The following is a 57,671-nucleotide window of genomic DNA, read 5'->3' as shown; positions in this document are numbered from 1 at the left end:
ACTGTTGACGAAGCTTTTGATTTTCAGCTTCTAACTGTGGAATTCGGCTTTTCATACTTGGGATGTCGCTGAGCTGATCCGTTGGTATCCAAACGGTGCGGCCTTTGCCATCTTTAATTTGAGCAAATTTATTATCCATTGAAATCAGTTCAACGGATTCACCTGCGTTTAGCGAGCCAACAATGCGGTAGTTGGTGCCTGGACCACTACGGACATAAGTCGATAAATCTTCAGAAACGTAGCGTGTTTCAGCGTTTGCTGTGATTGAAAGGCCTAACCCCATGATTGAAACAAGTAAAAGTGGAATTTTTCGCATAGTGTTTTTATCTTTTCACGGTGAATGAGTGTCTTATTAATTAAATACTAATAAGTAAAGCCTATTGGTGCAAACGTTAAAGCATAGAGTTGTGTAAATGTTGAATGAGAATGAGAACCTTCCTAAGTCACTGGATAATACAATTTTTAAGCATGTTATTGAAACAACCCTCTAAGGGAATTTATATTTGTAGAATTTTTGGTTTCCGTGCGGTTTCTTTTCTCTGCTTTCAGGGATTGGGGTAATATGGATGCAGTAAAATTATTAAATAAGGAAATGTATGAACCACATAGAAGTTGAACTCAAGTTAGCGGCTCAGAGTTCTGCTATTGATGCTGTTCGTCAGTGTATTTCGACGCTTTCACCGCAACACTCTGCACCTCGCAAGCTGACTAATATCTATTTTGATACGGCACAAAGACAGCTACGCCAATGGGATATGGGGTTGCGTATTCGGGGTTGTGATGGTCGTTATGAGATGACGATGAAAACGGCTGGGCAAGTGATTAGCGGATTACACCAGCGCCCAGAGTTCAACGTGGAAATTGATTCCCCTGAAATCAATCTTGCGGCATTTCCGGCAGAAATCTGGCCTGAAGGAACAGATATCGCGCAACTTGAGGATGAGTTGGAAGTCTTGTTTAGCACCAATTTCACTCGCGAAACATGGTTGGTGAAATTCGAAGATAGTGAAATTGAAATTGTTTTCGACCAAGGGGAAGTCTCTGCGGGTGCGAAAGATTTACCGATTCAAGAATTTGAATTAGAACTAAAACAAGGCTTTGTAGCGGACGTACTGAATTTAGCGAAGAAATTCGCAGATATCGATGGTCTGAGTTTATCCTCCCTGAGTAAAGCGGCGCGAGGCTACTCATTATTGGCGAGTGAGCCTGTACCTTTAGTGCGTCCTGAATCTGTGTTTGATTATGAAGAACAGCCGATTGAAAAGTCACTGTTGCACATGCAGCAACTTTGCCAGCAACATGAACAGTATTGGCTAGCAGGTGGTGAACATGCACGTCATGGGCTTAGTGAGTTTTTACGCTTTGTTCAGGCTTTCTTAGTGCATTACCAAAACTCTGCACCGCATTTTGTTCACGATCTCCCTCTGGAACAATTACGTTTGGATGTGACTGATGAAACGGTCAGTGCAGAAGGCTTTTGTTACAGTAGCCAATGGCTAAAATGCAAACTAGCCTTTATTCAGTGGTTAACCGCCTTAACATATACTGATGTCGAATAGGTACTGAATCTATGCCGCTTTCTTCCGAGCTTTTGCAGAACCAACACCAACGTATTATTCAGCAGTTTACGGAGCAATCTTCTGAGTTGCTTCCGTTAAATGAATCTGAACTGAATTTTCTCGCATTCAGTGATTTTGCGTTGAAGCAGGTTCTCACCCATTCCCAATTTTTACAGCATATTCGAACACTGCCACCAGTAGGCGATGAATGGGCTCGCTATGGGGAATGGCTGGAAGAAGCGTTAGCATCGGTGACGGATGAAGATCATTTGATGCAGGTTTTACGCACTTTTCGTCATCATATGTTAGTGCGTATCGCTTGGATGCAAACCTTAGAATTATGTTCCCAGCGCGATACCATTGTGCAACTTAGCGAACTGGCTGAGATATTGATTGTTGCAGCGCGAGACTGGCTATACAAAACCTATTGCCTCTTGTGGGGAACGCCGTGTGATCGTACTGGAAACCCGCAGCCACTATTAGTGCTTGGGATGGGGAAATTGGGTGGCAGGGAATTAAATTTTTCGTCTGATATCGACCTGATTTTTGCTTATCCTGAAAATGGAGTTACTCAAGGTGGGCGTAAAGAGCTGGACAACGCGCAGTTTTTTACGCGCCTAGGTCAGAAGCTGATCCGCGTTCTTGACCAAGTCACCATTCACGGTTTTGTGTATCGCGTTGATATGCGCTTACGCCCATTTGGTGATAGCGGCCCATTGGTCTTCAGTTTTTCTGCTTTGGAAGATTACTACCAAGAGCAAGGGCGTGACTGGGAGCGCTATGCAATGGTCAAAGCCCGTATTATGGGGCCTGACAGCATCCATTATGCGGATACCTTGCGTAAATTATTACGCCCGTTTGTCTATCGTCGTTATATTGATTTCAGTGTTATCCAATCCCTACGTAATATGAAAAATATGATTGAGCGAGAAGTGCGTCGTCGTGGATTGGTCAACAACATCAAATTAGGCGCTGGCGGTATTCGCGAAATTGAATTTATCTCCCAAGTTTTTCAGTTAATCCGAGGCGGACGAGAACCCGCGTTACAGTCACAATCTTTATTTACCGCATTACAAGGCATTGAAGAACTTGCATTATTACCAGCACAGCAAGTTACTCAACTGCAAGACAGCTATATCTTCCTACGTCGGTTAGAGAATTTATTGCAAAGTATCGATGACCAACAAACCCAGACATTGCCCGATGATGCTTTAAATCAGGCGCGTTTAGCGTGGGGGATGGGATTTGCGAATTGGGCTGATTTTTATCAGCAACTGAGTGCAAAAATGGCAACGGTACACCAAATTTTCGCAGAGCAAATTGGTAGCGATGGTGAGGAAGACAAAGTGGAAGAGTGCCATGAAGCGTACATTACGCTCTGGCAAAGTGAGCTTTCTAAAGAGGAGCTGGCAAGTTATTTACCGTCAAAAGATGAACTCGTCGCAGAAAAAATGATCCACGGAATTAACCTGTTCCGCCATGATCTTAATAAGCGCACTATTGGTCCCCGTGGTCGTGATGTTCTTGATGAGTTAATGCCAAAGTTGTTGGCAAAAGTGGGTGAGCGCGAAGATGCAGGGCGAGTGATTGAACGCATCACGCCATTATTGTTGAGCATTGTTAGCCGAACAACTTATTTAGAGTTGATGCTCGAGTTTGACGAAGTGCTAACTCACGTTATTCGCTTATGTGCAGCTTCGCCAATGATTGCTGAGCAGTTAGCTCGTCACCCGCTTTTGTTGGATGAATTACTCGACCCTCAGTCCTTGTATCAGCCATTACCGCTCACCGCCTACCGCGATGAATTACGCCAATATTTAATGCGTGTGCCAGAAGATGACGAAGAGCAATTGCTAGAAGCGCTCCGCCAATTTAAACAGGCACAATTATTGCGTATTGCCGCCGAAGATATTTCGGGTGTGCTCCCTGTGATGAAAGTGAGTGACCACTTAACGTATTTGGCTGAAGCGATTATTGATGCAGTGGTGCGCCAAGCATGGCAAATGATGGTCAAGCGCTATGGGGAACCAGATCACTTAGCTAAGTTTGATGAAGATAAGTTCGATGAAAAACAGTACGGATTTGCGGTACTGGGCTATGGTAAATTAGGTGGCTGGGAGCTGGGTTATAGCTCAGATTTGGATTTGGTTTTTCTGTTTGACTGCCCAATGAATGCGGTGACAACAGGGGATCGTTCCATTGAGGCTCGTCAATTTTATCTGCGTGTTGCACAGCGTATTATTCATCTTTTTAGCACCCGCACGGCTTCAGGGGTATTGTACGAAGTGGATGCTCGCCTAAGACCTTCCGGTGAATCGGGCATGTTGGTCAGTACAATCCAATCTTTCGATGACTACCAAAAAAATGATGCATGGACGTGGGAGCACCAAGCGCTGATCCGCGCTCGTATGGTGTTTGGCGACAGTTCGCTACAGCAAAAATTCATGCAAATTCGCCATGAAACCTTATGTCTGCCGAGAGAGCCGGATGTGCTGCGTGAGCAGGTGCGGGATATGCGCCTGAAAATGCATCGGCATTTGGGAAGCCATCAGGAAAATGAGTTTGATTTAAAAGCCGATCCGGGCGGGATCACTGACATTGAGTTTATCGCTCAATATTTAGTGCTGCGTTTTGCTATTGATAATCCAGCGCTGACTCGCTGGTCTGATAATGTGCGTATTTTTGAGTTAATGGCGCAGTATGATTTTATGCCAGAAGAAGAGGCATATGGCTTAACGCAGGCATATGTCACGATGCGTAATGAGCTACATCATTTAGCGCTACAATCTTTACCTAGCCGTGTAGACAGCCAACAATTTTCAGCTCAACGCGCCTTAGTGCTTGCCAGCTGGAAAAAATGGCTTGAGTAATTGATTAGCTAGCAAATTATTTAGGCGATATCGCGCAATATGCTAGTATTAGCGGCAATTAATTTCAGATTTTCTTTTCATAACTGGAGTGCGGGATGAAAGTAACCCTTCCTGATTATAAGCAAGCAGGTGTATTGGTTGTTGGTGATGTCATGTTAGATCGCTACTGGCATGGACCTACAAATCGTATTTCACCTGAAGCGCCGGTTCCGGTTGTTAAAGTGACCATGGTGGAAGAGCGCCCGGGCGGCGCTGCAAACGTGGCAATGAACATTGCGTCACTGGGCGCAAATTCTCGCCTAGTAGGTTTGACAGGGATTGATGATGCGGCAAAAGCGCTGACTGAGAACCTGAATGGCGTAAATGTCCGCTGTGATTTTGTGGCCATTCCAACACACCCAACCATTACTAAGTTACGTGTTTTATCCCGTAACCAGCAGCTGATCCGCCTCGACTTTGAAGAAGGGTTCGAAAATGTGGATGCACAGCCAATGTTAGAACGCATCGAACAAGCTCTGCCACATATTGGGGCATTGGTGCTGTCTGACTATGCGAAAGGTGCATTAACCGAAGTTGAGAAGATGATTGCGCTGGCGAATAAAGCGGGTGTACCTGTTCTTATCGACCCGAAAGGCAACAATTTCGAACGTTATCGTGGAGCAACCCTGTTAACGCCAAATATGTCTGAATTTGAAGCGATTGTGGGTCGTTGCAAAGATAATAAAGATGTTGAAGAAAAAGGGATGCAGCTCCTTGAGTCTTTGGAGTTATCAGCACTGTTGATTACTCGTTCAGAGCAAGGCATGAGCTTGATCCGCCGTAATGAAGCACCTTTACATTTACCGACTGAAGCACAAGAAGTTTTTGATGTGACAGGGGCTGGCGATACGGTCATTGGCGTATTGGCGGCATCAATTGCATCAGGTCGCCCATTGCATGAAGCTTGTGCATTAGCAAATGCCGCAGCGGGTGTTGTGGTTGGCAAATTAGGGACTTCAACAGTTTCCCCTATCGAATTAGAAAATGCGATCCGTGGTCGCGCAGAAAATGGTTTCGGCGTAATGACTGAGAGCCAGCTGAAGCAAGCAGTGGCCGATGCGCGTGCTCGTGGTGAGCGCGTAGTGATGACCAATGGCTGTTTCGATATTTTGCATGCGGGACATGTTTCGTATCTGGCAAATGCACGTAAATTGGGTGATCGCCTGATTGTTGCGGTAAACAGTGATGCATCGACCCGCCGCTTGAAAGGGGAAACTCGCCCAGTCAATCCATTAGACCAACGTATGATTGTGTTGGGTGCATTGGGTGCTGTGGATTGGGTTGTGCCATTCGAGGAAGATACACCGCAGCGTTTGATCTCAGAAATTCTGCCTGACATCTTAGTAAAAGGTGGGGATTATCAACCAGATGAGATTGCTGGTAGCAAGGAAGTGTGGGCTGCTGGTGGGCAAGTGATGGTTCTGAATTTCGAAGATGGTATTTCAACCACTAATATTATTAAAAATATCATGAAAACCAAATAATTAGATTTTAATTGGTTTTAGCAAAAGCCTAGCTTTTTGTCTGCATTTAAATGCGTACAGAAGTTAGGCTTTTTTTGTTTGTGACTGAATCAATCTTCTTGTTTTTCTTCAATCACTTTTTCATCTGAAAAACGGGCTTCAAGTGCGCTAACGCGCTGCTCCATTTTCATCAGTTTTTCGCGAGTGCGCAGCAAAACTTGTGTTTGAATATCAAACTCTTCACGGCTAACTAAATCTAATTTACCAAGCTGAGATTGCAGCAGTGAACGAAGCTTTTTATCAAAGTCTTCACCTAAGTCACGTACGCCTTTTGGTAATGCACCTTGAATTTGGCGGGCAACTTGTTCAATTTTTTTCGGATCGAGCATTCGCGGGTCCTTCAGTTTCAATATAACTTCAGTTTCAAAATAACTTCAGTTTCAAAATAAATAATGTGGGGTAGTGTAATGCCTGCGGCGTTACGAATAAACCACCTTCTAACATTATTATAAAAAACCAGCCTTTCATCTTGTTTTTATTGGCGAAAAGTGTGAGTAAGTTTCCACTTTATCGTTTGTTCGTTGCACCATTGAATTATTGGAGTTATATTGATTGCGTAATCTCAGGGCGGGGTGAAAGTCCCCACCGGCGGTAACATGCATCGCGCATGAAGCCCGCGAGCGCTTTGTTATCTTTGGCGTTATTGTCATGGATAGGAAAGGTCAGCAGATCCAGTGTGAATCTGGAGCCGACGGTTATAGTCCGGATGGGAGAGAATCACTGTATCTGCATGCTTGTACCTTTTAGGTGCAACATTGTTCTACATATTGAATGGCGAAACGGCTGTTAAGTCGTTGTGTTTATTCATTTCTCGTACTCCTAAGACTGCCCTGGTTCTGGTAACTCAAATATTGTTAATTTAAGAAGGTTTTTACCATGAATCAGACGCTACTTTCCGAATTCGGTAATCCAACCGAGCGTGTTGAAAATGCAATTGAAGCCCTGCGCCAAGGCAAAGGTATCTTAGTTCTCGATGATGAAGATCGTGAGAATGAAGGTGACTTAGTGTTTGCAGCAGAAACCATGACCACAGAGCAAATGGCAATGACCATTCGCTATAGCAGCGGCATTGTGTGCCTGTGTATTACGGAAGAACGCCGTAAGCAGCTTGATATTCCGATGATGGTGGAAAAAAACACCAGCCAAAACCAAACCGGTTTTACGGTCACTATCGAAGCGGCAAAAGGCGTAACGACAGGCGTTTCTGCGGCTGATCGTATCACGACGATTAAAACCGCAATTGCGGATAATGCGGTACCTGCGGATATTAACCGCCCAGGCCACGTATTCCCTCTGCGCGCTCGTGAGGGTGGGGTATTAACTCGCCGTGGTCATACCGAAGCGACAATTGACTTAGCTGTACTGGCAGGTTTTAAACCCGCTGGAGTACTGTGTGAGTTAACCAACGATGATGGCAGCATGGCGCGTGCGCCAGATGTAGTGAAGTTTGCTCGTGAGCACAACATGACCGTTGTGACTATCGAAGACTTAGTGAACTACCGCCTTCAGGTGGAAAAAAAAGCCAGCTAATTTGCTAGGTTTTTAAAACGTTTTGCATACAGAGTCATCGGCCACAAAGTTGCACACCTTTGTGGCCTCTTCAAATTTTTTGATGATCATTCTCATAATTCCCCCACTGTGTTTTTTCTAAAAAAGGGTATGCTGATATTCATTATCCTTCTAGTGGAATTGAGGTCATCATGTCGACAAATAACCAACACTTAACCCATCGAATGCCTGCGGTATTTATCGGTCATGGTAGCCCGATGAACGCGATTAATCATAATTCGTACACTGAAGCATGGGAAAAACTGGGCAAAACCTTGCCTAGACCGCGTGCGATTTTGGTGATCTCAGCACACTGGTATACCCGTGGAACGGCGATCACGGCGATGATTAAACCGAAAACTATCCATGATTTTGGTGGTTTCCCTGAAGCTTTATACCAAATAGAGTATCCAGCACCGGGTTCTCCAGAACTGGCTAAACAGGTGGCTGAATTACTGTCTCCAGAACCAATTCATCAAGATAAAGAGGAGTGGGGGCTTGATCACGGCACATGGGAAATTTTAGTCCGTATGTATCCTCAAGCGGATATCCCTGTTGTTCAGCTCAGCATTGATGGTACGAAATCCGCAGCTTGGCATTATGAGCTGGGGAAAAAGCTGGCGACATTACGAAATGAAGGGGTATTGATTATGGGCAGCGGTAACGTGGTTCATAATTTAAGAGCGATGGATTGGCAAAATGCTAATGCAGCGCCTTATCCTTGGGCGACCTCTTTTGAGCAGTTTGTGTATGACAATTTATACAGTCACGAGCAGCCGCATCCACTCACAAAAGGGTTAGATCGTGAAGATGGTAAATTATCGAATCCATCTCCAGAACACTTTTTACCTATCTTACCTATTTTAGGGACTTGGGATGGTGAAGAAGGGATAAGTACGCCTGTGGAAGGCATTGTTTCTGCATCGCTGAGCATGTTGTCAGTGCAAATCGGTTAATACTTTCAAATTGGTAAATACTTAAAACAGAAAATAAGAAAGCGGCACGAAATAGCTCGTTGCCGCTTTCTTTTTATCAGACACCCTGTTTTATCAAACTAACAAAATATTAGTCGATAATAATATGTGGGTAAAAACGTGATAAATCCTGAGTAATCAGTTCTTTATCTTCACGAATACAGATACCCGCAGGTTGGTCGTTAACTAACCAGCTTCCCACTAATGTGTAGCTGCCTTCAAATTTTGGCAGTGAGTGGAATTGCTGGATAATCATCCCTTCTTCACCATAAGGACCATCCGCAGAAGCGATTTCTTTGCCATTTTCGATGACGCGAATATTCGCACCTTCACGAGAAAATAGCGGTTTAATCACATAGCTTTCAAGCTCTGGTTTGTTACCATCCGCAAAGTAAGCTGGTAACAAGTTTGGATGATCAGGGAACATTTCCCATAACATTGGCAGCAACGCTTTGTTGGAAATAATACTTTTCCAAGCTGGCTCTAACCAACGTACACCCGCATCTTGCAGTTTGGTTGAGAAGATTTCTCTGAGCATAAATTCCCATGGATACAGTTTGAACAGGTTACTAATGACCTGATCTTGTGTATCGGTGAATTCACCTTTTTCACCCAGCCCGATTTCATCCATATATAGGAATTCGGTCGCTACGCCAGCTTCGTTTGCACAGTCTTGCAGATATTGCACCGTGCCACGATCTTCTTCGGTATCTTGGCAGCAAGCCATATGTAGCAAGCGGAAACCGTATTGATCTTTAAGCTCACCAAAACGCTCAATCAGCTGCTCTTGAATGCTGTTAAACTGGTCTGCATTTTCTGGCAGTTTCCCAGCTTCGATTTGGTCTTCTAACCAAATCCATTGGAAGAATGCTGATTCATACAGTGACGTTGGTGTATCTGCGTTATTTTCCAGTAACTTAGGTGGATTTACGCCATCGTAAGCTAAGTCGAGACGGGAATATAATGAAGGCTGCTCACTTTTCCACGAACTACGGACAAATTCCCAACAGTGTTTAGGAATTTGGAAGCGAGCGAGTAATTCATCGCTTTCAACAACGCGCTCAACCACTTTTAAACACATTTGGTGAATTTCAGCGGTGGCTTCTTCAATTTCTTCAACTTGCGCTAGCGTGAATTGGTAATAGGCATCTTCAGACCAGTACGGCTCGCCGTACATGGTGTGAAAGTGAAAACCAAACTCATCCGCTTTTTCACGCCAGTTAGGACGCTCTACAATAGGAACACGTTTCATTACTTATCAACCACCCATTGAACGGGAAGAGGATGAGCTGGATTTCGCGGACGAAGATGAACGTTGCGCTGTCGCTTGTTTGTTGACTGTGTCACCGAAGCCGCCACGCGTAATGGTGGAGGTGGTGGCAGGTTTTGGTGCCATAGCGGTTTTTGGTACGCTCATTGAACGACCGCCAGCAACGGCAGGACCATAACTTTTACCCGTCGCATCAACAAATTTACCATTTGCTGGGCTGGCTGGGTTTTTAGAGCTAAACAGTGGTTGAGATGGTGCGCTACCGCCCATCATACGGCCCATCATGTAGCCCATCATTAATGGCATCCACATGCTGCCACTGCTTTGTGGTTGAGCAGCTGGCTCACCGGTTGCTGGTGTGCTTGTACCTGCGATGCCTGCTTGAGCTGGCGCCTGAGTACACATCGCTTCACCAAATTCGGCCACGCAATCTTCTTGAGTTGCGTATTTTGGCGCTGTTTTAGCGGCTTCATTCAATGCGTTGTTATACGCAAGGGTACATTGGTCTGCTTGAGATGGATTCGCTTGGCTACAGTCTTGCGCGTTAGTGTACAGAGACACAGTTTCATCGCTCTCTTCACACGCAGACAGCATAAATACAGCACTGACCGCCACAGCGACAGGGGCTAAACGGTATGAGCGCCAAGACTTACGGAAGGCGTTCTGATTAATATTTTTGGTACGCTTCATGGTCATGGTAATTACCTTGAATGAATAATAAGTAAGGGGTTCGAGATGTTGCCCTTAGAATAGGGGATATAGGATAAAAATTAAAGTACAAATGCTGCACAAATAATGGGAAATGATGGATTTAGCGAAATTGATTCCATTTTTGCATATTGTTGGTGAAATCTAATGCTGAGTAATTCCTATTTTTCTTTGATATCAATAAATTAATTATGATGATTTTTTGACTATGGTTGCAATTAAGTTTAGTCAGAATTGACTGAATTTTAAGAGTTAGATGGATAAATAATACAGTAAGTTATTCATTATATAGAGGACAGATAAATTCGCGTTATTTCAAAATAAGCGCTTGGATGATAGGGCTAAAAAAATAGCCCGCCATTTGGGCGAGCTATTTTCATCGACTTAATTAAATGATTATTTAATTTTTGGTGCGGTCGAGTTGCGAATAATGCTGTCAGGTGAAGTTTGGATCTCTTTACCTAAGCTGGCATTTAAACGCGCAATATCATCTTCGTTTAACGTACCACGTGCAAATTCGATGTTCAGCTGGTTGATCATATAATCGTAACGGGCATTAGACAGGTTTTGCTTCGCTTGATACAGCGCAGTTGTTGCTGTTAACACGTCAACGATAGTACGAGTTCCTACTTGGTAGCCAGCTTCCATTGCATCTAATGAGCTTTGCGCTGAAACAACAACTTGTTTATAAGCGTTGATGCTACTGATTGATGATGTCACGTTGTTATAAGAAGAACGAACTAATTGGATAACGTTACGGTAAACGCTTTCCAGTTGTTCGCTAGCACTTTGGAAACCATATTGTGCTTGTTCAACTTGTGAACTTACTGCTCCGCCAGAATATAATGGCAGGCTTAATGTTAAGCCGATACTGTTTTGGCCATTGTAGCTGTTATTTGCGCCACCAGAACGATCATAACCACTACCATGCTGGTAGGTGTTTGCAACGCTAGTTGATGCATCTAAGCCAACGGTTGGCATATGGCCAGTTTCTGCTAAACGGATGTTTTCACGAGAAACGTCTTGTGCTAAGCGAGCACTCAGTAAGCTCAGGTTACGTTGCTCAGCTTCTTTTAAGATAGACTCAACATCGTCTGGATTAGCAGTTTTGAAGCGGTCGATATTTAAAGAGGCTAACTGGCTATAGTAAACACCGCTGACTTGGCGAAGTTTTTCAACTGCGTTAACTAAATCATTGCGACCAGCGACTTCTTGTGCAATCACGCTATCGTAATTTGCACGGGCGTTTTGCACGTCAGTGATTGCGACTAAGCCGACGTTAAAACGTTGCGTTGTTTGGTCTAACTGGCGGTAAACCGCTTCTTTGTTGGCTTGGATGTAAGATAATGCATCAATGGCTTTCAGTACGTTAAAATAAGCCGTTGCAGTATCTAAAATAAGCTGTTGCTGGCTTGTCTGATAGGTAACATCAGAAATTCCTGCGGTTTTTTCTTGAAGATCCAACTGACGCCATTTTGACATGTCAAACACAGTCTGGGTCAATTTTAATGACGCATTAAGACCCGTGCTTTCGGTATTGCTTGCATCACGGTAACCGCTGCCATAAGTTGCTCCAGCGCCTAAACCTAATTGCGGTAACAGCGGGCTACGTGCTTCGTTGATTTTCTCAAAAGCTTGATTACGTTCAGCAAATGACTTTCTGAGTTCCGGGTTACTGTCTTTGGACTTTTGGTAAACCTGAAGTAAATCTTCTGCGTAACTATTAGCACTGAGACCCACAAAACTCATCGCAATAAAAAGGGGAAGCAGTTTCTTCATTTGGATTCCTTGATTAAACAGCAAATTATATGGAGCCTGTTGTCTAAAACTTATCATATTACGGACGATGATAGGCTGTTGGAACTCTGAAAAGAGAGACCGTTCTCAAAACAGACCCTATTGTTGCTCATAAATTTGAATAATGGCGCACATTGTAACAGAGGTGTGGCACGGAAAACGGTAGCCTTTTGTGCCATTTAGTCTCAATTAGTTTAAACATTACCTCATCTAAGGTTAAAAAACCTTAAAAACTGATTTCATCCTTCCATCTTTGTTAGTATAAAAATGAAGGGATTAGGAGACTATCAATGAATAATAAAATCGAAAACCCGATTAAATACAGTAAAAATGATATTGAAATTATATCTAAGCGTAAATTATTTAACGGTTTTTTTCAAATGATTGAATACCGATTTAAACATCGATTATTTGAAGGTGGCTGGAGTAAAGAAATTGTTCGCGAAGTGTTTGAAAGAGGGCATGCGGGGGCAATACTGCCTTATGATCCACAAACCGATAATGTTGTGTTAATCGAGCAAATTCGATTCCCTGCTTTCGAATCAAGCGAAACGCCATGGTTGCTAGAGATAGTGGCGGGAATGATAGAAGAGAATGAATCCCCCGAAGAGGTGGTTCGCCGCGAATCAACGGAAGAAGCGGGTCTCACCATTGGACGTATAGAAAAATCGATTAGCTATTTATCAAGCCCTGGAGGCACTAGCGAGCGGATTCATGTTTTTGTTGGAGAGGTCGATAGTTCGTTGGCAAAAGGCATTCATGGCTTGGCCTCGGAAAATGAAGATATTCGAGTGCATGTAGTGAGCCGAGAGCAAGCTTATCAATGGGTTGAAGAGGGTAAAATTGATAATGCGGCCACCGTGATTGCCATTCAATGGCTACAATTGAATCATCAAAAGCTGCATGAAAAATGGGTGAAACTGATTTAAATAACCATTAATCTAGTGAAGTGTGTGCTGATTAGCAGATATTTAATGGATAGTTAGGTTAAAATCAGTGACCTACGCACTTCATGGTTTATGTGATAATACTTAGCGCTATTTTTAAGGAAAAAGGAAGACTTTGGACAGCCAGCTTAAAGTGACTGCTAATAACCCTAAAGTTATTAGAATATTACAAGTTACTGATACGCATCTTTTTGCTGATACGGAAAACACCCTTTTAGGGATCAATACTTACCGAAGCTATCAGGCGGTACTTGATGCGATTGCAGAACAAAACTTACCTGTCGATTTAATCGTCGCCACAGGGGATCTCGTTCAAGACTAATCACCTAAGGCCTATCAACATTTTGCGGCTGGGATTGAGCGTATTCCTGCACCTTGCGTTTGGCTACCGGGAAATCATGATTATCCCCCCGCGATGGTAGGCACCTTAAAAATTGCCGGTATTTCGAGTGCGAAGCAGGTCTTTATTGGTGATGACTGGCAAATTTTAATGCTAGATAGCCAATTACAAGATGTTGCTCACGGTGAGCTTTCTGAGCAGCAACTGGAATGGATGAAACAGTGTTTAGACGAGCAGCCGACACGCACGACACTGATTATGCTGCATCATCATCCATTACCTTCTGGCTGCACTTGGTTAGATCAGCACAGTTTACGAAATTCACATATTTTGGCGGACTATCTTAAAAACTACCCTAATGTGAAAGCGATGCTGTGTGGGCATATTCACCAAGAGATGGATGAGAATTGGCACGGTATCCGTTTATTAGCAACACCATCGACCTGTGTACAGTTCAAGCCTCACTGCACCAATTTTGCTTTAGATACGGTTGCTCCGGGCTGGCGCTATCTGGAGCTAACGGTGAATGAGCAAGGGGAAAAAGTGATTGAAACCCAAGTTTATCGTTTAAATACTCAGGAATTTAGCCCTGACTTTGACTCAGATGGTTACTAATGGCAACATTACTGTATATCCACGGGTTTAATAGCTCACCACTGTCTGAGAAAGCGAATAATCTGAAACAGTGGTTGGCAGAGCATTATCCTCAGATCAACATGATTGTTCCGCAATTGCCTAATTTTCCTCAGCAAGCAGCTAAGCTACTCGATGATATCCTTGCGGAACATCAGCATGAAACAATCGGTTTAGTGGGTTCCTCACTGGGTGGTTATTTCTCCATTTATTTTTCTGAGCGTTATCAAATTCCCGCAGTATTAGTGAATCCGGCGGTGAGCCCGTTTGATTTACTCAGTGACTATCTTGGAGAAAACACCAATCCATATACCCATGAAACGTATGTGTTAGAACCCAAACATATGCATGAGTTGAAGGCTCTGCATCTCGAAAAGATACGTTCGCCAAACTTACTTTGGTTATTGCAGCAAATGGGGGACGAGGTACTTGATTATCGTCAAGCCGTTGCCTATCTTTCAGAGTGTAAGCAAACGGTGGAACCGGATGGGGATCATGCATTTGCTGGGTTTGAACGTTATTTCCCGCAGATCATTCGCTTTTTGTCTCTGGTTGATAACGCAGAGAAATAGTGCGAAAACGCCAATACACTGTTATTATCAACAGTAATCTACTGATTGAATAACCCCAATCTTCTTGAATTATTTAGGGTATAGTTCAATTAATCATCTATTACCGCAGAATGACAACATGACTCAATCTAGTTATAACGCAGAGGACATTGAAGTTCTCAGTGGTTTGGAGCCTGTTCGCCGTCGTCCTGGCATGTATACCGACACCAGCCGACCGAACCATTTGGCTCAAGAAGTAATTGATAACAGTGTCGATGAAGCCTTAGCTGGACATGCCGGACACATCCAAGTGATTTTATACCCTGATCAATCCCTCGAAGTGATTGATGATGGGCGTGGTATGCCTGTTGATATCCACCCAGAAATGAAAGTCTCCGCGGTTGAGCTGATTTTAGGGCAACTGCATGCAGGGGGAAAATTCTCCAATAAAAACTATCAATTTTCGGGTGGTTTGCACGGTGTAGGTATCTCCGTGGTCAATGCGTTATCAAAGCGTATTGAAGTCACGGTTCGCCGTGATGGTCAGGTTTATCAAATTGCGTTTGAAAATGGCGAAAAAGTCGAAGATTTACAAGTCATTGGTACTTGTGGCAAACGTAACACCGGAACCAGTGTCCATTTCTGGCCTGATGAAAGCTATTTTGATAGCCCGCGTTTCTCTGTTTCGCGTTTAACGCATAACTTAAAAGCTAAAGCCGTTTTATGCCCTGGCGTACAAATTACGTTTAAGGATCTGCTCAATGAAACTGAGCAAAGCTGGTGCTACAGCGATGGGTTAACCGACTACTTAATGGAATCGGTGGATGGCTTTGAAGCACTGCCTGCCAAGCCGTTTACCGGTGAATTCTCTGCGGAAGTTGAAGCCGCTCAATGGGCGCTATTATGGTTGCCTGAAGGTGGTGAGCTACTGACGGAAAGTTATGTTAACTTGATCCCAACAGCGCAAGGCGGTACTCACGTTAATGGGTTACGCCAAGGCTTACTCGATGCGATGCGCGAATTCTGTGAATTCCGTAATATTTTGCCGCGCGGAGTGAAGTTATCTGCGGATGATATTTGGGATCGCTGCGCCTATGTTTTATCGGTGAAAATGCAAGATCCGCAATTTGCAGGGCAGACGAAAGAGCGCCTTTCTTCTCGTCAATGTGCAGCGTTTGTTTCTGGCGTGGTGAAAGATGCCTTTAGCTTATGGCTAAATCAGAACGTCCAAGTCGCTGAGCAATTGGCTGAAATGGCGATTTCTAGCGCCCAGCGTCGTCTGCGTGCGGCGAAAAAAGTGGTGCGTAAGAAACTTACGAGTGGCCCAGCATTGCCGGGTAAATTAGCGGATTGTAGCTCTCAAGATCTCTCCATGACAGAACTGTTCTTAGTGGAAGGGGACTCGGCGGGCGGGTCGGCGAAGCAAGCGCGTGATCGTGAATATCAAGCCATCATGCCGCTGCGCGGTAAGATCCTCAATACGTGGGAAGTCTCTTCAGATGAGGTTTTAGCCTCCCAAGAAGTTCACGATATTTCTGTCGCGATTGGTATGGATCCTGATAGCGAAGATATTTCTCAGCTACGATACGGAAAAGTCTGTATCCTCGCGGATGCGGACTCCGATGGACTGCACATTGCCACATTGTTGTGTGCCTTGTTTGTGCGCCATTTCCCTAAATTGGTGAAAGAGGGGCATGTCTATATGGCAATGCCGCCACTGTATCGTATCGATTTAGGCAAAGAGACTTACTACGCATTAGACGAAAGTGAAAAAAATGCGGTACTGGAAAGATTAAGCCGTAAAAAAGGAAAACCAAACGTCCAGCGCTTTAAAGGACTGGGTGAAATGAACCCGCCACAATTGCGTGAAACGACGTTAGATCCAAATACTCGCCGCCTCGTTCAGTTAACTATCGATGATGATAATTACACAGAAACTATGTCGAAGATGGACATGCTTCTGGCTAAAAAACGCTCGGAAGATCGTCGTAACTGGCTGCAAGAAAAAGGCGATACGGCAGAAATTGAGGTCTGATCATAATCGGATGAATAAGAGTAAGGAACGTATTGAATGAGTGAAATTACTCATGACGGTGTGGAGCGTTTACCGCTTCATGCCTTTACTGAAAACGCCTATCTGAACTACTCGATGTACGTCATCATGGATAGAGCGTTGCCATTTATCGGCGATGGACTTAAACCTGTTCAGCGCCGAATTGTGTATGCCATGTCCGAATTGGGGCTGAGCAACACGGCAAAATATAAGAAATCAGCCAGAACCGTCGGTGACGTATTAGGTAAATATCATCCACACGGTGATAGCGCCTGTTATGAAGCGATGGTGTTAATGGCGCAGCCATTCTCCTACCGTTATCCGTTGGTCGATGGTCAAGGTAACTGGGGGGCTCCGGATGATCCGAAATCCTTCGCAGCGATGCGTTATACCGAATCTCGTTTATCAAAATATGCAGAAGTTCTGCTCAGCGAATTAGGTCACGGTACCGTTGATTGGGTACCTAACTTTGACGGCACATTAAATGAGCCGAAAATGTTGCCTGCCCGTCTGCCAAATATTTTATTAAATGGTACTACGGGGATCGCCGTGGGTATGGCGACCGATATTCCACCACACAATGCCCGCGAAGTGGCAAGTGCGCTGGTGGCGCTACTGGAAAAACCAAAGTTAAATCTTGATGAGATCATGCAGTTTATTCCGGGGCCTGATTACCCAACGGAAGCTGAAATTATCTCTTCACCGGAAGATATCCGTAAGGTTTATCAAAACGGTCGTGGCTCAGTGCGTATGCGTGCGGTATGGGAAAAAGAAGATGGTAATGCGGTAATCACCGCGCTGCCTCATCAAGTTTCCGGCGCTAAAATCCTTGAGCAGATTGCGAACCAGATGCGTGCGAAAAAGCTGCCAATGGTCGAAGATCTGCGTGATGAATCGGATCATGAAAACCCAACGCGTTTAGTGATCGTTCCGCGCAGCAACCGCGTGGATCTCGATCAAGTGATGACCCACTTATTTGCAACGACAGATCTTGAAAGAAGCTACCGTGTTAACTTAAACATGATTGGCTTAGATAACCGTCCAGCAGTGAAAGGGCTGGTGGAGATCCTCACCGAGTGGATCACGTATCGTCGTCAGACGGTACGTAATCGCTTAAACCACCGTTTAGAAAAAGTATTAAGACGCCTGCATATTTTGGATGGTTTACTCATCGCTTATTTGAATATCGATGAAGTGATTGAAATCATTCGTAATGAAGATGAGCCAAAAGCCGTCTTAATGTCGCGCTTTAATATTACGGATACCCAAGCCGAAGCGATTTTAGAATTAAAACTGCGTCACTTAGCGAAACTCGAAGAGATGAAAATTCGCGGTGAACAGGATGAATTAGCCAAAGAGCGTGATGAGTTACAAGCAATTTTAGGCTCAGAGGCTCGTCTGAATACTTTGATTAAAAAAGAGATTCAGGCAGATGCTAAAGCTTATGGTGATGATCGTCGTTCGCCGCTGCAAGAGCGCGAAGAAGCTAAAGCACTTAGCGAGCATGAAATTCTGCCATCGGAGCCGATTACTGTCGTCCTGTCTGACATGGGGTGGGTGCGTAGTGCGAAAGGGCATGATATCGAGCCAAGTAATCTGAGCTACAAAGCAGGGGATAGCTTCAAAGGTGCTGCCCGTGGTAAATCTAATCAAGCGGCGGTATTCCTTGATACCACTGGACGTAGCTATTCTGTCGACCCGCTGGAATTACCTTCTGCACGTAGTCAAGGTGAGCCGTTAACCGGGAAATTAACACTTCCACCTGGGGCGACGATTGAGCATGTGCTGATGGCGCCGGAAGAGCAGAAATACTTAATGGCGTCTGATGCGGGTTATGGTTTTATTTGCACATTTAATGATTTGGTGACGAAGAATAAAACCGGTAAGGCTTTGATGTCGTTGCCTGAAAATGCAAAAGTCATGGCGCCGATTGAGCTAAATAACGAAAAAGAAGATTTGTTATTAGCCATCACGAAAGCCGGTCGCATGTTATTATTCCCTGTGTCTGACCTCCCTCAATTATCCAAAGGGAAGGGGAATAAAATCATTAACATCACAGGGGCGCAAGCCGCAAGTGGTGAAGACTTACTGGTTTGGTTAATGGTGATCCCACCTCGAGCCTCGATCACACTCTATTTTGGTAAGCGTAAACTGAAATTTAAATCAGAAGACTTACAGAAATACCGTGCAGAGCGTGGACGTAAAGGAACATCGTTACCGCGTGGTTTACATAACATTGAACGTATTGATGTTGATTCTGTGGATACAGAGTAAAAATAACAATAATTCAAGGGCTTGGTTAAAGCCCTTTTCATAAGTTAAGGAATATTATGCTAGCGCTAATTAGAGCTATCATTGTGATCATATTTACGATTTGTGTGTGTGTAGGCGGCAGTATCTACTGCCTATTTAGCCCACGAAATCCAAGACATGTGATGACGTTTGGTCGTATGTTTGGGCGTTTGTCCCATGTGTTCGGTATTAAAATGATTGACCGCGTTCCGGAAAAAGCGAAGGATTACGGCCCAAGTATTTATATCGGTAACCACCAAAATAACTATGACATGGTCACTATGTCGAATGGTGTTCAACCAAGAACCGTTACCGTGGGTAAAAAGAGCCTTGTTTTGATCCCATTCTTTGGCTTCTTATACTGGATCACGGGAAATATTTTGATTGACCGTGGTAACCGTTCAAAAGCCCATAACACCATTTCCCAAGTTGCTGAGCAGATTAAATCTCGTAAGATTTCAGTCTGGATGTTTCCTGAAGGCACACGTAGCCGTGGACGTGGCTTACTGCCATTTAAAACGGGTGCATTCCATGCTGCGATTGCTGCTGGCGTACCAATTGTGCCTGTGTGTGTGTCTACCACACAGAACAAAATCAGCTTGAACCGTTGGAATAATGGTCATGTGATTATTGAAATGTTGGATCCGATTGATACCTCGAAATACTCTAAAGATCAGGTTCGCGAGCTGTCGGAATATTGTCATGACTTGATGGAAGCTAAAATCAAAGAGTTAGATAAAGAAGTTGAAGAGTTGAATAAACGCTAATCTCAATACTTTTACTAAACTCAATGATTTTACTAAGTTAATTGGTATCGATAGTGGGAAGTTTATTCAGAACTTCCCACTATGTTATTCTGGCGATGTTATTTTCACTGCGAGACTTTTACTACACTATTTCTGCCGTTATTTAATCCCATCTGTAATTATTACCATTCAAATTTATTATATTTCAATTATTGATACATATATTTTTAGAATTCTATGCCCTTTCGCGATATGATGACTCGCAAATTTGTCGCAAGATAAATTATTGAATTCCAAATAGTGGTATTACCAGCATATACCTAAAAATACTCGTATAAATCACTAATTTATAATGATTTATTAAAATAATTTGCTGGTTTTTATTTAGCGGAGAATCTATGTTATTCAGTCGTTGCCGATCATTGCTGATTAGCGGGTTGGCTGTGTGCTTATTGCAGGTATCAACTTATGCGAGTGCAGAAGGAACGACCGCACTCCCTGTTCCACCCTTGTTAGAATCCCGTTCGGGACAGCCACTCTTTTTAACATTACAAAAAATCCATTGGTCTTTTGATGGTAAATATTCTGCGGAAGTTTTAGGGATTAATGGTTCTTACCCAGGGCCCACTATTCGCGTAAAAAATGGTGATGATCTCAAGCTAATCTATAGCAATAGATTACCTGATGCTGTTTCGATGACGATTAGCGGGTTGCAGATCCCCGGCACGCAAATTGGCGGTGCAGCGAGACAAATTTCGCCAAATGCAGATTGGTCTCCCGTGATCCCTATTCGCCAAAATGCGGCCACGCTTTGGTATCACGCGAATACCCAAGGTAAAATGGGGCAGCAAATCTACAATGGTTTACTGGGAATGTGGATCATTGATGATGATTCCACAAAAGAGTTACGTCTACCGAAACATTACGGCGTAGATGATTTCCCGATTATTATTCAAGATAAACGTTTGGATAATTTTGGCGTTCCTGAGTATCACATGGATGAGAATGGATTCCTCGGGGATACATTAGTGGTTAACGGGGTGCAAGATCCCTATATCGAAGTGTCTCGCGGTTGGGTGCGTTTACGATTATTAAATGCCTCTAACTCCAGACGCTATGTGATGAAAATCAGCGACGGTCGTCCTTTCGTGATGATAGCGTCAGACCAAGGATTGCTTACGGTGCCAGCCAGCGTTCAAGAACTTTCACTTGCGCCGGGAGAACGCCGTGAAGTACTGATTGATATGGCGAAAACGGCTGAGCTGACCATTACGGCTGGGGAATCTGCTTCGTTGATGGATCGCGTTAAAGGGTTGTTTGAACCGTCGAATAATTTAATTTCCACCAACATATTAACCATTAAAGCGACGGGATTAATGTCATTGGTGACGGACGATGTTCCAAAACAATTAGTCTTGGATACGACACAAATTACCTCTTCGATTACTAACCGTGATATCCAGCTAAATGATCCTGTAGGTATCAATGGCGTGAAATTGGAGACGGGGCGTGTAGATATTACTTCTCGCCAAGGCAGTTGGGAACGTTGGAATGTGAGTAGCCAACAGCCTCAATCTTTCCACATTGAAGGTGTTCGCTTTAAAGTGATCAACTGTAATGGGCAGCCGGCTCAGCCAGATAACTTTGGATGGAAAGATACCGTTTGGATTAATGGGCGCTGTGAGCTACTTGTGCAGATGCTACAACCGTCTTACAACCATTTCCCATTCCTATTTTATAGCCAAAACCTCGAAAAAGCAGATTTAGGCTCGGCGGGGCAGTTGGTTATTACACCTGAAGATGGTAGCAACTAATTGAAAGTCTGGAAAAAAGCCCGCAATTAGCGGGCTTTTTTACTTTAAAAATTAGCTTAATGCTACACGTATACCGAATGCGACTAGCACCACGCCTAGGACTTTATCCACATATTTTTGTACTTTCGCTAGCCCTTTTCTAACGGGTGCACTTTGAATTAAGCACACCAAAATTGGCCAGTAAATCACGGCAAGACCCCAAATAATAAAGGCGAACCAGAGCTTTTCTGAGAATGTCGAATCCACATTAAGCACTTGAGTAAAAATCGCTAAGAAGAATAAAGTTGCCTTAGGATTTAAGACGTTACACAAGAAACCTTGCATGAAGGCTTTTTTGAATGTGACATGCTCATGCTGATTGGTAGTTAAGTCTACGCTTTGAGCTTTTTGCGGCATTAGGCTTTTAATCCCAATCCAGATTAAATACGCCGCACCAGCATATTTAAGAATGTTAAATAACCATGGTGTTGTGGTGATCAACACGGCAAGCCCTGCCACGCAGTAAGACATATGAAGTGCAATAGCAACGATAATACCGAGGGCGGTCATCATGGCTGCGGAACGTTGGTAACGCGCTGCATTCTTGATAATTAAAAAGAAATCTGGACCCGGTGAGATCATGCCAAGGGCGGCAATCGTCGCGACCATGATACTGGTCTGATACATAATGTAATCTCTTTATTTTAGGTTGAACTAAACTGAGTAATAAGGGACTAAAAGCGTTGTAAACATTGTTTAGTGCATTGACTTGAGTCGTTCGAGTATAAGGGATTGAGTGGTATTTAAGGAAGATTAAATTTAGTCGACGAAGTATGTCTGTTTCCGTATAGTGTGCACAATTTTTATATTTCGTTTCTAAGGTGGTTAGATGAATATTAGCTTAATCGCAGCAATGGCGTTCGATCAGGTTATCGGCATGGAAAATGCGATGCCTTGGAATTTACCAGGTGATTTGGCGTGGTTTAAGCGTCAAACATTGAATAAACCTGTGATTATGGGACGCGTGACTTATGAAGCGTTAGGTCGTCCTTTACCGCAGCGTGTCAACATTGTTTTGAGCAGTCAAGCAGGCACTGAAACTGGCGTTATTTGGGTTAAATCAGTCGAAGAAGCATTAGAAGCCGCGAAGGCAGTTGAAGGTGCTGATGAGATTATGGTGATTGGTGGTGGTAAGGTTTACCAACAATTCCTGCCAATGGCGAATAAGCTCTATTTGACTCACGTGGATGCTGAAGTGATTGGGGATACCCATTTCCCTGCTTACGAGCCTGATGAATGGGACTCTATTTTCACTGAATATCATGAAGCAGACGAAGCGAATAGCCACGGTTTCTGCATTGAAGTTCTGACTCGTCGCGTTTAACCGTCGTTGGTCTAGTCAACAAAAATGGCACTGTTAGGTGCCATTTTGCTATCTATCATTCTGGTTTCTAGAGAAAATACTCACTCTTTGCGACGTTTTTGGTGAGATTTCTGTCTATGGAATGTTTTAGTTTCCCAGTGAAGCAGCGTTAAATCCCCTCCCCAGCAGCAGCCTGTATCCATTGCATACACATGTTCTGGTGTAAATTTGCCTTCCAGTGATGCCCAATGGCCAAAGAAAATAGCGTAATCCTCAGGGAATTGACTTGGTAGAGAAAACCATGGCTTCAGTGGCGCAGGCGCTTTAGCTGGGCTCTCTTTGCAGATCATATCCAGTTGCCCATTTGGAAAACAATAACGCAGGCGGGTGAGGGCATTGGTGCTGTAGCGCAAACGCGCCAGTCCCATCAAACTTTCAGACCAATTGTTTGGCATGTCGCCATACATAGAGTCAATAAACAGCGGATATGCATCGCTAGAAAGCACGGCTTCCACTTCGCGAGCGCACATTTTTGCGGTTTCAAGATCCCACTGCGGCGTAATACCAGCATGGGTCATGACCATTTTTTGCTCTTCATCGACTTGTAAAAGTGGTTGGCGACGTAACCAGTTGATTAACTCATCGATATCGGGCGCATTGAGTAGCTCATCAAGATGGTCTTTAGGCTTATTGCGACTGATTTTGCAGTAGATGCCAATCAAATGTAGGTCGTGGTTGCCTAATACTAGGCGTGCTGCTGAGCCTAAACTTTTCACATAGCGTAAGACTTGCAATGAATCGGGCCCACGAGCAACAAGGTCACCCGTTAGCCACAATGTATCTTGCTGTGGATCGAAATTCACGCTATCGAGAAGCTCTCGCAGCTCACGATAACAACCGTGTATATCACCTACAATATATGTGGACATAATTAATTAATCAGTGTTGGGATTGCGAGACGAAATGCAGGAATATCAACATGAAAGTGATTTCCTTGATCGCTCAGCATAACGTAATAGCCTTCCATCGTACCCATTGGCGTTTCTAATATTGCACCACTGGTATAGCGATATTCTTTGCCCGGTAGGATTACGGGTTGTTCACCAACCACACCTTCACCTTGCACTTCAGTTTTACGGCCATCACTATTGGTAATGAGCCAGTAACGGCTCATTAGCTGTATAGGAATTCGCCCTAAATTGCGGATACAAATAGTATACGCAAAGACAAAACGGGCAATGTCGGGCTGGGATTGGCTTTCTATGTAGACACTTTGAACTTGGATGCTCACATTGGGATCATTCAGCATAGTGCCTCCTCAGATTCTCTATTCCGATAAATTACACAGATAGTTTGCCATCTTACAATAGTGCTCAACGGAGATATTTTCAGCGCGCGTTCCTGGGTCGATACCCAGTTCGGTTAACTGCTCAACGCTGAATAAATCCCCAAGACTATTGCGGATAGTTTTACGACGTTGATTAAATGCTTGAGTCGTAATACGGCTCAATACTTTAATATCCTTCACTGGGTATGGATTTTCCTTGTGAGGGATCAATCTTACTACCGCTGAGTCCACTTTTGGTGGTGGCGCAAAGGCGGTAGGTGGGACTTCAAGCACAGGAACAACATTGCAGTAATATTGCGCCATTACGCTTAAACGACCGAAAGCTTTGCTTCCTGGGCCTGCTACTAATCGATTAACCACTTCTTTTTGCAACATGAAATTCATGTCGGAAATTTGGTTGGTGAATGTAAAGAGGTGGAACATCAACGGTGTTGAGATGTTATAAGGCAAATTACCAAATACGCGTATTGGCTGTCCAGCTTGTTTCGCCAGTTCACCAAAATCTACGGTCATCGCATCTTGCTGGATGATGGTCAGTTTGTCTTTCAGTTGTGGATGGACGTGCAGACGAGCGGCAAGGTCGCGGTCAAGTTCGACAACCGTCATTTTATCCATGCGGCTACCAACAGGTTCAGTTAATGCACCAAGACCCGGACCAATTTCTACAATGGCTTGTCCTGGTTGTGGGTGCATTGCATCTACAATACTGTCGATAATAAATTGGTCAGTTAAAAAGTTCTGCCCGAAACGTTTGCGGGCAAGGTGCCCCTGATGGACTCGATTATTCATGAATTCTTTTGTGTCATTTGGATAGCTAATTTCAATGCGGTGATGAAGCTGCCCGCATCGGCTTGACCCGTACCTGCTAATTCAAGCGCTGTGCCGTGATCGACGGAAGTACGGATAAATGGCAGACCAAGGGTAATATTTACCGCTCTGCCAAAACCTTGATATTTTAACACAGGTAGCCCCTGATCGTGATACATCGCTAATACGGCGTCTGCATCAGTTAAATATTTGGGTTGGAAAAGCGTGTCTGCGGGTAAAGGACCGATTAAGGTAATGCCTTGTTTACGCAAGATTTCTAGGGCTGGAATGATGGTTTCAATCTCTTCCATTCCCATATGTCCGCCTTCTCCGGCATGAGGGTTAAGCCCACAAACATAAATGTGCGGGTTTTCAATACCAAACTTGGTTTGCAAGTCATGATGTAAAATGGTGATCACTTCATGCAAGCTTTGTTGGGTAATTGCCTCGGAGACATCTTTTAGCGGCAGGTGCGTAGTCGCTAAAGCGACACGTAATTCTTGTGTGGCGAGCATCATCACAACGCGGTCGCAGTGGCTTCTATCTGCGAAAAATTCGGTATGTCCACTAAATGGAATACCCGCGTCATTAATAATGCCTTTGTGAACAGGCCCCGTTACGATGGCAGAAAACTCACCATTCAAACAGCCATCACAAGCGCGCGCTAAAGTTTCGGTAACATATTCACCATTACGAACGTCGAGTTTTCCAGCTTCTGCCGGTACACTCAGTGAAACGGGAACAATCGACAATTGTCCAGCGACAGAAGTCTGTGGCTGTTTTGCATCATATCCACGTAAGGTTAATGGTAAATTGAGTGTTTTAGCGCGTTGAAGAAGTAGGTCTGGATCTGCGCAAGCCACAAGCTCGGCAGGCCATGCCTGCTGAGCAAGTTGGATCAGAAGATCTGGACCTACCCCGGCAGGTTCACCGGGGGTGATGACGATTGGCTTATTTTGCTTGTTCATCATTAGATTGGCTTTGGCGACCATCCACGATATTCACATAAGCTGCAGCGCGTTGTTCTTGCATCCAAGTCTGCGCTTCTTCGTTAAACTTACGATTGAACAGTAAACGGTACGCTTGATCTTTCTTCGCGGCATCGGTTTTATCGACACTGCGAGTATCTTCTAACTGAATTAAGTGCCAGCCGAAACTTGAAGGTACAGGTTGGCTGATTTCACCTTTTTTCAGTTTCATCAGTGCATCACGGAATGCAGGATCGTAAACATCAGGCATATTCCAGCCTAATTCCCCACCTTTTAATGCACTACCTGGGTCTTCGGAGTTCTCTTTAGCCGCTTCTTCAAATGAAATTCTGCCGTTACGGATCTCTTGAGCCAGTTGAGTCAGTTTTTGTCTTGCTGTTGCATCATCCATAATTGGTGATGATTTCAGTAAGATATGACGCGCTTTCACTTCGGTGACGGAAATTGGCTGGTGAGTATCACCAGTGACGTCATTAACACGTAAAATATGGAAGCCTACACCGGAACGAATTGGACCAACGATATCGCCTTTCTTCGAGTTTTTCAGTTGGTCAGAAAAGACTACTGGCAGCTCTTGCAGACGTGACCAACCCATGTTTCCACCTTTCAGTGCTTGAGGGTCAGCAGAATAAGCAATCGCTAATTTACCGAAATCAGAGCCTTTTTTCAGGTCAGTTAAGATTTTATCAACTAACGATTCTGCTTTTGATAACTGTTCAGGCGTTGGGTTCTCTGGCAGAGGGATCAGAATGTGACTTAAATTTACGCCTTTCTGGGCGTTCATTTGAGAATCCATTTGCTCAGCTAATGCATCAACTTCTTGAGGCAAAATGGTGATACGGCGGCGAACTTCGTTGTTACGCACTTCCGCTAACAGCATTTCCTTACGGATTTCGCTGCGGTATTTACCCATATTGATGCCATCCGCAGTCAGACGTTTTTCCATCTGCGGTAAGGTTAAATTGTTTTGGCGAGCAATATCCGCAATAGTTGCATTCACGGCTTCTTCAGGGATATTAATCTGCATTTGGTTAGCCATCTGCAACATGATGTTATCCATAACCAAACGGTCGATGATTTGCTGGCGCAGGGTTTGATCATCAGGAACTTGTTGATTTGCATTACGTGCATTCAACTTCACTGTATTGATCATATTCTGGACGTCGCTTTCAAGTACAACTCCGTTGTTGACAACCGCAGCCACTTTATCCATTTGCTGTGGCGCAGCTAAACTTGCAGAGCTTGCGAACATCAGTCCCAGAATAAGCGTTCTCCAATTCTTCATAATGGTCCTATAAAATTGACTTTTATTCCGCATATGCGGGCTAATCGTGATCGTTATGTTGTTTGTTATCAGAAAGCACGTTGATAAGGAATAATACCTTGTTTCAACATCTCCTGACTACCTAAACTATGATTGTTATTTAGGCCTCTAAGTTCCACGTTGATAGACCATTTATTGTCATATTCGCTGTTGAACTTCTCTTTTTGCCAACCCACAATCTTACGTTCATACCCTAAATTCACCGCCCAGCAGCAGGCATTGTATTGTAATCCGACAAGCTGGCTGGCGGATTGTTGCTGTTTTGTATCGTAATAATAAGAGCCGACAAAGCCCCAATTATCACTTAATGGCCAGCTCACCACGGTACCTACTTGTGAAATACCTTGTTGGTACTCTGGTAATGTGTAGGTATAACCACCCGCAGTATCTTCACGGCGGAACGTTGCTTGAATATAGTCACGGTCAACAAAACGGTAATTCAGCTGAATCAGTCTATCGGCATCAAAGCGATATTCGGTAACCGCATTCCCCATGGTGACACTACCCAGACGACGGTCATATTGTAAGCCACCGCGAACACCCCAGTTTTCATCAATGTGCCACATGGCATCGGTTGCCCACATTAATGAGCCGGTATCACTCTTATCATCGATTTTCAGGTTTGAGTTACCCGCACGAGGGCGTTCAAAATAGTAAATCTGTCCGACGGAGAAATTGAAGCGCTCAGCTAAGTTTTCATCATAAATACGGGTGGTTAAACCGGTTGTGAATTGGTTAGCAGAAGCGATACGGTCTAAACCACTGTAAATACGGTCGCGGAACAAACCTGTATAGTCAGACTGTAATAATGAGGAGTCGTAGTTATTGATATTGTCCTGATCTTTATACGGAATATATAGATACTGGACTCGCGGCTCTAATGTTTGAACAAAATCACTACCTTGGAATAGGTCGCGTTCAAATACCACTTTCGCATCGCTCTTAAACATTGGCAGCACACGGGTGACATTTTTTTCTAAGCCGCTATTTTGTTTTACATCAGGAATATCTTGGTCGTAATGCGTCGCCATCAGCTTAATGCTGTTGTTCATTTGCGCCCAACCGTTAGACAGAGGCATACTGACTTCTGGCTCAATATGCAAACGGGTCGCATCTGGGTTATTTTCACCTACGCTGGTAAAACGAGCGGCTTGTGCGTAAGTATGGAAATCCAACATACCGACGTCATTTTGGTAATAGTTAAAATCGATTTGCGGTTCAGCTTTATAAGCACGACGGTTCGGGTCATCAACGAAGATTTGGAACTGTTTGTGAGACACTTTCATGTTCCAATTGGTATCAGAATAACCGACGTTAAATTTTTGGGTTGCATAACCATCAGTAGTGCTACCGTACTGAGAACTAAAGTCAGTAAAGTATTGGCGGTCACTTACCTTGGTGTAGTCGGCACCAAAGTTCCAGTGCTGAGCAAAGGTACCTGAATGGCGCCAGTAGAATAACCAGCGGTCATCGCTGTCACGCGCATCACGCTTACCATTTTCTTTATCTTTAATATAAGCACGATCGTGGTTAATAAAGTCGAATGCCATGGTGCCCGTACCTGGTGTGATTAAATAACGGAATTCGTTATTTAATTTAACGCCTCGGTGGGTCATAAATTGTGGCGTAATCGTCGCATCGTAATTTGGCGCGATGTTCCAATAATACGGCAGCGTGAATTCTAATCCGTCGTTGTTTGAATAGCTTCCCATTGGGATTAAGAAACCAGAACGGCGTTTGCTACCAATTGGTAACTGCATATATGGGCTATAGAACACAGGCACATCTGCGATACGGAAACGAGCATGCCAAATTTCTGCGACTTCTTCTTCGCGGTCAATAATCACTTCAGAGCCTGCAACGCTCCATGTATTACTGCCTGGTAAGCAACTGGTGAAAGTCCCGTTTTCCATAATGGAATAGCGGTTTTCACCTCGCATTTTCATTTTTTTCGCATCACCACGACCTTGACGACCTACCATCATGTAGTTACCGTCATCAACGTCAGTATTTTTATTATCTAAGTTTGACCACGCTGAAGGGCCTTTCAGGATAATTTGAGGGTCATCGTAATGAACATTCCCCGTCGCCGTCACTTCACGAACCGGTTCTTCACCCTCTTTTTGGGTTTGTGTCAGTTTAACGTTATCTGCTGTGAGAGTCTGGTTGCCCTGCTGAATATCAACGTTACCAGTATATTCGACAAAATTAGGGTATTCCCCTGTGACATCGTCAGCTTGAATTTCAATCGGTAAGCTATTTGGATCACCAGAGATAATAGGTTTGTCATAAACAGGCACTCCAAGCATACATTGTGCTGCAAGATCAGCATGTGCTTGCTGGCTATAAATAGCCGCCCATACCATGGTGGCGATTATTGTGGGATAACTTTTCTTCATCATTAAATAGGGAGTCCGTCAAATGGGCACAGTCGGCAAACGCTCAAAGACTATCTTAGCCAATCCGTTTTCGCCAGTATAATATCAAAACTGGCGTAAACGTGGTTAGCAACTTGTTAGGCTCTTTATCGTTATGCACAAAAGCAGAATGGATAGTATGATAATGCAAAATTGCATTCTGAGCATTGAAGAATTGAGGGATATATGCACTATTGGGGTAAAATTATTGGGGTGATACTCGCTATTGTCTCCGGTTTAGGGTTTTGGGGAGCATTAGCCGGCTTACTGATTGGGCACGGTTTTGATAAGGCTTCGGCTCAACGTAAGTTCGCTGGCGCCTTCAATAAGCGCGATAGACAAATTATTTTCTTCGCAAGTACCTTTCAAATATTAGGGCATTTAACCAAGTCAAAAGGGCGTGTCACCGAGACTGATATCCAGTTAGCATCGAACCTAATGGACAGAATGCAACTGCACGGAGAAACTCGCAAAGCCGCCCAACAAGCCTTTAGAGAAGGAAAATCCCCAGACTTTCCACTGCGTGATGTTCTTAAACAATTACGTATGGCTTGTTATGGTCGTTTTGACCTTGTTCAGATGTTTCTGGAAATTCAATTGCAAGCGGCTTTCGCGGATGGAACCTTACATCCTAACGAAAGAAAAGTGCTATTTATCATTGCGGAAGAGCTGGGTATCTCCAAAATTCAGTTTGAGCAATTCTTGGATATGATCCAAAGCGGTCGCCAGTTTGGTCATGGTTATTCCCAGCAGCAGTCAGGGGGCTATTATCAACAAAATAATGGCCCTACGCTGGAAGATGCTTGTAAGGTGCTCGGGGTTTCTGTGGATGATGACCCAACGAAAATTAAGCGAGCGTACCGTAAACTGATGAGCGAACATCACCCTGATAAGCTCGTTGCGAAAGGGTTACCGCCAGAAATGATGGAAATTGCCAAGCAAAAAGCGCAGTCAATTCAGGCAGCTTATGATCTTGTTAAAAAAGAGAAGGGTTTTAAATAACTTAAGCTTTTAAATAATTGAAGCGCTTAAATCGCCTAAGCGCTTCAATAAGATTAAAAATCGGGCGGGCAAGTAAAATGCATTGGCGTGCCATACTCTGGGTGAGTGATATACAGCTCTTGAGCATGTAACTGCAAACGCGGCGCTAATGCTAAAGCTTCTTCATGGGCATAAAATCTGTCACCAAGAATAGGGTGCCCTAACGCAAGCATATGCACACGTAGCTGATGAGACCGTCCCGTAATTGGCGAAAGTTTGACTCGCGTTGCCTGCTCTTCATATTCTAAAACTTGGTATTCGGTTTGCGCCGATTTCCCCGTTTCAAAACAGACTTTCTGCTTAGGTCGATTCGGCCAGTCACAAATCAGCGGCAAATCCACCAAACCCTCTGGTTTTTCCAAATGACCCCACACGCGAGCAACATAATGTTTTTTCGGCTCACGCTCTCTAAACTGACGCTTAAGTTCACGCTCAGCCGCTTTATGCAGAGCCACCACCATAACACCACTGGTTGCCATATCTAAACGGTGAACAGACTCCGCCGCAGGGTGATCCCGCTGAATGCGGCTCATGATGCTGTCATGGTGCTCTGGGGCTTTTCCTGGCACGGAGAGTAAGCCGCTAGGTTTGTTGACTACAATAATATGCTCATCTTGGTAGAGTATGTGTAGCCATGGTTCAGTTGGCGGGTTGTAGGGTAACATTTCTTTTATCCTTCATTCTTCACGCTGTAGCGGTGTTGGCTGCTCTTAGCTACCCTAGTCACATACTGATGTGTGCTCCTAGGGATATCTTCGTTTGCCGCCTAGCTACAACGCGAATAATTTTGGCTAATAATAGAGATATAAAGTCAAAAGCCAAACTATAAATATCTACTTTTTATCCTAGATTCTTCACGCTGTAGCGGTGTTGGCTGCTCTTAGCCAGCACCGCTAGTGCCGAGCTACATTCTCTACTGATGCGTGACAACCACTAAGCGGATAGCGTCGAGGCGCCATGAAGCTTGGTCGATATTGGTCATCAATTGGCGACGCTCTTCCTCGATAATATCGAGTTCTTCATCACGGATATTTGGGTTAACCGCTTTTAGCGCTTCCAAGCGAGACAGCTCCAGAGTCAGGGCTTTATCAGCCGCTTCTTTAGCATTCTCAATAATGGATTTCGCTTCTTTCTCGACCATCGGCTCAGAGAGGCGTAATACAGAATGCACCTCGTTTTGTACCGCATTGACCAACTTGCTCGCCATATGACGGTTGATGGCATTTAATTGGCGGTTAAAACTCTCAAACTCCACTTGTGAAGAGAGGTTATTGCCTTTTAAATCAATTAATAAGCGAACTGGAGTCGCCGGTAAGAAACGGCTGATTTGCAGATGTTTCGGCGCCTGAGCTTCTACCACATAAACCAGTTCGGTCAACAAGGTACCCACTGGCAACGCTTTGTTTTTCAAAACAGAAACAGCACAGCTACCCGTATCGCCGGATAACACTAAATCTAAACCGTTGCGAATAATCGGATGTTCCCAGCTAATAAACTGCGTATCTTCGCGGGAAAGTGCTTGTTCACGGTCAAAAGTGATAGTGCAGCCATCTTGCGGTAACCCTGGGAAGTCAGGCACTAACATATGGTCGGATGGCGTGAGGATAATTAAGTTATCGCTCTTATCTTCTTGGTTGATCCCAACAATATCAAACAGGTTCAATGCAAAGTTAACCAGCTCGGTTTCGTTATCACCTTCACCAATCTCTTCGGCTAATTTATTACCTGCTTCACCGCCATTTGAGTGCATTTCCAGCAAACGGTCACGACCTTGCTCTAGCTGTGCTTTGAGTGCATCGTGCTCTTCGCGGCAGGTTTTAATAAATTCATCAAACCCGTCAGTGATGATTGGCTCAGCCATAAATTGCAGCAGTTGTTGGTAATATTTATCGTAAATAGTACGACCGGTAGGGCAAGTATGCTCGAAAGCATCTAAACCTTCATGGTACCAACGGATCAACACAGCTTGTGCGGTGTTTTCCAAGTAAGGCACGTTGATCACGATATCGCGGCTTTGACCAATACGATCCAAACGACCAATACGCTGCTCAAGCAGGTCAGGGTTGAATGGCAGGTCAAACATCACTAATTGGTTAGCAAACTGGAAGTTACGGCCTTCTGAACCAATTTCAGAGCACAGTAAAACTTGTGCACCTTCTTCTTGTGAAGCGAAATAAGCTGCCGCGCGGTCACGTTCTAGCAGGGATAGACCTTCGTGGAATACCGCCGCTCGGATCCCTTCACGCTCACGCAGAACTTGCTCAAGCTGCAGTGCTGTGGCGGCTTTGGCACAGATAACCAGTACTTTTTCGTGGCGATTCGCAGTTAAGAAGCCCATTAACCATTCAACACGTGGGTCGAAGTTCCACCAAGTGGCGTTTTCGCCTTCAAATTCTTGGTAGATTTGTTCTGGATACAGCATCTCTTTCGCGCGAGTTTCCACATCCTTTTTCGTGCCCATAATGCCAGCGACTTTGATTGCCGTTTGGTATTGAGTTGGTAGTGGCATTTTTAAAGAATGCAATTCACGGCGTGGGAAGCCTTTGACACCATTACGGGTGTTTCTAAATAACAGGCGGCTAGTACCGTGTCTGTCCATCAGCATATGGATCAGTTCTTGGCGAGCGGCTTGGCTATCATCACCTTCAAGATTTGCAGCTTTTAATAACGGTTCAATATCTTGTTCTTTGATAAGCTCGTTGAGCAGGTTTTGCTGATCATTCGTCAGTTTATCGCCAGAAAGTAGCAGTGAAACCGCATCGGCGACAGGGCGATAATTTTCTTGCTCGGCTAAGAACTCTTGGTAGTCATGGAAGCGGCTAGGGTCGAGGAGGCGCAAACGCGCAAAGTGGCTCTCTTGACCTAATTGCTCTGGTGTTGCCGTTAGCAGTAAAACAGAAGGAACGTGCTCTGCTAAGGTTTCAATCACTTGATACTCACGGCTTGGGGCAGTTTCGCTCCATTGCAGGTGGTGAGCTTCATCGACCACCATCATGTCCCAACCCGCTTCGACGAGTTGGTCAAAACGCTGTTTATTACGACGAACAAAATCCAGAGAACACAGAACTAATTGCTCTGTTTCAAATGGGTTATCGCTGTCATGTTGGGCTTCGCTGTAGCGGCTATCATCAAACAGGGAGAAACGCAGGTTAAAACGGCGCAGCATTTCCACCAGCCACTGATGTTGTAAGCTATCTGGGACAATGACCAATACGCGCTCAGCACGACCTGCCATCAATTGTTGATGGATTATCATACCCGCTTCGATGGTTTTCCCTAAGCCCACTTCATCCGCCAGTAAAACTCGGGGGTTGTGACGCTTACCGACTTCGTTAGCAATATGCAATTGGTGCGGGATCAAACTCGCGCGGATACCACGCAGACCCGTAGATTGGTGTTTAACTTGTTCGCTTTGGAATTTACGTGCGCGAAAACGCAGAGCAAAACGATCCATACGATCGATTTGACCGGCGAACAGTCTATCTTGTGGCTTATTAAACGTTAGCTTGCTATCAAGGAACACTTCTCTCAGGCTGACATCCGCTTCTTGGGTGTCTAAACGCGTTCCTGTGTAGGTCAATAACCCTTTATCTTCTTGAATACTTTCAACTTGTAGCTGCCAACCTTCGTGACTGGTGATGGTATCACCTTCGTTGAACATCACTCGGGTAATTGGGGCATCACTACGTGAGTACAGTCGATTTTCCCCAGTGGCAGGGAAAAGCAACGTCACCATACGGGCATCAATAGCCACGACGGCGCCTAACCCAAGTTCGCTTTCTGTGTCGCTGATCCAGCGTTGACCAAGAGTAAATGGCATAGGTTTAATTTAATTCCATAATTTTGATTGTTTATTTTTAGATGTTTAAGACAACTAACCGGTGTCTTTGCCCAGTGTTGATATAACGGTTATATACCAAGGGTGATGCGAAATTTTTTTAATCGTTTTGCCGTTTGGCAATTATAGCTCTTTTCTCTTTCGAGTCGCGCTGCTCGAATTATGATGAGTATAGCCGATTTTCTCGCCAAGCTGTGCGTATAACAGGTCGAGATATCAAAGGGGCGTTATATTAATTCAACATTCGCTTATCGTCACCTGTTAAAAATGCGGCAATTGTAATAAGAATTGTACAATTCGGACTGTTCGTTAGGCTTTAAAACAAAAGATTGATTTGCCCAGTCAAAATGGCGTCAAAATCATCTTGCAGAAATGGCAGAATTCCATCGGCGATAGGTTTGATTTGCTTAAGAATATAGTGCTCATAGTCAGGTTTCGCGGTCACGGTCTCTAAGGGTTCAGGGCCTGCCTGAGTAATGAGATAGCTGATCCACCCGCCATTTTGATACTGCAAAGGGCGCTGTAATTTCAAATTATATTCATCGGCTTGACGGGCAGCGCGCACATGAGGCGGCACATTACGTTGATAATCTGACAATTTACGCCGTAGCCGCTTGCGGTAAATCAAGCGATCGTCATATTCTCCTGAACGAATGGCATGAATATAGTCACGAATAAATTCCCGATAAGGCTGGCGATAAAAAATGCGCGTATACAGCTCTTTTTGGAAGTTTTGTGCGAGGGGCGTCCAGTCAGAGCGAATAGTTTCTAATCCCTTAAAAACCATCGTATCTTGGCTTAAACCCGCATAGCGTTTTTTACTACCTTGGTCTGTGCCTCTAATTGTTGGCATCAAAAAGCGCCGATAATGGGTTTCATACTCAAGTTCGAGCACGCCATCAAGTTGCCACTCTTCTTTAAGATGCTGTTTCCACCAATTATTCACATGGTCACGCAGTTGATAACCCACTTTTTGGGCTTGTTCATCGGTATGGGGATCTCGCAGCCAAACAAAAGTGGAGTCAGTATCTCCATAAATCACCTGATACCCTTGGGATTCAATCAATTGTTTGGTAATTCGCATAATTTCATGACCGCGCATGGTAATTGACGCGGTTAATCGTGGATCAAAAAAGCGGCATCCATCGGCACCCAAGACCCCCGCAAAAGCATTCATAATAATTTTGAGGGCTTGAGAAAGCGGGGCATTTTTTTGCTGTTTGGCTTTATCACGGCCTTGCCAAATGTGGCTAACAATATCTGGTAAGCAATGGGTCGTACGGGAAAACCAAGCACCGCGAAACCCTTCAACAGAGTGTTCAGATTCTGGGTGTGCAAGCCCTTCAATCATGCCTGCAGGGTCTATTAAAAAGGTGCGAATAATAGAGGGATACAGGCTTTTGTAATCAAGCACCAAAACGGAGTCATACAAACCGGGCTGTGAATCCATCACGAATCCGCCGGGGTTAAGCTGAAATTTTTGCTCTGAGAGTGTGGGGGCAACAAACCCTAAACGGTGTAGCCGAGGAATATATAAATGGGAAAATGCGGCCACAGAGCCCCCCATGCGATCGGCTGCTAATCCTGTCACCGTCGAACGCTCTTGCAAGAACGCCATTAAATCGGTTTTTTCAAAGATGCGATGCACCAAAATACAGTCTTGAATATTGTAATGGGCGAGGGCGGGTTTATCGTGGGCAAAGCGGCGGTTAATTTCATCCATGCGATCATAAGGAGTATCGATGGCTTTCCCTTCCCCAAGTAGCTGCTGAGCAACGGATTCCAAACTGAATGAACTAAAACTCCACGTTGCCGATTTTAACGCATCAATACCATCGATAATTAAGCGACCTTCAGCAGAAGCAAAAAAGACGCCTTGCTTAAAACCGTGTTCTCGCCATTCGAGTTTTTTCCCTTGCCGACCGAGTAACAGAGGGATGCCATAGCGCTCCGCATGCTTTTGTAAGACTTGCAAATCAAACTGGATCAGGTTCCAGCCGATGATGGCATCGGGATCGTACTGTTGCAGCCATTCGTTCAGTCTTTCAAGTAATTGAGGGCGGCTCGTGGCATATACGAGTCGATGTTGGTCATTCAGAGCTGGGCCTTGTTCGGGGCCAAGCATAAACACCACATTATCACCGCAGCCAGACAATCCAATCGAGTAAAGCTCTCCATGTTGGCTAGTTTCAATATCGAGGGAAACGGCGCGCAGTGTCGGGCGATAACCTTCACAGGGTTTGAGTTGATATTTCCCCTGATGATTGCGAGAAAACCACACGGGTGCGGTAATAAAGCGCTCCATTAAATAACGCTCACAAGGGCGAATATCGGTTTCCAGCAGCTCAACACCTAGCGCTTGGCAGTTTTTATCCAGATTTTGTAATTGACGATATTGCTGGCAATAGATGGCATAGACTTTTTCGCGTTTAAAATCCCGCAGTTCAACGGCGCGATAACTGATATCGGCTTGCCCTTCAATTAAATGGCGTACGAGCGGAAACTTGGATTCAGGTAAAAAACCGACCGCTTGCTGATAGGGAACAATAACTTTTTGCGGCTGATTATCCGTAAGTAACCAATAGCTTACCTCGACACCGTATCGGGTGTCTCGCCAATGGCGGCTAAGAATAAAGCCTTTTTCAGCGGGGGTATTTGACTGAGGCATAAAGGAAACTCGCGTAAATAATCTGCAAATTAATATACGCGAGTAGTGGGAATTTATACAGTATTATTTATCGAGCTAATTAGAAATGCCCAATAATGCAGAAGCGTCGGTTTTGCCTTGTAACAGTGTTTCAGTATCGCCGTCATACACAATCGCGCCATCGGCAACCACTAAGCTGCGAGGGGCGATTTGTAGTGAGTCTTCAATACTATGGGAGACCATTAATAACGTGATGGATTTACTCACGCAAACGTCATTGAGCAATTGCAGCATTTCGCTGCGTAATGCAGGGTCGAGAGCAGAAAATGGCTCATCCAACAATAAAATCGGTTGGTTACGAATTAAACAGCGGGCGAGCGCGGCTCGTTGACGCTGCCCACCGGATAATTGCGCCGGTGTTCGGTCTAAACAGTCGGTTAAACTAACCTGCTGTGCCATTTGTTCGACGTCAGCCATTTGTGATGCACTCAAACGTAAGCTCGGTTGTAAACCTAATCCAATGTTCTGCCTAACCGTCAGATGAGCAAACAGGTTATTTTCTTGAAATAACATGGACACAGGGCGCTTAGCTGGAGGTGTAAATGTATGATTTTCACCATTTAAGGTGATAGTGCCGCTGCGAGGAAATTGAAACCCACTGATTAGGCTGAGCAGCGTGCTTTTGCCTGCGCCACTAGGACCCATTACGGCAACTCGTTCCCCCGAAGTTACCACAATATCAAAATGCATATTTAGGTTATCGTATTGATAATCCAGATTTTGTAATTCAATCATGAGTTTTCCCCGATAGGCGTTCGAGCAGGCTAAACAGGCAGAAACAGAGTAACAGCAATAACATCGCGGTAACCGCGCCGTCATTGGTTCGATAAGCCCCAATTTGCTGATAAAGATAGTAAGGCAAGGTGCGGAACTCTTCATTACCAAACAAGGCGACCACGCCAAAATCCCCAATTGAAATCACACAAGCGAATGCCAAAGCTTGGGCGATAGGTTTGCGTAATGCACGCAATTCAATGATTTTAAATCGGTTAAAACCGGTAATTTCGAGTGATTGGCATAACGGGTTATAGCGTTGAGCCAGATCTCGCATTGGGTTATCCAGCACTTTGAGCGCGTAAGGGATCGCAAGTAAGGCGTTAGTCATGATCACCAACGGATAAGGTGTTTCGGGTATTCCAATGGTTTCATTGAAAAAGATAAAAAAGCCTGTCGCCAGCACAATGCCCGGCATCGCCAGAATAATCAGCCCGCTTAGCTCAATAGCTTGTCCAAGTTTTAATGCATTTCTTAAACGCAGTTCACGGCTACTCCACAGCAGCATTAGCGTGAGGATCACACACAGAACTCCCGCACAGAGTGCAATAAACAGCGAGGTGGACGTGGCTTGCCATAACGCAGGTTGCTGTAAAACATCCAGTAATTGGCCGTTGAGCCCATCAACAATAACTGCTAATAACGGCGGAATTAATAGTAAAATAGCTGCGGCGATCACCAGCCAGTCACGTAGACGGCGAAATAGATTGTCAGCAGGATCAAACCACGATGTTTGGTGGCTAAACCCAACGGAAAAAGCATGGTTAATACGTTGGCAAATAAGCATTAATCCTACGCAACATCCCAGTTGAATCAACGCAAGTAGTGTGGCACGCCCTAAATCAAAGTCGTAACTCAGCGCTTGGTAAATTGCGAGTTCGATAGTGGTCGCGGCAGGGCCGCCGCCCAGAGCCAGTACCGTCGCAAAGCTGGCAAAGCACAGCATGAAAATCAGCGCGCCTGTTGGCAACATCTGACGGCGTAAATAAGGCCACTCTAGAATGGTAAATTGCTGCCACTCATTAAACCCAAGTTGAGCGGCACTTTGGCGCTGCTCAATTGCAATATTTTCAAGGGATTGCAATAGCATTCGAGTGGCGAGCGGCATATTGAAAAAGATATGTGCTAATAAAATGCCACGCAGACCATAAGGGGAAAACTGATAGTCAACACCGAGCCATAGGCACAACTTTGCTAGCCATCCAGTTTGTCCATATACCGACAAAATACCGAAAACAGCGACGAGAACCGGCAAGACTAAGGTCATTGCACACAAGCGGAGCAATAGTGTTCTTCCCCAGAATCGTCGGCGATACAGAGCTCTTGCAAGAAAAATAGCGGGAATAATGGAGAAAATAGCGGAAAGCAATGCCTGCCAAAACGTAAAGCCGATGACATGCCATAAATAATCGTCGTCGATTATCTCGCTGAGGGAAATTTCAGGTGCGAAAAACCACAGCGCCCCAAAAGCGAGAAGGGCAACGACGATTAAAAGACCGGAGGCTATTGCCCCCGGTAATAAGGTTAAATTGATTAACGACTGACGGCGGTTTGCCATAAACGCGTCCATGTTTGACGTTCTTTAGCCACTTCCGCCGCACTAAATTGCAGGGATTTAGCAGGCAGTGGTAGCACGTTATACACTTCAGGCAACGGCATATCGATAACCGGATACATCCAGTTAGTAGTTGGTAATGTGCCTTGGAATTCAGGAGTTAACATAAACTGTAAGAACTGTTTTGCCAGCTCTGGCTGCGGGCTATGTTTCAATCTTGCCGCCACTTCGACTTGCATATAATGCCCTTCATCGAACAGCGCCGCTGCGTAGTTGTCTTTCTTATCATTTAAAATTTGGTAACCCGGCGAAGAGGTGTAGCTCAGGACAAAATCTCCTTCACCTTTTAAGAACAGCCCATAGGATTCACTCCAACCTTTGGTCACGGTCAGTGTTTTGGCTGCCATTTTCTTCCATGCATCAGCCGATTTATCGCCGTAGATTTTCTCAATCCACAACATCAACCCTAAACCTGGGGTGCTGGTGCGTGGATCTTGGTAAATGATTTTCCAATTATTTTTGCTATCAAGCAGTTCGTCCATACTTTTTGGCGGTTGCTTGATTTTATTGGTGTCATAGATAAAGGCGAAATAACCATAATCATAAGGAATGAATGTTTTGCTTGTCCATTCGATAGGTAATTTAAGCGCATCCGTTTTGATATCTGCAGGGGCAAATAAGCCGGTTTTTTCTGCGGAGTCGAGTAAGTTGTTATCTAACCCTAAGATAATGTCGGCTTTGCTTTTTTCCCCTTCCATACGTAGGCGATTCAGTAGTGCAACACCATCCCCTAGAGAAACCAGTTTTAACTCACATTCGCATTGTGCTTCGAAATTCTTTTTGATTTGCGGGCCTGGGCCCCATTCCGCAGCAAAGGAATCATAGGTATACACCGTCAACGTTGGTTTTTCGGCAGAGGCGAATGCAGCGAAACTTAAGGTGGTTAAAGCAATGAGTGAGGTAAAGAGTTTATTTTTAGTCATTTTAATTCCTGCGTAAATCATAAAAAAAACACAGGATTTGAGGAGGGACCGATACAATAATTTGTAGGCGGTAGCTCAAATCCCTACGCCGGTATTAGCCGGATCAGGTTCTACGGGTTATTTCTCAGCCCAAATGGCACCCCGTTGAGACGCAGACTATTGTAATTACTTCAGACATATCTGCAAACTGTATTGATATAGGTTTACCAGTTTGGGTATGTGTGAAACAATTAGGCATCTTTCAAATTTGGTTATTGAGGTAGTCTAGTGATCGATGATGATGGCTACCGCCCGAATGTAGGAATTGTAATTTGTAATCGGCAAGGTCAAGTCTTATGGGCTCGCCGTTATGGTCAGCATTCTTGGCAATTTCCTCAAGGTGGGATTAACCCGGGGGAGTCGCCAGAACAAGCGATGTATCGTGAGTTATACGAGGAAGTCGGACTACAGCGTAAAGATGTAAGGTTACTTGCATCTACCCGTAATTGGTTACGCTACAAATTACCTAAGCGTTTGGTGCGTTGGGATACAAAACCTGTTTGTATTGGACAGAAACAACGTTGGTTTTTACTTCAACTCCAATGTAATGACGCCGATATAAACGTGCAGCGCAGTAAATCGCCAGAATTTGACGGCTGGCGGTGGGTCAGTTATTGGTATCCTGTTAGGCAAGTGGTCTCTTTTAAGCGCGAAGTTTATCGCCGTGTGATGAAGGAATTCGCTCCCGTAGTTATGCCTTTGCAGGAACAGAAATTACCACAACGACCTGTTTTTAATAATCGTAGGCGCGGAGTTAAGTAAGCCTATGTTGACGCGTTTACGTGACATTGTCGAAAAGGTCGCGATGGCGACCAGTCTCACTCAAGCTCTTGAAGTTTTGGTCAACGAGACGTGCAAAGCGATGCGCACTGATGTGTGCTCGATTTACTTAGCCGATCATCCTCGCCAATGTTATTACCTAATGGCAACCCGCGGGCTGAAAAAGCCTAGCGGGATTGCTATTCGTTTAGGATTCGATGAAGGGGTTGTTGGCGCTGTCGGTCGGCAATCGGAAATGTTGAACCTTGCCGATATTCGCGAACACCCGCAATTCAAATATCTTCCCCAACTCAAAGAAGAGCAGCTCAAAGCCTTTCTCGGCGTGCCTGTCGTTTATCGACGCCAATTGCTGGGCGTGCTGGTGGTTCAACAGCGAGAAAAACGGTTATTCAGCGAAACCGAAGAGTCCTTTATGGTCACGCTATCGATGCAGTTAGCGGTGATATTATCCCAAGCGCAAACAAAAGGTATTTTCGGTCAATATCGCCAAAACCGTCTCAAAGCTATTCCTGTTTCTCAAGGAATTTCGATGGCTTATGGTTGGCAAGATACCTCTCAACCTTCTTTAGAGAATGTGTATCAAGCGACCACATTAAATATTGATGAAGAGCGTCAACGCTTGGTGATAGCGCTGGAAAGTGCGGCAGCAGAGTTTCGTCATATTAGTAAGCGGTTTATGGCGAGTTCATCGAAAGAAAGCGCGGCTATTTTCGACCTATATAACCACTTACTTAATGATCCCCAACTGAAAAAGCGGTTATTTACGGCGATCAATCAAGGCGCGGTGGCTGAGTGGGCGGTGAAAACCGTCATCGAAGATTACGCTTTGCAATTCTCACGTTTACGTGACCTCTATTTAAGAGAACGCGGCTCCGACCTTCGTACCTTAGGGCAGCGCTTATTATTTCATCTCGATGATTCACTGACACCAACCAGCCAATGGCCAGATCGTTTTATCTTAGTGGCTGATGAGCTAAGTGCGAGCGTTCTTGCAGAATTACCACTTGAACAATTAGCGGGTGTGATTGTGCGCGATGGTGCAACGCACTCTCACTCTGCGATTTTGATCCGAGCGATGGGGATCCCCGCGATTATGGGGGCGGATATTGAGCCTTCTTTATTACATAATCGCCATCTGATTTTGGATGGTTATCGTGGCGAAGTGTTTATTGAGCCGGAAAACTTCATCGCTCAGGAATACCAGCAAATTATTGAAGAAGAAAATGTGCTTAGCAGATTAGCGGAAGGCTCACTTTCTCAAGATGCAGTACTCAAAAACGGTGAGCATGTGGATATTTGCCTCAATGCCGGATTGAGCCCTCGCTATGAACAGCAAATTCATGATGGGGTGGATGGTGTTGGACTCTACCGAACCGAACTGCCATTTATGCTGCACAACGGTTTCCCATCTGAGGATGAACAGAAGCAGTTATATCGGGATGTACTGCAACTTTTTGCAACGAAACCTGTGGTATTAAGAACTTTAGATATCGGCGCAGACAAGCAACTGCCTTATATGCCGATCAGCGAGGAAAATCCTTGCTTAGGATGGCGCGGGATCCGCGTGATGCTGGATCAACCTGAAATATTTTTGATCCAACTGCGCTCTATGCTGAGAGCTAACCAAGATACGGGCAATTTACGTATTTTATTGCCGATGATCACTAGCATTAATGAAGTGGATGAAGCTATCGGGCTGATTAATCGCGCCAGAAATGAAGTGAGTCAACAACTCGGAAAATCGATTAATTTACCTCCAATTGGCGTGATGTTGGAAGTACCTTCACTCCTGTTTTTGCTGCCAGAGTTAAAGCAGCGAGTTGATTTTATTTCGATAGGTACCAACGACTTTACACAATATTTACTCGCCGTCGACCGTAATAACACTCATGTGGCGGCGCTCTATGATAATCTGCACCCTGCGGTGGTGCGTTTTCTATCCATGGTACATATGGAATGTCAGCGTATAGGTTTGCCGATTAGTGTGTGCGGTGAAATGGCGGGGCAACCATTAAGCGCTATGGTGCTGATTGCATTGGGTTATCGTAGTTTGAGTATGAGTGGGCGCAGTGTTCCTCGCATGAAATATTTAATTCGTCAGCTTGATCCTCAATTGATGGCTGAGTTAGTACCTGATTTGCTCAGTGCAGAAACCAGCGAAAATGTCCGGCATAAGATCAGCGAGTTTATGGAAAGAAATGGACTTGGTGGTTTTGTGCGTGGCGGGATCTAGTTTGATCTTCTATGTTATTAATATGTAATTATATGCGGACAATAACCTCGTGTTATTATGCGGCATAATTTTTGACTCAATTATTTTAAAGTGGGGAACGATGAGTAACAGCTACTTAGCATTTCCGGAAATTGATCCCGTAATGTTCTCGATTGGCCCAGTCTCTTTGCACTGGTATGGTTTTATGTACCTTGTCGGATTCGTTTTTGCGCTATGGCTAGCAGGGCGTCGCGCCTCTAAGCCAAACAGCGGTTGGACAAAAAATGAAGTCGAGAACTTGTTGTACATTGGCTTTGTCGGTGTATTTGTGGGTGGACGACTTGGCTATGTTTTCTTCTATAACTTGCCTGTTTTCTTAGATGACCCTCTGTATCTGTTCAAGGTATGGGATGGCGGGATGTCCTTCCATGGCGGTTTGATTGGGGTTATCTGTGCCATGATGTGGTTCGCCTATCGCACGAAACGCCGTTTCTTACAAGTTTCTGATTTTGTTGCACCTTTGATTCCTTTTGGTCTTGGAATGGGGCGTATCGGTAACTTTATTAATGGCGAATTATGGGGGCGCGTTACCCTAGATACACCATGGGCATTTTTATTTCCTCACTCAAGAAGTGAAGATATCCAACTTGCGGCACAAGATCCGTCTCTGTTGCCTATTCTCGAGCAGTACGGTGTATTGCCAAGACACCCATCCCAGCTGTATGAAATGGTTTTAGAAGGTATCGTTTTATTCCTGATATTGAATTTATTTGTACGTAAACCTCGTCCAATGGGTAGCGTATCGGGTCTGTTCCTTATCGGTTATGGGGCATTCCGTATTATCGTTGAATTCTTCAGACAGCCAGATGCGCAGTTAGGTTTATTCGGTGGCATCAGTATGGGGCAAATCCTCTCGATTCCGATGATTATTATCGGTGTATTGATGATTATCTGGGCTTACAAATACGGTAAAAATATCCCTGCCCATAAGCCTGCTAAAAGCGTTGATAGTAAGTAGCGTTGATAAAAAATAGCGCAGATAGCAAGTAGCGTATATAGCTAGTCACGTAGGCAGTAAATAACGTAGACAGCAAATAACGCAGACAGTAAATCACGTTAATAAGCAGTAAATTAAGTCATTTTCGGTTTGTGTTATTGAGGGATATTCGATAGCACAAACCGCCTGTATTTCGGAGTAAGAGAGCCACTATGAAGCCGTATCTTGAGTTATGCCAACGTATTATCGATGAAGGTCAATGGGTTGAAAATAAGCGCACTGGTGTCCGCTGTTTAACCGTGATTAATGCCGATCTCGAATATGATGTGGGCAACAATCAATTTCCTTTAATTACAACGCGCAAAAGCTTTTATAAAGCCGCTATTGCCGAGTTATTAGGGTACTTACGTGGCTATGATAATGCAGCGCAGTTCCGTGAAATTGGTTGTAACACTTGGAATGCCAATGCTAATGAAAACCAAGCATGGTTAGATAACCCGCATCGTAAAGGTGAAGATGATATGGGGCGCGTTTATGGCGTCCAAGGCCGATCATGGCAGCGTCCTGATGGCTCTCATCTTGACCAATTAAAGAAAGTGGTTAATAACCTGAAAAACGGCATTGATGACCGCGCCGAAATTGTGACTTTCTATAACCCTGGAGAGTTCGAAATGGGCTGCTTACGTCCTTGTATGCACACCCATACGTTTTCACTACTTGGCGATACGCTGCATTTAACCTCTTATCAACGTAGCTGCGATGTGCCTCTTGGTCTCAACTTCAATCAGGTCCAATGCTTTGTTTTACTGGCTTTAATGGCGCGTATTACGGGTCATAAAGCAGGTAAGGCTTATCATAAAATTGTGAATGCACATATTTATGAAAATCAACTGCCTTTAATGCGTGATGTTCAATTAAAACGTGAACCATACCCATCTCCAAGCTTAACGATTAACCCTGCAATTAAATCATTGGAAGATCTTGAAACGTGGGTAACAACTGATGATTTCACCTTAGACGATTATCAGTGCCACGAAGCAATAAAATATCCATTTACGGTCTAATGAGGGTGGATTGATATAAAGGCATAGATACGCATAGACCTTGTAAATAATACGGTTTATGCCTTTATTTTGTATTATCTTTACAGCTCACTCGATTTTCTAAGTTGCTCCATACCTTTACATCCCTGTTAATTCTTACTCTCTTTCACCCTTATTACTTCCGCTATTTCCCATTTTCGCCTTATCCCCGAAAGCTATTCTGACCTGTCTCCCTTATTTTTGGGGAACACTTTTTTATCTTTACGATTAATTTTGCGAAGCCGTTTCCAAAAGCATTCAAGGAAAATGCAAAAGTGACATTTTGCTGGGAAGCGCTACGAAGAATGGTAAATGAAGACTGTTGGGCTGAGAAGTTTTCATCCAAGCTCCCCGTAGATAACGGTTGAGAGAGATAAAGAAATGCCAGAACAGACAAATTTGGTACATGGAAAAATAAAGTGGCTAAAGTACAACATTGATGAGCAGGGATTCACTTTAATTGAAATACTGGTTGTTCTGTTTCTGTGCTCAATTGTTGCTCTGCCTGCGTTTTATCAATGGCAACAGCAAGTGAAACGGCTACAACTTATTGATGCTGCTAGGCAAACTGCCGAATTTATCTACAGTAATCTAATGGAAGGCATTTATTTAAATCAGCACCGTATTATGACAGTAAGTTTCGCATCAAAAGAGTGGCATTTAGTGGTTACGGATGCAGATACAGCGCAACAAATTAGCCAATTTAAGGGGGAAAAATTTGAGCGTATTGAGCTCAAGCATGCGTCTAGACAATCGATTCACTTTTACGGTAGGCAAGGGACAAGTAGCCCTTTTCGAATTGAGCTCAACAATGAAAGTGACCAAATATCCGTGATTATTTCATCTGCGGGTCGGGTTCGCAGTTGCAGCCCTCAAATATTAGCAGGCGTGCCCAAATGTTGAGTCACACTAAAAAGCATAAAGTAGAAAAAGGTTTCTCTTTGCTAGAAACACTGATTGCGATGCTAATTGGTTGTCTAGTCTGCATTGCAGCGATGAATACGATCCCCGTGTTATTTAAGCAACTATTTCAGGCTTTTTTTCAATATCAATTGGATAGAGAGGTCAGGCAGGTGTTGATTAATATGGAAAAAGATTTTCGTCGAATTGGTCATTGCAGCCAGTCACCTTCCAAACCTCATTGTGAAGGAAAGGCAATTACCATCAGCTCTAAGTTCCTAAGTCGTCAGGCTAACTCCTGCATTATTTTTGCCTATGACCAAGATTTATCTGGGGGATGGGTTATAGGGCCAAGTCATTCATTACAGTCCGATTTCTTTGGATTCAGGCTACATGACAATAAGCTGGAATCTAACCGTAATGTGACAAATTGCGATGGTACCCGTTGGCACTCGTTGTTTGACCCGAACATGGTGAAAGTTAATAAACTGACCTTTGATTGGCGGCCTGCAACAAAAGTTTTAGACATGTCGATGACAGTTGAAAGCATTTTATTGCCAAATAGAACGTTTGATTATCATTCCTCCGTGATGTTAAGGAATGTGCCATGAGGGAAACAAATGCGCAGCGAGGCAATATTGCCTTAGTCATGGTGATGGTGCTAATGAGTGTCGGGCTTATCTTGCTGAAAGCACTAAATTATTACCAAGCGCGGGCTAGCCATGAATTAAGCCGCGAAGAAAAATACTATCAATCATTCAATTTGGCAGAATCAGCATTGTCATGGGGGCTCGCTCAACATTGGAAATTAAAGGCAGAAAAAGCGAGCCCTTGGGTATGTCAACGAGAAACAAATCACGGGTGGGTGAGTTGCCTTAAGCATTATAAAAATAACCAATTCATTTTATCGGGTAAAGGTGAATTATCGAAAAACCAATCGCTAACGGTATATCGATGGGTTGTGCCGATATGGAATGAAGGGCGCTTACAAGCGCGAGAAAATGGCTGGATTGATTATTGTCCTGTGGCGATTAAAGGATTTTGCCAATGAAGAATTCACAGCAAGGATTTGCGCTGGTAGAGTCGATGATTGCGGTGGTTGTTTTTGCTATCTTGCTGATAGCTCTGCTAAACTACAGCCAATATATCGCTTTGAATTTTAATCAAATATACCAAGGTTCACAGGCAGTTCGGTCTCTACATGGTACTTTAGAAGGCAAACGCTCTTCTAATGATAAAGTTCCATTGGAAATAGGGTATCAGCCCCAGAGAGAACAGATAAAAATCGTGCATTCTACAATCCTTGGGAACTGTAGTGAATCTAAGGTGTCCTTGTTAGTGGGCGGGAAACTGTATTCGATAAGTCGCTGGATGTGTGCAAAAGGAGAGAGTCATGTTTCAGGTTTATCATTCTAACCAATTAGATCTACTCAAAGAGCTAATTGCACACTTAATGGAGAATGACCCGCTATCTCATCCTTTTGAGCAAGAAATTGTATTAGTACAAAGCCCCGGTATGTCTCAATGGCTACAGATAGAGCTTGCTAAACGCTTTGGAATAGCCGCCAATATTAACTACCCATTACCTGCTACGTTTATCTGGGATATGTTCCGTCGAGTACTTCCAGATATTCCTAAAGAGAGCGCTTACACTAAACAAGCGATGACATGGAAGTTAATGACAATTTTACCCAATGTCATTAATGAAGCTGAGTTTGAGCCTCTACGTCACTATCTGCAAGACGATTCAGACAAGCGTAAATTGCACCAATTATCAGGGCGAATTGCCGATTTATTTGACCAATATTTGGTTTACCGACCGGAGTGGATTGCTCTGTGGCAACGTAATGAGTTGATTGATGGGCTCAGTGAAAATCAATTGTGGCAAAAAAGATTATGGCTATGTTTGGTGGAATATACAGAGCAGCTGGGTCAATCGCCTTGGCATCGAGCAAACCTATATCAGAGTTTTATCGATAAGCTTAAAGTATCGCCAGAGTTAGCTAAAAATTTACCATCGCGCCTATTTATTTGTGGTATTTCCTCGTTACCGCCTGTGTATTTACAAGCGCTTAATGCAATTGCCGAACACTCAGATATCCATTTAATGTTTACCAATCCATGTCGCTATTACTGGGGAGACATTCAAAGCAGTGCCTTTTTAGCGCGATTACAGCAACGAAAATTGCGCCACTATTTGGATAAGCACGAAATTTCCCGTTTTAAAATTGATGAGCACGCTATCAACTTATTTAATGCTGAAGGTGAACAAAATTTAGCAAACCCACTGTTAGCATCGTGGGGCAAGCTTGGTCGGGATAACTTATATTTTATTTCTCAAATTGAAGCCGCCAATGAAGTCTCTGCCTTTGTTGATAATGGGCGAAATAACCTTCTCGAAAATTTACAGCAAGATATTCTCGATCTTGAAAATCACGCACAGCTAGGCGTGACATTAGATGAGTATGAAAGTAGCTCACTGAAGCGCTCACTCCATCCAAGCGATCAATCTGTGACATTTCATTCATGTCATAGTGCTCAGCGTGAAGTTGAAGTTTTGCAGGATCGCTTATTGGCTCTATTTGAAGAAGATCCTACATTAACCCCCCGTGATGTGATTGTCATGGTCGCTGACATCGACAGTTATGCGCCTTATATTCAAGCTGTGTTCGGTAACACTAGCTCATCACACTATATTCCATTCTCTATTTCAGATAGAAAGGCACTACAAGCCCATCCAATCTTACAAGCTTTTATTATGTTATTGGATTTGCCTCAAAGCCGCTTTTCAACGGAGCAAGTACTAGCGTTATTAGAAGTTTCAGCGTTTGCCGCGCGTTTTGATATTGATGAAAGTGAACTGAGTTTATTAAGGCGCTGGGTCAATGAATCCGGTATTCGTTGGGGGCTTGATGACGATAACGTACGATCACTATCTTTACCCGTTATTGGGCAAAATACGTGGCAGTTTGGTTTAAGCCGAATGTTACTTGGCTATGCGATGGATAGCCGTAATGGCCCTTGGAATGGCGTGCTTCCGTATGATGAATGCAGTGGGCTCGCAGCTCAATTGGCAGGCAAATTAGCATTACTCATCGATACACTTAGAGAATGGCGAACACGCTTAGAGCAAGAACGTACACTCGATGAGTGGAAGGAGATCTGCCAGCAATTAATTGATAGCTGCTTCAAAGTCGATAGTGAAACTGAAATCGTCTTAACCTTACTCACGACACAATGGCATAAAATTATTGAAAATGCCCTGACTGCCAATTACCAAGAAGCCATCCCATTACGTTTAATTCGTGACGAGCTATCGGTTTGCTTTGACGACGAAAAAATCAGCCAGCGTTTTCTTGCTGGCGCAGTGAATTTCTGCACGCTAATGCCAATGCGTTCTGTACCGTTTAAAGTAGTTTGTTTACTGGGTATGAACGATGGTGCATATCCACGTAATGTACCGCCCCTCGGGTTTGATTTAATGGCAGAAAAAGTCCAGCGAGGGGATAGAAAGCGCCGTGATGATGACCGATATCTATTCTTAGAAGCATTAAATTCAGCGACGAAGCGACTCTATATTAGCTACATTGGACGTTCAATTCGAGATAACCAAGAGTGCAATCCATCGGTGCTAGTCACTGAATTATTGGAGTATATCTGTCAGAGTTTCTGCTTACAGGACGATCAATCATTGAATATCGATGAAAGTTCACTGCGGCTAAAACAGTATTTAGTCACTGAGCATAATCGAGTGCCATTTGCGAAAGAAAACTTTATCCCTAACACGCTTTATCAAAGCTTCGCACAAGAGTGGCTGCCAGCCGCAAAAAGCGCAGAGCAAGCGGCTAAGTCGTTTACGTCAGTATTAGAACAACGAGAACCTATTACAGAGTTATCGTTAGAACAGATTTTACGTTTTTATCGACACCCTATACGTGGCTTTTTTCAACAACGCTTAAAAGTGCATTTTTCAATTGAAGAGACTGAACTTCCAGAGGAAGAGCCATTTGTATTGGGGGGATTGCAACGCTATAAAATCAATGACCAAGTATTAGATTTATTAGTCAAAGATGAAGATCCAAATCCCCTTTATCATGCATTAAAAGCCTCGGGGCAATTACCCGCCAAACAATTTGGCCAGCTATTTTGGGAGAAGCAATTGAATGATATTGCTCCATTAGCTGAAAAAGTGAAAGAGTACGGCGATCGACGTGTCGATTATCCGATTGAGTGTGAAATACATGAGATCAAAATTACAGGCTTATTGCGAAATGTTCACGAGTCAGGAATATTGCGTTATCGACCCGCTTATCTTACTGCCAATGATGGCGTGCATTTATGGATAGAACATTTGTTTTTTAATGCGTTTGTTCGTGAAGGTGAAAGCATCGCATTAGGGCGAGAAAACAGTGTTTGGCATTTTTCTGCCATATCCTCAGAGTATGCAAAAGTACACTTGAATACGCTTATTGAAGGGTATTGTGAAGGAATGAATACGCCACTAATTCTGCTAAACCAGAGTGGTTGGAATTGGATTTCGGCGTGTTTTGATAAAAAAACAAAGGAATATGACTTTACGTCGGAAGATGTGCAGCAAAAGGCGTTATCGGCGCTACTGCAAAGCCTACAAGGAAGCCAAATGAAAGTGGGTGAAATGGAAGATGATTATGTATTGAGAGCTTGCAGAAGCATAAATAGTTCATTGATTGAATCGCTGCTGAGTAATACTCGGCGCTTCTTACTGCCGATGGCAGAGTACTTAAAATAAGGGAGAGCATCTAAGAATGTTACGATTATCGAAACATATCGCTCATTTATTCTTGTTATCACTACTGTTTGTCGGTAGTGCCATTGCTGCGCAGCCACTTTGGCAAGTTTTGCCAGAGACTATCAATAAAAGCGTCAGTGATCCTCGAGAATATAAAGCAATCAAACTTAATAACGATATGACTGTTTTACTGGTTTCAGACCCTAAAGCAACTAAGTCGTTAGCGGCAGTTGCATTACCCGTAGGGAGTATTGAAAACCCGAATAGCCAGTTAGGGCTTGCTCATTACTTAGAGCACATGGTGTTAATGGGTTCTAAAAAATACCCTGAGCCAAGTAGCTTCTCTGAGTTTTTACAAAAACACGGCGGAAGCCATAACGCCAGTACGGCACCACATCGCACCGCCTACTATTTTGAAGTTGAAAATGGAGCTCTTGAGGCTGCTACTGATAGACTAGCGGATGCGCTCGCTGAGCCGTTACTTGACCCCGTGAATGCAGACAAAGAACGTAATGCTGTCAACGCTGAACTCACCATGGCTCGTGCTCGTGATGGTATGCGTATTTGGCAAATTCGTTCTGAAACGCTAAACCCTGCCCATCCAAACTCTCGCTTTGCAGGTGGAAATCTGGAAACGTTGAAGGACAAACCCAATAGCAAGCTCCAAGATGAGTTAGTGAGTTTCTATAAACGTTATTACTCTGCAAACTTAATGAATGGCGTATTGTATGGTGACCAATCTATTGAACAATTAGCGAAAATTGCCAATGAAACCTTTGGACGTATTCCTAATTTTAATGCGTCAGTACCAGCGGTTACGATCCCCGCAGTGACGGATAAAGAAAAGGGGATTGTGATCCACTATGTTCCCTCTCAGCCACAAAAAGCATTGCAAATCGAATTTAGCATCAAAAACAATATGGTCGATTTTCGTAGCAAGAGTGATGAATACATCGGCTACTTAATTGGAAATCGTAGTCCGGGAACGTTATCTGATTGGCTTATTTCTCAAGGATTAGCAGAAGGTATCAGCGCATCTGCGTCACCAAATGCTGATCGTAACTATGGCTCATTTTCTATCTATGTCACGTTAACGGACAAAGGGTTAGCAGAGCGTGATCAAGTTATCGCAGCTATTTTTGCTTATATTGATTTGATTAAAAAACAAGGCGTTAACCAAGATTATTTTGATGAAATAGCCAAAGTGCTCAATCTATCATTTCGTTATGGTTCCATTGTTAGAGACATGAACTATATCGAATGGCTTTCTGACCAAATGATCACTATGCCTGTTAATCACGTTCTAGATTCTGATTATGTTGCAGATAAATATAATCCTGCAGCGATAAAACAGAGACTTTCTGAACTGACAGCGAAAAATGCACGTATTTGGTTTATTAGCCCGAACGAACCGAGTAATAAAAAAGCTTACTTTGTCGATGCGCCTTACCAAGTCGATAAAATCAGTGAAAAACAGTTCATGGAATGGGCTGGTTTAGAGTCAAAAATGACTTTTAAATTACCAAAATTAAACCCTTATATTCCCGATAACTTATCCCTGATTAAAACGGATAAAGCGTATAAACATCCTGAAATGGTTTATCAGGAAGGGAATACACGTGTGCTGTATATGCCAAGTCAGTATTTTGCTGATGAGCCGAAGGCAAGTATTACGTTAGACCTGCGCTATAACGATCAAGACAAAACAGCAAAATCACAAGTCACTGGTTCTTTATTGCAATATATTTCATCGTTAAAAATGGATGAATTACAGTATCAAGCTTCCGTGGCAGGGATGTCCGTCTCCGTCTCTCAAGGGGTTGGGTTACAATTAAATGCGAGCGGTTATACTCAGCATTTATCGGAGCTGTTTTTATCCATGACCAAGGAATATTTAAGTTTTGAGCCAACAGAAAGAGAGCTGGTTCAGGCTAAATCTTGGTACAAAGAACAAATCGAAGTGGCAAACAATGCGAAAGCATACGAGCTAGCCATGCAGCCATTGCAGCGCCTTAACAGTGTTCCTTATTTTGAACAGGAGCAACGGTTAGCCGCTTTAGACACTATCACTTTGAAGGATATAACTGACTACCGTAATTCCGTCGTTGAAGGTGCCGCCTTACAAGCATTAGTTGTGGGTAATATTACTCAGCAGCAAAGTGTTCAAACTATCCAAGACGTCAGTAAGCTGTTAAAGAGCAAGGGTAAAAATTGGTGGAGTGGTGACATCGTTGTGGTGAATAAAACCTATCTGGCAGATTTCCATAAGCAAGGTAATAGCAGTGATAACGCATTGGCTGAGTTATTTATTCCTGATGGTTATGACCGTATCGATGGTGCGGTTCTGTCTGGTATTTTATCTAAAATTGTTCAGCCATGGTTTTACGACCAATTACGAACCAATGAGCAATTAGGTTATGCCGTATTTGCTTTCAAGGTGGGGCTTGGTGATCAGTGGGGTATTGGCTTCTTGCTGCAAAGTAATGCTAAAACACCAGATTATCTCAATACTCGCTATCAAGATTTCTATAAAGTCACTCTGGATAAGCTGAAAAAATTGCCTTCTGCTGAGTTTGAGCAATATAAACAATCCATTATTACGGAAATGAAACAGCCGCCACAAACATTCTATGAAGAAGTGGGGCGCTATGGTTCCGATTTTTCTCGTAATATTTTCAGTTTTGACTCTCGAGATAAAGTGTTAGCGAGACTAGAGACTGCCACTCAAGCTGAAGTGATTGCGTATTATGAAAATGCGGTTTTAAAACACCAAGGTTTAGCAATGGCATCTCAAGTGATTGGTCAGGGTGTTGATGAAAAATCAGGGTATGCAAAACTGAAAAACTGGGTGTTGTACCCACAAGCTTCAGATCTTCAGAAGATGTTACCTATCAAGGAAAATGTTGAGTGAATAAGGTGCAGATGAGTTCCCAATTGTTAGATGCTTATACACTTCCATTACGTGGACAGCGGTTAATTGAAGCATCGGCTGGTACAGGCAAAACCTATACGATAGGGATCCTCTATCTGCGCCTATTATTAGGTTTAGGGGATGAAAATGCATTCCCTAGACCTTTAAGTGTTGAAGAAATTCTAGTTGTGACCTTTACTGAGGCTGCGACCAATGAATTACGTGGGCGTATTCGTGAGCGTATTCATAAGATGCGCTTGGCGTGTTTACGAAATGGCTTGGGATTTGAATCGGAACCAGAATATCTCACACTGTTAACAGAATTACCGAGTGAAGAACAACGCGCTTTTGCGGCGAATTGGCTATTAGCTGCTGAGCGTCAAATGGATGAAGCGGCTATTTACACCATTCATGGTTTTTGCCAACGAATGTTAGCGCACAATGCGTTTGAATCAGGCATTTTGTTTGAGCAAACCATGATCCAAGATGAATTTCCTATCCAGAAACAAGCCTGTGCGGATTTTTGGCGTCGTCATTTTTATCCTCTGGATTATTCTATGACTAAAGTGGTTCATGCCGAGTGGAATGGACCTGAAGCACTATTGAATGACATTAAGCCATTCTTACAAGGGGATATTCCCGCCATTATCAATCAGCCGGAATTACTCGAAACCCTTGAAGAGCGCCATCAACGTTTGGTTGGTTTAATTCAAAATGTAAAAGACGTATGGGCCGAGAATGTCGCTGATTTTGAAAAGCTAATCTCGGAGTCTGATGTAGACAAACGTAGCTACAGCGCGCGTTATTTACCAACTTGGTTAGAAAAAATAATCGAGTGGGCGAAGAAAAGCACCGATGATTATCAATTACCAAGAGATATTTTAGAGCGTTTTGCTCAATCTCGATTAGATGAAAAATCCAAAAGCGGTTCGGGGCCTTCCCATTCTGTTTTCAGATTAGTGGATGAATTGCTTGCCCAGGCGCTGACGATTAAAGATTTAATTATCCCGCAGGCGATTAGTGAAGTACGCCAAACTATCGCTAATGAAAAGCAAACGCGCGGTGAATTAGGGTTTGATGATTTGCTAACTCGACTGGATAGAGCGCTGCATCAAGACGGTGGGGCATTACTTGCCGAAGCGATTGCTAAGCGCTTCCCTGTAGCGATGATTGATGAGTTTCAAGATACTGACCCGCAGCAATATCGTATTTTTCAGCGTATTTATAGGGAAACTGAAGACACTGCATTGCTGTTTATCGGAGACCCGAAACAAGCCATTTATGCATTCCGTGGTGCAGATATCTTCACGTATATTGCGGCGAAAAAGCAAGTTAGTGCTCACTATACGTTAGAGACAAACTATCGCTCATCACAGAGTATGGTTGAGGCGGTTAATCAGGTTTTTCACCATGCTGAAAACCCATTTATTTTTGAGCAAATCCCATTTCAAAGCGTTAATTTTGCGGCTCATAATCGCCACAAAAAACTGATCCATGACGGAAAAGAAGTGAAAGCGCTCACTTTCTGGCAGCAGCAAGCTGAAGCTGTTTCCGTTTCTGAATATGAACAAGCCCTTGCGCAGCAATGTGCAGCACAAATAGGACGATATCTTGCTGGTGGTTTGAAAGGGACCACTTACTTTGAAAATAAGCAGCAGCAAACGCCTGTAGAAGCTTCGGATATCACCGTATTAGTGCGCAGTCGTCGTGAGGCGATATTGATCCGTGATGCGCTAAATCAACTGAATATCCCATCGGTATTCCAATCAAATCGAGAAAGCGTGTTTGCGACCCAAGAAGCTAAAGAGGTTCTCTGGCTATTATTGGCAGTATTAACACCAGAAAAAGAACGGGTGTTGCGAAGCGCCTTAGCGACGGGGTTATTAGGCTTAACGGCGGAAGATATTGATAACCTAAATTACGATGAAAAAGCGTGGGAAAACTTAGTTGATGAGTTTGCTCACTATGCTGTAATTTGGCGTAAACGCGGTGTTTTACCGATGTTACGTGGGATTATGTCCAAGCGACATATCGCTGAAACCTTGCTGTCGGGTTCTGAAGGTGAACGCCGTTTGATGGATCTCATGCATATCGGTGAATTACTGCAAGAGATGTCTCTCCAACTTGAAGGTGAGCACACACTAACTCGTTGGTTAGCGCAGCAGATTGCTCACCCAGACCATCAATCAGATGCACAACAGATGCGCCTTGAAAGTGATAGACATTTGGTGCAAATCAGCACCATACATAAGTCTAAAGGGCTGGAATATAAAATTGTCTGGTTGCCGTTTGCGAGTAACTTTTTGCCTCAATCAAAAGGCCTGTTTCATGACCGTGATGATTACGTTACGAAGCTCGACCTTGATGACTCACAAGAGTATGTCGAACTAGCGGATGAAGAACGTTTAGCTGAGGATTTACGCTTACTTTACGTGGCACTCACTCGCGCTATTTATCACTGTAGTGTCGGAGTGGCTCCGCTTATCAAGGGCAATCGTAAAAAAGCAGGTAATACGGATTTGCACCTATCCGCGCTGGGGTATTTGCTGCAAAAAGGCCAAGAAGGTGACAGTGTTTTACTTAGCAGTATGCTCGACGCGCTCAGTAATGATGTGATTGATGTGCAACCGATAGATCTCCCTGAAATGGTAAAACTGGATTTAGCTAAAGAGGCCAGTGATGAATTATCAGCAAGAGCGGTTTCTCGGCACTTTGATGATAGCTGGCGTGTAACAAGCTATTCCGGTCTGAGTTATAGCACCTCCCATGGAGAAGAAGAGCAAACCTTATCTGCTGAGCAATTTGCTAACTCATTAGCTCCTAAGATGGATATTGAAGTCAGTCATGATGTTGAGGTGCAAGAAACACAAGAAAATACACTGACTCCGCACCAATTCCCTAAAGGTGCTGCGCCAGGCACATTTTTACATAGTTTGATGGAAGAAATTGATTTTTCAGGTGACATTTCATCCGAATGGCTAGAAGAAAAATTACAAGTAGCAGGCTTTGATACTCAATGGGTTTCTATGTTACAAGGCTGGTTGAATGCCATTCTTAATATACCGTTAGCTGATGATGGGCTCTGTTTGTCGGCTATTCCAGCTCAAGATAGGCTGGATGAAATGCAGTTTTATTTACCGATTGATAGCTTGCTCAATGCAAAGGAGGTTGATCGTGTTACTCACAAGTATGA

30 protein-coding genes, 13 pseudogenes and 2 riboswitches (2 of these 45 cut by a window edge) are annotated in these 57,671 nt (G+C 43.9%); of the genes and pseudogenes, 25 read left to right on the top strand and 18 right to left on the bottom strand.

Going from position 1 to position 57,671, the window contains the following annotated elements; genetic code table 11:
* A protein-coding gene (locus GKR74_RS09555) for a TIGR04211 family SH3 domain-containing protein (protein WP_154603392.1) crosses the window boundary here: on the bottom strand, window positions 1-316 show its 5' portion. It extends 296 nt beyond the left edge of the window; 316 of the gene's 612 nt are visible here — the first part of the coding sequence; its start codon is at window positions 314-316; its stop codon lies off the left edge, out of view.
* Between the two features lie 280 nt (window positions 317-596).
* Here GKR74_RS09555 and GKR74_RS09550 point away from each other — a divergent pair, with 280 nt between their 5' ends.
* The 3 genes from GKR74_RS09550 to hldE all read left to right on the top strand — a co-directional run bounded on the left by GKR74_RS09550 (window position 597) and on the right by hldE (window position 5,952).
* Window positions 597-1,559, top strand: a complete 963-nt coding sequence (locus GKR74_RS09550) for a CYTH domain-containing protein (protein WP_154603391.1) — start codon at window positions 597-599, stop codon at window positions 1,557-1,559.
* Between the two features lie 11 nt (window positions 1,560-1,570).
* A complete protein-coding gene (glnE, locus tag GKR74_RS09545) occupies window positions 1,571-4,429 on the top strand; it encodes a bifunctional [glutamate--ammonia ligase]-adenylyl-L-tyrosine phosphorylase/[glutamate--ammonia-ligase] adenylyltransferase (protein WP_154603390.1) in 2,859 nt (952 codons plus the stop codon).
* A gap of 95 nt (window positions 4,430-4,524) precedes the next feature.
* Entirely contained in the window at window positions 4,525-5,952 is a 1,428-nt protein-coding gene (hldE, locus tag GKR74_RS09540; protein ID WP_036956264.1) for a bifunctional D-glycero-beta-D-manno-heptose-7-phosphate kinase/D-glycero-beta-D-manno-heptose 1-phosphate adenylyltransferase HldE, read from the top strand.
* Between the two features lie 17 nt (window positions 5,953-5,969).
* Here hldE and ubiK read toward each other — a convergent pair.
* Window positions 5,970-6,320 (bottom strand): annotated as a pseudogene (ubiK, locus tag GKR74_RS09535) (ubiquinone biosynthesis accessory factor UbiK).
* Window positions 6,321-6,545: 225 nt separating this feature from the next.
* A riboswitch (FMN riboswitch) is annotated at window positions 6,546-6,713 on the top strand.
* A 154-nt stretch (window positions 6,714-6,867) separates the two neighbouring features.
* Between ubiK and ribB the strand changes: the two are divergent.
* Together ribB and ygiD are read left to right on the top strand one after the other, a co-directional pair.
* Entirely contained in the window at window positions 6,868-7,521 is a 654-nt protein-coding gene (gene ribB, locus GKR74_RS09530; protein WP_154603389.1) for a 3,4-dihydroxy-2-butanone-4-phosphate synthase, read from the top strand.
* A 170-nt stretch (window positions 7,522-7,691) separates the two neighbouring features.
* Window positions 7,692-8,495 (top strand): 4,5-DOPA dioxygenase extradiol, encoded by an 804-nt coding sequence (ygiD, locus tag GKR74_RS09525; RefSeq protein ID WP_195848762.1) that lies wholly within the window; start codon window positions 7,692-7,694, stop codon window positions 8,493-8,495.
* Window positions 8,496-8,604: 109 nt separating this feature from the next.
* On the opposite strand, the gene GKR74_RS09520 is transcribed toward ygiD, so the two are convergent.
* The 3 genes and pseudogenes from GKR74_RS09520 to tolC all read right to left on the bottom strand — a co-directional run bounded on the left by GKR74_RS09520 (window position 8,605) and on the right by tolC (window position 12,270).
* Window positions 8,605-9,765: a glutathionylspermidine synthase family protein gene (locus tag GKR74_RS09520; protein WP_154603388.1), complete on the bottom strand. Its 1,161-nt coding sequence runs from the start codon at window positions 9,763-9,765 to the stop codon at window positions 8,605-8,607.
* Between the two features lie 3 nt (window positions 9,766-9,768).
* Window positions 9,769-10,479 (bottom strand): annotated as a pseudogene (locus GKR74_RS09515) (DUF1190 family protein).
* A 408-nt stretch (window positions 10,480-10,887) separates the two neighbouring features.
* Window positions 10,888-12,270, bottom strand: coding sequence for an outer membrane channel protein TolC (gene tolC / locus GKR74_RS09510; RefSeq protein ID WP_154603386.1), 1,383 nt, complete (start codon window positions 12,268-12,270; stop codon window positions 10,888-10,890).
* Window positions 12,271-12,578: 308 nt separating this feature from the next.
* Here tolC and nudF point away from each other — a divergent pair, with 308 nt between their 5' ends.
* The 7 genes and pseudogenes from nudF (at window position 12,579) to ftsP (ending at window position 21,664) form a co-directional block, all read left to right on the top strand.
* Window positions 12,579-13,217, top strand: coding sequence for an ADP-ribose diphosphatase (nudF, locus tag GKR74_RS09505; protein WP_154603385.1), 639 nt, complete (start codon window positions 12,579-12,581; stop codon window positions 13,215-13,217).
* Window positions 13,218-13,350: 133 nt separating this feature from the next.
* A pseudogene (gene cpdA / locus GKR74_RS09500) lies at window positions 13,351-14,190 on the top strand (3',5'-cyclic-AMP phosphodiesterase).
* Window positions 14,190-14,780 (top strand): esterase YqiA, encoded by a 591-nt coding sequence (yqiA, locus tag GKR74_RS09495; protein WP_154603384.1) that lies wholly within the window; start codon window positions 14,190-14,192, stop codon window positions 14,778-14,780. Before cpdA ends, yqiA begins: the two are co-directional and overlap by 1 nt.
* Window positions 14,781-14,898: 118 nt before the next feature.
* A pseudogene (gene parE / locus GKR74_RS09490) lies at window positions 14,899-16,800 on the top strand (DNA topoisomerase IV subunit B).
* Between the two features lie 30 nt (window positions 16,801-16,830).
* Window positions 16,831-19,086 carry a DNA topoisomerase IV subunit A gene (parC, locus tag GKR74_RS09485; protein ID WP_154603383.1) on the top strand — a complete coding sequence of 752 codons (2,256 nt, stop codon included), beginning with the start codon at window positions 16,831-16,833 and terminating at the stop codon, window positions 19,084-19,086.
* A gap of 56 nt (window positions 19,087-19,142) precedes the next feature.
* On the top strand, window positions 19,143-19,871 hold the full coding sequence (locus GKR74_RS09480) for a 1-acylglycerol-3-phosphate O-acyltransferase (RefSeq protein WP_154603382.1): 729 nt from the start codon (window positions 19,143-19,145) through the stop codon (window positions 19,869-19,871).
* Between the two features lie 377 nt (window positions 19,872-20,248).
* Window positions 20,249-21,664: a cell division protein FtsP gene (gene ftsP / locus GKR74_RS09475; protein ID WP_154603381.1), complete on the top strand. Its 1,416-nt coding sequence runs from the start codon at window positions 20,249-20,251 to the stop codon at window positions 21,662-21,664.
* Between the two features lie 51 nt (window positions 21,665-21,715).
* Here ftsP and GKR74_RS09470 read toward each other — a convergent pair whose 3' ends face one another.
* A complete protein-coding gene (locus tag GKR74_RS09470) occupies window positions 21,716-22,330 on the bottom strand; it encodes a LysE family transporter (protein WP_154603380.1) in 615 nt (204 codons plus the stop codon).
* Between the two features lie 202 nt (window positions 22,331-22,532).
* On the opposite strand from GKR74_RS09470, the gene folA reads away from it, so the two are divergent.
* Entirely contained in the window at window positions 22,533-23,027 is a 495-nt protein-coding gene (gene folA / locus GKR74_RS09465) for a type 3 dihydrofolate reductase (protein ID WP_036956287.1), read from the top strand.
* A gap of 11 nt (window positions 23,028-23,038) precedes the next feature.
* On the opposite strand, the pseudogene apaH reads toward folA, so the two are convergent.
* The 6 genes and pseudogenes from apaH to lptD form a co-directional block, all read right to left on the bottom strand.
* Window positions 23,039-23,935, bottom strand: a pseudogene (gene apaH, locus GKR74_RS09460) (bis(5'-nucleosyl)-tetraphosphatase (symmetrical) ApaH).
* A 2-nt stretch (window positions 23,936-23,937) separates the two neighbouring features.
* Window positions 23,938-24,315: a Co2+/Mg2+ efflux protein ApaG gene (gene apaG / locus GKR74_RS09455; protein WP_036956291.1), complete on the bottom strand. Its 378-nt coding sequence runs from the start codon at window positions 24,313-24,315 to the stop codon at window positions 23,938-23,940.
* Window positions 24,316-24,333: 18 nt separating this feature from the next.
* On the bottom strand, window positions 24,334-25,143 hold the full coding sequence (rsmA, locus tag GKR74_RS09450; RefSeq protein ID WP_036956293.1) for a 16S rRNA (adenine(1518)-N(6)/adenine(1519)-N(6))-dimethyltransferase RsmA: 810 nt from the start codon (window positions 25,141-25,143) through the stop codon (window positions 24,334-24,336).
* Window positions 25,083-26,132 (bottom strand): annotated as a pseudogene (gene pdxA, locus GKR74_RS09445) (4-hydroxythreonine-4-phosphate dehydrogenase PdxA). The gene rsmA and the pseudogene pdxA overlap by 61 nt, the downstream one beginning before the upstream one ends.
* On the bottom strand, window positions 26,113-27,435 hold the full coding sequence (gene surA, locus GKR74_RS09440; RefSeq protein WP_036956295.1) for a peptidylprolyl isomerase SurA: 1,323 nt from the start codon (window positions 27,433-27,435) through the stop codon (window positions 26,113-26,115). Before surA ends, pdxA begins: the two are co-directional and overlap by 20 nt.
* A gap of 65 nt (window positions 27,436-27,500) precedes the next feature.
* Window positions 27,501-29,873: pseudogene (lptD, locus tag GKR74_RS09435) on the bottom strand (LPS assembly protein LptD).
* Between the two features lie 204 nt (window positions 29,874-30,077).
* Here lptD and djlA point away from each other — a divergent pair.
* Window positions 30,078-30,893 (top strand): co-chaperone DjlA, encoded by an 816-nt coding sequence (gene djlA, locus GKR74_RS09430; RefSeq protein WP_132496534.1) that lies wholly within the window; start codon window positions 30,078-30,080, stop codon window positions 30,891-30,893.
* A 53-nt stretch (window positions 30,894-30,946) separates the two neighbouring features.
* Here the strand turns inward: djlA and rluA are convergent, their stop codons facing one another.
* The 6 genes and pseudogenes from rluA to thiB form a co-directional block, all read right to left on the bottom strand.
* On the bottom strand, window positions 30,947-31,597 hold the full coding sequence (gene rluA / locus GKR74_RS09425) for a bifunctional tRNA pseudouridine(32) synthase/23S rRNA pseudouridine(746) synthase RluA (RefSeq protein WP_154603376.1): 651 nt from the start codon (window positions 31,595-31,597) through the stop codon (window positions 30,947-30,949).
* A 248-nt stretch (window positions 31,598-31,845) separates the two neighbouring features.
* Entirely contained in the window at window positions 31,846-34,752 is a 2,907-nt protein-coding gene (rapA, locus tag GKR74_RS09420) for an RNA polymerase-associated protein RapA (RefSeq protein WP_154603375.1), read from the bottom strand.
* Window positions 34,753-35,086: 334 nt separating this feature from the next.
* Window positions 35,087-37,438, bottom strand: coding sequence for a DNA polymerase II (locus GKR74_RS09415; RefSeq protein WP_154603374.1), 2,352 nt, complete (start codon window positions 37,436-37,438; stop codon window positions 35,087-35,089).
* Between the two features lie 75 nt (window positions 37,439-37,513).
* Window positions 37,514-38,212: a thiamine ABC transporter ATP-binding protein ThiQ gene (thiQ, locus tag GKR74_RS09410; protein ID WP_154603373.1), complete on the bottom strand. Its 699-nt coding sequence runs from the start codon at window positions 38,210-38,212 to the stop codon at window positions 37,514-37,516.
* Window positions 38,208-39,809, bottom strand: a pseudogene (gene thiP, locus GKR74_RS09405) (thiamine/thiamine pyrophosphate ABC transporter permease ThiP); the annotation flags it as partial. The gene thiQ and the pseudogene thiP, both read right to left, overlap by 5 nt.
* Window positions 39,785-40,789 carry a thiamine ABC transporter substrate binding subunit gene (gene thiB / locus GKR74_RS09400; protein WP_154603372.1) on the bottom strand — a complete coding sequence of 335 codons (1,005 nt, stop codon included), beginning with the start codon at window positions 40,787-40,789 and terminating at the stop codon, window positions 39,785-39,787. The pseudogene thiP and the gene thiB, both read right to left, overlap by 25 nt.
* A gap of 62 nt (window positions 40,790-40,851) precedes the next feature.
* Window positions 40,852-40,943, bottom strand: a riboswitch (TPP riboswitch).
* 113 nt (window positions 40,944-41,056) lie between these two features.
* Between thiB and rppH the strand changes: the two genes are divergently transcribed.
* From rppH to recB, 11 genes and pseudogenes are all read left to right on the top strand, one after another.
* Window positions 41,057-41,590, top strand: a complete 534-nt coding sequence (rppH, locus tag GKR74_RS09395) for an RNA pyrophosphohydrolase (protein WP_006659219.1) — start codon at window positions 41,057-41,059, stop codon at window positions 41,588-41,590.
* A 4-nt stretch (window positions 41,591-41,594) separates the two neighbouring features.
* The gene (gene ptsP, locus GKR74_RS09390) at window positions 41,595-43,841 is read left to right on the top strand and encodes a phosphoenolpyruvate--protein phosphotransferase (RefSeq protein WP_154603371.1); all 2,247 of its coding nucleotides are present in this window, start codon (window positions 41,595-41,597) and stop codon (window positions 43,839-43,841) included.
* 100 nt (window positions 43,842-43,941) lie between these two features.
* Window positions 43,942-44,838 carry a prolipoprotein diacylglyceryl transferase gene (lgt, locus tag GKR74_RS09385; RefSeq protein ID WP_154603370.1) on the top strand — a complete coding sequence of 299 codons (897 nt, stop codon included), beginning with the start codon at window positions 43,942-43,944 and terminating at the stop codon, window positions 44,836-44,838.
* A 191-nt stretch (window positions 44,839-45,029) separates the two neighbouring features.
* Window positions 45,030-45,881, top strand: coding sequence for a thymidylate synthase (locus GKR74_RS09380; protein WP_154603369.1), 852 nt, complete (start codon window positions 45,030-45,032; stop codon window positions 45,879-45,881).
* Window positions 45,882-46,280: 399 nt separating this feature from the next.
* Window positions 46,281-46,826 (top strand): annotated as a pseudogene (locus GKR74_RS09375) (prepilin-type N-terminal cleavage/methylation domain-containing protein).
* A pseudogene (locus GKR74_RS09370) lies at window positions 46,796-47,446 on the top strand (prepilin peptidase-dependent protein). Before GKR74_RS09375 ends, GKR74_RS09370 begins: the two co-directional pseudogenes overlap by 31 nt.
* A pseudogene (locus GKR74_RS09365) lies at window positions 47,407-47,880 on the top strand (DUF2509 family protein). The pseudogenes GKR74_RS09370 and GKR74_RS09365 overlap by 40 nt, the downstream one beginning before the upstream one ends.
* Entirely contained in the window at window positions 47,847-48,215 is a 369-nt protein-coding gene (locus tag GKR74_RS09360; RefSeq protein WP_154603365.1) for a type II secretion system protein, read from the top strand. Before GKR74_RS09365 ends, GKR74_RS09360 begins: the two are co-directional and overlap by 34 nt.
* Entirely contained in the window at window positions 48,193-51,567 is a 3,375-nt protein-coding gene (recC, locus tag GKR74_RS09355) for an exodeoxyribonuclease V subunit gamma (RefSeq protein WP_154603364.1), read from the top strand. Before GKR74_RS09360 ends, recC begins: the two co-directional genes overlap by 23 nt.
* Window positions 51,568-51,583: 16 nt before the next feature.
* Window positions 51,584-54,508 (top strand): annotated as a pseudogene (ptrA, locus tag GKR74_RS09350) (pitrilysin).
* Window positions 54,475-57,671: pseudogene (gene recB, locus GKR74_RS09345) on the top strand (exodeoxyribonuclease V subunit beta); its annotated part runs 412 nt beyond the window's last position; the annotation flags it as partial. The pseudogenes ptrA and recB, both read left to right, overlap by 34 nt.

It is taken from the genome of Providencia sp. wls1914 (genome assembly GCF_009706645.1).
GTDB classification, from domain to species: Bacteria; Pseudomonadota; Gammaproteobacteria; order Enterobacterales; family Enterobacteriaceae; genus Providencia; species Providencia zhijiangensis.
Note: the sequence above shows the minus strand (reverse complement) of the source record. Positions and strands in the feature narration are given on the sequence as shown.

Excerpts from the sequence above, each read along its gene's own strand:
- GKR74_RS09550 (WP_154603391.1), top strand. The coding sequence starts at position 597 with ATGAACCACATAGAAGTTGAACTCAAGTTAGCGGCTCAGAGTTCTGCT.
- glnE (WP_154603390.1), top strand. The coding sequence starts at position 1,571 with ATGCCGCTTTCTTCCGAGCTTTTGCAGAACCAACACCAACGTATTATT.
- hldE (WP_036956264.1), top strand. The coding sequence starts at position 4,525 with ATGAAAGTAACCCTTCCTGATTATAAGCAAGCAGGTGTATTGGTTGTT.
- ribB (WP_154603389.1), top strand. The coding sequence starts at position 6,868 with ATGAATCAGACGCTACTTTCCGAATTCGGTAATCCAACCGAGCGTGTT.
- ygiD (WP_195848762.1), top strand. The coding sequence starts at position 7,692 with ATGTCGACAAATAACCAACACTTAACCCATCGAATGCCTGCGGTATTT.
- GKR74_RS09520 (WP_154603388.1), bottom strand. The coding sequence starts at position 9,765 with ATGAAACGTGTTCCTATTGTAGAGCGTCCTAACTGGCGTGAAAAAGCG.
- tolC (WP_154603386.1), bottom strand. The coding sequence starts at position 12,270 with ATGAAGAAACTGCTTCCCCTTTTTATTGCGATGAGTTTTGTGGGTCTC.
- nudF (WP_154603385.1), top strand. The coding sequence starts at position 12,579 with ATGAATAATAAAATCGAAAACCCGATTAAATACAGTAAAAATGATATT.
- yqiA (WP_154603384.1), top strand. The coding sequence starts at position 14,190 with ATGGCAACATTACTGTATATCCACGGGTTTAATAGCTCACCACTGTCT.
- parC (WP_154603383.1), top strand. The coding sequence starts at position 16,831 with ATGAGTGAAATTACTCATGACGGTGTGGAGCGTTTACCGCTTCATGCC.
- GKR74_RS09480 (WP_154603382.1), top strand. The coding sequence starts at position 19,143 with ATGCTAGCGCTAATTAGAGCTATCATTGTGATCATATTTACGATTTGT.
- ftsP (WP_154603381.1), top strand. The coding sequence starts at position 20,249 with ATGTTATTCAGTCGTTGCCGATCATTGCTGATTAGCGGGTTGGCTGTG.
- GKR74_RS09470 (WP_154603380.1), bottom strand. The coding sequence starts at position 22,330 with ATGTATCAGACCAGTATCATGGTCGCGACGATTGCCGCCCTTGGCATG.
- folA (WP_036956287.1), top strand. The coding sequence starts at position 22,533 with ATGAATATTAGCTTAATCGCAGCAATGGCGTTCGATCAGGTTATCGGC.
- apaG (WP_036956291.1), bottom strand. The coding sequence starts at position 24,315 with ATGCTGAATGATCCCAATGTGAGCATCCAAGTTCAAAGTGTCTACATA.
- rsmA (WP_036956293.1), bottom strand. The coding sequence starts at position 25,143 with ATGAATAATCGAGTCCATCAGGGGCACCTTGCCCGCAAACGTTTCGGG.
- surA (WP_036956295.1), bottom strand. The coding sequence starts at position 27,435 with ATGAAGAATTGGAGAACGCTTATTCTGGGACTGATGTTCGCAAGCTCT.
- djlA (WP_132496534.1), top strand. The coding sequence starts at position 30,078 with ATGCACTATTGGGGTAAAATTATTGGGGTGATACTCGCTATTGTCTCC.
- rluA (WP_154603376.1), bottom strand. The coding sequence starts at position 31,597 with ATGTTACCCTACAACCCGCCAACTGAACCATGGCTACACATACTCTAC.
- rapA (WP_154603375.1), bottom strand. The coding sequence starts at position 34,752 with ATGCCATTTACTCTTGGTCAACGCTGGATCAGCGACACAGAAAGCGAA.
- GKR74_RS09415 (WP_154603374.1), bottom strand. The coding sequence starts at position 37,438 with ATGCCTCAGTCAAATACCCCCGCTGAAAAAGGCTTTATTCTTAGCCGC.
- thiQ (WP_154603373.1), bottom strand. The coding sequence starts at position 38,212 with ATGATTGAATTACAAAATCTGGATTATCAATACGATAACCTAAATATG.
- thiB (WP_154603372.1), bottom strand. The coding sequence starts at position 40,789 with ATGACTAAAAATAAACTCTTTACCTCACTCATTGCTTTAACCACCTTA.
- ptsP (WP_154603371.1), top strand. The coding sequence starts at position 41,595 with ATGTTGACGCGTTTACGTGACATTGTCGAAAAGGTCGCGATGGCGACC.
- lgt (WP_154603370.1), top strand. The coding sequence starts at position 43,942 with ATGAGTAACAGCTACTTAGCATTTCCGGAAATTGATCCCGTAATGTTC.
- GKR74_RS09380 (WP_154603369.1), top strand. The coding sequence starts at position 45,030 with ATGAAGCCGTATCTTGAGTTATGCCAACGTATTATCGATGAAGGTCAA.
- GKR74_RS09360 (WP_154603365.1), top strand. The coding sequence starts at position 47,847 with ATGAAGAATTCACAGCAAGGATTTGCGCTGGTAGAGTCGATGATTGCG.
- recC (WP_154603364.1), top strand. The coding sequence starts at position 48,193 with ATGTTTCAGGTTTATCATTCTAACCAATTAGATCTACTCAAAGAGCTA.